Annotated in this window: 38 protein-coding genes; 7 read left to right on the top strand and 31 right to left on the bottom strand. The window is 70.8% G+C overall.

Features of this window, described 5'->3' with window-relative positions; genetic code table 11:
• From ACTHMF_RS03100 to sufB, 4 genes are all read right to left on the bottom strand, one after another.
• The coding region (locus ACTHMF_RS03100; RefSeq protein ID WP_440316252.1) for an ABC transporter ATP-binding protein at positions 1–449 on the bottom strand (449 nt) is incomplete at its 3' end.
• Between the two features lie 4 nt (positions 450–453).
• Positions 454–783 (bottom strand): non-heme iron oxygenase ferredoxin subunit, encoded by a 330-nt coding sequence (locus ACTHMF_RS03095; protein ID WP_314146968.1) that lies wholly within the window; start codon positions 781–783, stop codon positions 454–456.
• The gene (gene sufD, locus ACTHMF_RS03090) at positions 783–1,970 is read right to left on the bottom strand and encodes a Fe-S cluster assembly protein SufD (RefSeq protein ID WP_314146967.1); all 1,188 of its coding nucleotides are present in this window, start codon (positions 1,968–1,970) and stop codon (positions 783–785) included. Before sufD ends, ACTHMF_RS03095 begins: the two co-directional genes overlap by 1 nt.
• 1 nt (position 1,971) lies before the next feature.
• A complete protein-coding gene (gene sufB / locus ACTHMF_RS03085; RefSeq protein ID WP_314146966.1) occupies positions 1,972–3,390 on the bottom strand; it encodes a Fe-S cluster assembly protein SufB in 1,419 nt (472 codons plus the stop codon).
• Positions 3,391–3,703: 313 nt separating this feature from the next.
• Here sufB and ACTHMF_RS03080 point away from each other — a divergent pair, with 313 nt between their 5' ends.
• Positions 3,704–4,645 carry a COX15/CtaA family protein gene (locus ACTHMF_RS03080; protein WP_314146965.1) on the top strand — a complete coding sequence of 314 codons (942 nt, stop codon included), beginning with the start codon at positions 3,704–3,706 and terminating at the stop codon, positions 4,643–4,645.
• Here ACTHMF_RS03080 and ACTHMF_RS03075 read toward each other — a convergent pair.
• On the bottom strand, positions 4,619–5,161 hold the full coding sequence (locus tag ACTHMF_RS03075; protein WP_314146964.1) for a GNAT family N-acetyltransferase: 543 nt from the start codon (positions 5,159–5,161) through the stop codon (positions 4,619–4,621). The two genes, ACTHMF_RS03080 and ACTHMF_RS03075, sit on opposite strands and share 27 nt — an antisense overlap.
• Before the next feature lie 140 nt (positions 5,162–5,301).
• Positions 5,302–6,225 (bottom strand): heme o synthase, encoded by a 924-nt coding sequence (locus tag ACTHMF_RS03070; RefSeq protein WP_314146963.1) that lies wholly within the window; start codon positions 6,223–6,225, stop codon positions 5,302–5,304.
• Positions 6,226–6,545: 320 nt separating this feature from the next.
• Between ACTHMF_RS03070 and tkt the strand changes: the two genes are divergently transcribed.
• The 6 genes from tkt to pgl are packed head-to-tail and all read left to right on the top strand — an operon-like array spanning position 6,546 to position 14,686.
• Positions 6,546–8,639 carry a transketolase gene (gene tkt / locus ACTHMF_RS03065; RefSeq protein WP_440316251.1) on the top strand — a complete coding sequence of 698 codons (2,094 nt, stop codon included), beginning with the start codon at positions 6,546–6,548 and terminating at the stop codon, positions 8,637–8,639.
• 32 nt (positions 8,640–8,671) lie between these two features.
• Positions 8,672–9,799 (top strand): transaldolase, encoded by a 1,128-nt coding sequence (tal, locus tag ACTHMF_RS03060; protein WP_440316250.1) that lies wholly within the window; start codon positions 8,672–8,674, stop codon positions 9,797–9,799.
• Complete coding sequence (locus ACTHMF_RS03055; protein ID WP_440316249.1) at positions 9,796–11,406, top strand: glucose-6-phosphate isomerase; 1,611 nt, start codon at positions 9,796–9,798, stop codon at positions 11,404–11,406. Before tal ends, ACTHMF_RS03055 begins: the two co-directional genes overlap by 4 nt.
• 12 nt (positions 11,407–11,418) lie before the next feature.
• Positions 11,419–12,960 carry a glucose-6-phosphate dehydrogenase gene (zwf, locus tag ACTHMF_RS03050; RefSeq protein ID WP_314146959.1) on the top strand — a complete coding sequence of 514 codons (1,542 nt, stop codon included), beginning with the start codon at positions 11,419–11,421 and terminating at the stop codon, positions 12,958–12,960.
• On the top strand, positions 12,957–13,919 hold the full coding sequence (locus ACTHMF_RS03045; protein ID WP_314146958.1) for a glucose-6-phosphate dehydrogenase assembly protein OpcA: 963 nt from the start codon (positions 12,957–12,959) through the stop codon (positions 13,917–13,919). Before zwf ends, ACTHMF_RS03045 begins: the two co-directional genes overlap by 4 nt.
• Positions 13,916–14,686, top strand: a complete 771-nt coding sequence (gene pgl, locus ACTHMF_RS03040) for a 6-phosphogluconolactonase (protein WP_314146957.1) — start codon at positions 13,916–13,918, stop codon at positions 14,684–14,686. The genes ACTHMF_RS03045 and pgl overlap by 4 nt, the downstream gene beginning before the upstream one ends.
• A gap of 466 nt (positions 14,687–15,152) precedes the next feature.
• Here pgl and ACTHMF_RS03035 read toward each other — a convergent pair whose 3' ends face one another.
• The 25 genes from ACTHMF_RS03035 to ACTHMF_RS02915 form a co-directional block, all read right to left on the bottom strand.
• Positions 15,153–15,518 carry an RNA polymerase-binding protein RbpA gene (locus ACTHMF_RS03035; RefSeq protein ID WP_440316248.1) on the bottom strand — a complete coding sequence of 122 codons (366 nt, stop codon included), beginning with the start codon at positions 15,516–15,518 and terminating at the stop codon, positions 15,153–15,155.
• Positions 15,519–15,542: 24 nt separating this feature from the next.
• Positions 15,543–15,788, bottom strand: a complete 246-nt coding sequence (gene secG / locus ACTHMF_RS03030) for a preprotein translocase subunit SecG (protein WP_314146954.1) — start codon at positions 15,786–15,788, stop codon at positions 15,543–15,545.
• 81 nt (positions 15,789–15,869) lie between these two features.
• Positions 15,870–16,673 carry a triose-phosphate isomerase gene (gene tpiA, locus ACTHMF_RS03025; protein WP_440316247.1) on the bottom strand — a complete coding sequence of 268 codons (804 nt, stop codon included), beginning with the start codon at positions 16,671–16,673 and terminating at the stop codon, positions 15,870–15,872.
• Entirely contained in the window at positions 16,661–17,878 is a 1,218-nt protein-coding gene (locus ACTHMF_RS03020) for a phosphoglycerate kinase (RefSeq protein ID WP_314146952.1), read from the bottom strand. Before ACTHMF_RS03020 ends, tpiA begins: the two co-directional genes overlap by 13 nt.
• 13 nt (positions 17,879–17,891) lie before the next feature.
• Positions 17,892–18,896 carry a type I glyceraldehyde-3-phosphate dehydrogenase gene (gap, locus tag ACTHMF_RS03015; RefSeq protein ID WP_314146951.1) on the bottom strand — a complete coding sequence of 335 codons (1,005 nt, stop codon included), beginning with the start codon at positions 18,894–18,896 and terminating at the stop codon, positions 17,892–17,894.
• A gap of 102 nt (positions 18,897–18,998) precedes the next feature.
• Positions 18,999–19,625 carry a superoxide dismutase gene (locus tag ACTHMF_RS03010; protein ID WP_314146950.1) on the bottom strand — a complete coding sequence of 209 codons (627 nt, stop codon included), beginning with the start codon at positions 19,623–19,625 and terminating at the stop codon, positions 18,999–19,001.
• A gap of 95 nt (positions 19,626–19,720) precedes the next feature.
• The gene (whiA, locus tag ACTHMF_RS03005) at positions 19,721–20,701 is read right to left on the bottom strand and encodes a DNA-binding protein WhiA (RefSeq protein WP_440316246.1); all 981 of its coding nucleotides are present in this window, start codon (positions 20,699–20,701) and stop codon (positions 19,721–19,723) included.
• A 58-nt stretch (positions 20,702–20,759) separates the two neighbouring features.
• Positions 20,760–21,635, bottom strand: a complete 876-nt coding sequence (gene rapZ, locus ACTHMF_RS03000) for an RNase adapter RapZ (RefSeq protein ID WP_314146948.1) — start codon at positions 21,633–21,635, stop codon at positions 20,760–20,762.
• A gap of 32 nt (positions 21,636–21,667) precedes the next feature.
• Positions 21,668–22,966, bottom strand: a complete 1,299-nt coding sequence (locus ACTHMF_RS02995; RefSeq protein WP_440316245.1) for an acyltransferase family protein — start codon at positions 22,964–22,966, stop codon at positions 21,668–21,670.
• Between the two features lie 204 nt (positions 22,967–23,170).
• The gene (locus tag ACTHMF_RS02990; RefSeq protein ID WP_440316244.1) at positions 23,171–23,842 is read right to left on the bottom strand and encodes a response regulator; all 672 of its coding nucleotides are present in this window, start codon (positions 23,840–23,842) and stop codon (positions 23,171–23,173) included.
• The gene (locus tag ACTHMF_RS02985; protein ID WP_440316243.1) at positions 23,839–25,062 is read right to left on the bottom strand and encodes a sensor histidine kinase; all 1,224 of its coding nucleotides are present in this window, start codon (positions 25,060–25,062) and stop codon (positions 23,839–23,841) included. Before ACTHMF_RS02985 ends, ACTHMF_RS02990 begins: the two co-directional genes overlap by 4 nt.
• Positions 25,059–25,748, bottom strand: a complete 690-nt coding sequence (locus ACTHMF_RS02980) for a DedA family protein (protein WP_440316242.1) — start codon at positions 25,746–25,748, stop codon at positions 25,059–25,061. The genes ACTHMF_RS02985 and ACTHMF_RS02980 overlap by 4 nt, the downstream gene beginning before the upstream one ends.
• Before the next feature lie 141 nt (positions 25,749–25,889).
• Entirely contained in the window at positions 25,890–27,887 is a 1,998-nt protein-coding gene (uvrC, locus tag ACTHMF_RS02975; RefSeq protein ID WP_440316241.1) for an excinuclease ABC subunit UvrC, read from the bottom strand.
• A gap of 9 nt (positions 27,888–27,896) precedes the next feature.
• Positions 27,897–30,776, bottom strand: a complete 2,880-nt coding sequence (gene uvrA, locus ACTHMF_RS02970; protein WP_399553040.1) for an excinuclease ABC subunit UvrA — start codon at positions 30,774–30,776, stop codon at positions 27,897–27,899.
• 190 nt (positions 30,777–30,966) lie between these two features.
• Complete coding sequence (locus ACTHMF_RS02965; RefSeq protein WP_440316240.1) at positions 30,967–31,527, bottom strand: hypothetical protein; 561 nt, start codon at positions 31,525–31,527, stop codon at positions 30,967–30,969.
• Complete coding sequence (locus ACTHMF_RS02960) at positions 31,524–32,831, bottom strand: DUF58 domain-containing protein (RefSeq protein WP_440316239.1); 1,308 nt, start codon at positions 32,829–32,831, stop codon at positions 31,524–31,526. The genes ACTHMF_RS02965 and ACTHMF_RS02960 overlap by 4 nt, the downstream gene beginning before the upstream one ends.
• Positions 32,828–33,898 carry an AAA family ATPase gene (locus ACTHMF_RS02955; RefSeq protein ID WP_440316238.1) on the bottom strand — a complete coding sequence of 357 codons (1,071 nt, stop codon included), beginning with the start codon at positions 33,896–33,898 and terminating at the stop codon, positions 32,828–32,830. Before ACTHMF_RS02955 ends, ACTHMF_RS02960 begins: the two co-directional genes overlap by 4 nt.
• A gap of 40 nt (positions 33,899–33,938) precedes the next feature.
• Positions 33,939–34,448, bottom strand: coding sequence for a hypothetical protein (locus ACTHMF_RS02950; protein WP_440316237.1), 510 nt, complete (start codon positions 34,446–34,448; stop codon positions 33,939–33,941).
• Positions 34,445–35,176: a DUF4129 domain-containing protein gene (locus ACTHMF_RS02945; RefSeq protein ID WP_314148898.1), complete on the bottom strand. Its 732-nt coding sequence runs from the start codon at positions 35,174–35,176 to the stop codon at positions 34,445–34,447. Before ACTHMF_RS02945 ends, ACTHMF_RS02950 begins: the two co-directional genes overlap by 4 nt.
• A gap of 78 nt (positions 35,177–35,254) precedes the next feature.
• The gene (gene uvrB, locus ACTHMF_RS02940; protein WP_314148899.1) at positions 35,255–37,321 is read right to left on the bottom strand and encodes an excinuclease ABC subunit UvrB; all 2,067 of its coding nucleotides are present in this window, start codon (positions 37,319–37,321) and stop codon (positions 35,255–35,257) included.
• Between the two features lie 161 nt (positions 37,322–37,482).
• Positions 37,483–38,085: a dephospho-CoA kinase gene (gene coaE, locus ACTHMF_RS02935; protein ID WP_440316236.1), complete on the bottom strand. Its 603-nt coding sequence runs from the start codon at positions 38,083–38,085 to the stop codon at positions 37,483–37,485.
• 109 nt (positions 38,086–38,194) lie between these two features.
• Complete coding sequence (gene rpsA / locus ACTHMF_RS02930) at positions 38,195–39,637, bottom strand: 30S ribosomal protein S1 (RefSeq protein WP_314148901.1); 1,443 nt, start codon at positions 39,635–39,637, stop codon at positions 38,195–38,197.
• 107 nt (positions 39,638–39,744) lie between these two features.
• The gene (locus tag ACTHMF_RS02925) at positions 39,745–40,728 is read right to left on the bottom strand and encodes an epimerase (RefSeq protein WP_440316235.1); all 984 of its coding nucleotides are present in this window, start codon (positions 40,726–40,728) and stop codon (positions 39,745–39,747) included.
• Positions 40,729–41,346 (bottom strand): DUF4166 domain-containing protein, encoded by a 618-nt coding sequence (locus tag ACTHMF_RS02920; protein WP_440316234.1) that lies wholly within the window; start codon positions 41,344–41,346, stop codon positions 40,729–40,731.
• 10 nt (positions 41,347–41,356) lie between these two features.
• Positions 41,357–43,030: a DUF885 domain-containing protein gene (locus tag ACTHMF_RS02915; RefSeq protein WP_440316233.1), complete on the bottom strand. Its 1,674-nt coding sequence runs from the start codon at positions 43,028–43,030 to the stop codon at positions 41,357–41,359.
• Positions 43,031–43,152 lie beyond the last annotated feature (122 nt).

Below are 43,152 nucleotides of genomic sequence, written 5' to 3'. Positions count from 1 at the left end.
CCGGAGAAGCCCTCGTTGACGTTGCGCTCGGCGAACGAGGAGTCCATGCGCAGCGCGGTCATCGACTCGCGGACGTCCTTCACCCAGGTGCGGATCGCCGGCGCCTGACCGTCGATCGCGGTCTTCGCGGTGCGCAGGAAGTTGGTGTTGGTGACACCGGGGATCTCGACCGGGTACTGCATGGCAAGGAACAGGCCGGCGCGGGCGCGCTCGTCGACGCTCATCGCGAGGACGTCCTCGCCGTCGAGCGTGATCGTGCCGCCGGTGACGGTGTACTTCGGGTGGCCGGCGATGGTGTACGCCAGGGTCGACTTGCCCGAGCCGTTCGGGCCCATGATCGCGTGGATCTCGCCCTCGCGGATGGTGAGGTCGACGCCGTTCAGGATGGGCTTGGTGCCCTGGTCGGTCTCGACGGTGACGTGCAGGTCGCGGATTTCAAGCGTTGACATGTCTTTACTGGATTTCTTTCGTGACGGTCGGGTCGATGTAGACGTCTCCGTCGATGACCTCGACCTGGAAGACGGGGACCGGCTCGTAGGCCGGGAGGTTGAGCGGCTTGCCGGTGACGAGCGAGAACTGGGAGCCGTGCGCCCAGCACTCCAGCGTCTCGCCCTCGACGAAGCCCTCCGACAGCGAGATCTCGCCGTGCGTGCAGGTGTCGCCGATGGCGTGGATGTCGCCGGCGGAGTCCTTGACGAGCGCAATCGGCACGCCGTCGACGACGACGCGGCTGGCCTGATTCTCGACCAGGTCGCCGACGGCCGTGACGCGGGTCGCCGCCATCAGCTGGCCGCCGTGACGGAAACAGCGAGCTCCGCCTCGATGGCGGCCTGCAGGCGCTCCTGGAGCTCGGGCGAGCCGATCTGCTGCACGATCTCGAAGAGGAAGCCGCGCACGACCAGGCGGCGCGCCTCCTCTTCCGGGATGCCGCGCGACTGCAGGTAGAACAGCTGCTCGTCGTCGAACCGGCCGGTGGCGCTGGCGTGGCCGGCGCCGACGATGTCGCCGGTCTCGATCTCGAGGTTCGGCACCGAGTCGGCGCGCGCGCCGTCGGTGAGCACGAGGTTTCGGTTCTGCTCGTAGGTGTCGGTGCCGACCGCCTTCGGGCCGATCAGCACGTCGCCGATCCACACCGTGCGCGCGCCCTCGCCCTGCAGCGCGCCCTTGTAGGTGACGCGGCTGCGGGTCTCCGGGCCGTCGTGGTGGACGTACACCTGCTGCTCGAGGTGCTGCGTCGCGTCGGCGAAGTAGGCGCCGAGCAGCTCGGCGTCCGAGCGGGCGCCGGCGAGGTGCGCGGACGGGTTCAGCCGGACGACGCCGCCGCCGAGGGTGACTGCGACGTGCTTGATGCGGGCGTTCTCGGCCAGCTCCGCGAAGTGCGCGGCGACGTGCAGCGCGTCGTCGTCCCACTCCTGCACGGAGACGACCGTCAGGTCGGAGCCGGCGCCGAGCAGGAACTCGACGTTCTCGCTCAGGTGCGCGGGACCGCTGTTCTGCAGGATGAGCGTCGCGCGGGCACCCGGGGCGACCTCCACGATCGTGTGCGCGGCACGGGCGGGACCGCCGAGGGCGGAACGCGTGAGCGTCGCCTCCTTGACGTCGTCACCGGTGATGGACACGAGCAGCGCCTGCTCGAAGTTCGTCCAGGCGTTGGCGGACGCGCGGTCCTCCGGCAGGCCTGCCGAGCCGATGCGGGCGTCGTCGCGGCCGATCCACGTCGCCTGCACGCCGGGGGCGGCAGTCAGATCGAACACGTACGGCGCGCCGTCGAGGTCGCCGGAGAGGAGCTCGGCGAGCCGGGCGACGGGCGTGTGCTTCCACATCACCTCGCGGCCGGTGACCTCGGGGAAGGCCGCGACATCGGTGGACGTGAACCGCTCGGAGCGGGTCTGGACGGGGACGGGCGCACGCATGTGCCGAGGCGCCGGCGCGGTGTCCTGGGTCTGCGTCGGTGTGCTGGGGGTCGTCATATCAGCCGACAGAGCCTTCCATGCCCATCTCGATGAGCTTGTTGAGTTCGAGTGCGTATTCCATCGGGAGCTCGCGGGCGATCGGCTCGATGAAGCCGCGGACGATCATGGCCATCGCCTCGTCCTCCGGGAGTCCCCTGGACATCAGGTAGAACAGCTGCTCCTCGCTCACCCGCGAGACGGTCGCCTCGTGGCCGAGCTGCACGTCGTCCACGCGGATGTCGATCGCGGGGTAGGTGTCGGAGCGCGAGATCGTGTCGACCAGCAGAGCGTCGCAGCGCACGGTGTTGGCGGCGTGGTGCGCGTTCGCGTCCACCCGCACCTCGCCGCGGTAGCCGGCGCGGCCACCGCCGCGCGCGATCGACTTCGAGACGATCGAGGACTGCGTGTACGGCGCCATGTGGATCATCTTCGCGCCCGCGTCCTGGTGCTGACCGGGGCCCGCGAAGGCGACCGACAGCGTCTCACCCTTGGCGTGCTCGCCCATCAGGTAGATCGACGGGTACTTCATGGTGACCTTGGAGCCGATGTTGCCGTCGACCCACTCCATCGTCGCGCCCTCGGCGGCGGTCGCCCGCTTCGTCACGAGGTTGTAGACGTTGTTCGACCAGTTCTGGATCGTCGTGTAGCGCACGCGGGCGTTCTTCTTGACGATGATCTCGACCACGGCGGAGTGCAGCGAGTCCGACTTGTAGATCGGGGCGGTGCAGCCCTCGATGTAGTGGACGTAGCTGCCCTCGTCGGCGATGATCAGCGTCCGCTCGAACTGGCCCATGTTCTCCGTGTTGATGCGGAAGTAAGCCTGCAGCGGGATCTCGACGTGCACGCCCTTCGGCACGTAGACGAACGAGCCGCCCGACCAGACGGCCGTGTTCAGCGCGGCGAACTTGTTGTCGCCGGACGGGATGACCGTTCCGAAGTACTCCTCGAAGAACTCGGGGTGCTCGCGCAGCGCGGTGTCGGTGTCCAGGAAGATGACGCCCTGCTCCTCCAGGTCCTCGCGGATCTGGTGGTAGACGACCTCGGACTCGTACTGGGCCGCGACGCCGGCGACGAGGCGCTGGCGCTCCGCCTCCGGGATGCCGAGCTTCTCGTACGTGTTCCGGATGTCCTCCGGCAGGTCCTCCCAGCTCTGGGCCTGCTTCTCGGTGGAGCGGACGAAGTACTTGATGTTGTCGAAGTCGATCTCGGACAGGTCGGCGCCCCAGGTGGGCATCGGCTTCCGTTCGAACAGCTGGAGGGCCTTGAGCCGGCGCTGCAGCATCCACTCGGGCTCGTTCTTGAGGGCGGAGATGTCTTTCACCACCTCGGGAGAGAGCCCACGACGCGCGGAGGCCCCCGCGGCGTCGGAGTCGGCCCAACCGAACTCGTACTGCCCAAGGCTCGCGAGTTCCGGTCGGTCGATCAGGATGTCTGACATATCTACCTCGTTTCCTTCCACCCGTAACCGGATATCAGTCCGGCTCATTCCTCTCACGGCGTGTGTCTGCCCACGCCGGGAGCGTCCTGATTGTGCGGGTGGCTGTGGTGCGTACAAGCACGATGCGTACCTAAACTGATCGAGGACATGGGCGGCAGTGCCCCGGTCGCAGGAGAGAAACCCCTGCCGGCCACGCGCACTTCTCGCGCGCGCTTCTCGAACCCACCAATTCTACAGGTGCGGGACGGTAATAGTAGAGGCGCGCCTGCACGTTGGCCGAGTATCGAACGAGATCTGAGGAATCCAGGAAGTTATGAAGCGCATCATCGCGTGGCTGCCCGACCGAGTCGACGCCCGGCTGAAGGTCATCGCCTGGGTCTACCTGATCGGTCAGATCGTGCTCGTCGGCACCGGCGGCCTCGTCCGGCTCACCTCCAGCGGCCTCGGCTGCCCGACCTGGCCGAAGTGCACGGCGGACTCGCTCGTCAACACGCCGGAGATGGGCATCCACGGCATCATCGAGTTCGGCAACCGCCTGCTCGGCGTGCTGCTCGGCATCATCGCCATCGTCGCCTTCGTCGCGATCCTGAAGCTGCGCAAGCAGCGCCCCGACCTGTTCTGGCTGACCCTGCTGGCCGGCCTCGGCATCCCGGCGCAGGCGGTCATCGGCGGCCTGAGCGTGCTCACCCAGCTGAACCCGTACGTCGTCGGCCTGCACTTCGTGGTCTCGATCGTGCTCGTCGCGCTCTGCACGGCGTTCCTGATGCGCCTGTACACCGTGCCGGGCCCGCGCGTCCGCGCCGTCCCCGGCTGGTTCGCGGGAGTCGCGCACCTGACCAGCTTCGTCGTGGCGATCACCATCCTGGTCGGCATCGCCACCACCGGTTCCGGCCCGCACGCCGGCGACGCGAACGCCCCGAGGAACGGCCTGAACCCGGAGATCCTGCAGCACGTGCACGCGATCCCGGCGTACGTCACCTTCGCCCTGACGCTCGTGCTGGTCGTCGGCTCCCTGCGGATCCGGACGACGCGCGTGCATCGCTACGCGATGTACCTGCTCGCGGTCGAGGTGCTGCAGATCGGGGTCGGCCTGATCCAGGCGAACACCGGGCTCCCCGGCATCCTGGTCGGCATCCACATGATGCTCGCGGCGACGCTGGCGGCGGCGATGACCGCGGTGATCCTCTCGCTCAAGGCGCCCGCCGCCGCCTCCGCCGACGCGACCGTCTCAGCCGAGGACGCCGTCTCGGCTTAGCACTCCGAGCACGGCAGGACGCCGCTCGCCGCGGAACTCCACCGTGTGCGCCGTGCCTGCGTCGAACGCGAAACCGGCCGCCGCGGCGAGCCTGCCACTCGCCGCGTTCCCGAGCAGGTGTTCCCAGCGCAGTCGCGTGAAGCCGAGACCGTGCGGGTCCAGCGCGTGCCGGGTCACGGCGATCAGCCCCTCCCGGAAGAGCCCGCGGCCGCGAGCGGCGGGCACAGACCAGCAGCCGAGGGAGGCGGAACCCGGCGCCTCGTCCGCCCGCACCTCGATCACCCCGGCCAGGGGCGCCGTCCGGCCCTCGCGCAGGGCCCAGACGATGTACCGGCCGGAGGCGAGGCCGTGCGGGCAGTAGCTGCGCACGAAGTACTCGGCGTTCTCGCGCGTGTACGGCGACGGCAGCGGGATCCAGCGCTGCGTCTCCGGGTCCTGGCAGGCGGCGAGCACCGCCTCGATGTCCGCCTCCCGCGGCGCGTCGAGGATCAGCCGGTCGGTCCGCAGCTCCTGCACGCGCGAAACGCTAGCAGCGGCTTCGGACCTGCGCATTCGTGGCGAAGACGACCGCCCCGTCCGCTCGAGGAACATTTGCGCCAAATCGCGGTTCAGGGCGCGTCAGAACCGCGATTTGGCGCAAATGCGTGCCGCCGAGGTCAGAACGGGAGCAGCGGGTCGATCGCGACCGCGAGGAAGATGAGCGTCAGGTAGGCGATCGAGCCGTGGAACACGCGCATCGGCGAGACCGACTCGTGCCGGATCGCCAGGTTGTAGAGGCGGTGCGACTCGTAGAGGAACCAGCCGCCGGCCACCAGCGAGACCGCGGTGTAGAGCAGGCCCATGTGCCCGACCGGGATGAGCAGCAGCGAGCACGCGACCATCGCCCACGCGTAGAGGATGACCTGCAGGCCGACGACGGCGCGGCCGCGGACCACGGCGAGCATCGGGACGCCCGCGTCCTTGTAGTCGGCGCGGTACTTCATCGACAGCGGCCAATAGTGCGGCGGCGTCCACAGGAAGATGATCCCGAACAGGATCACGGGAGCCCAGTCGAGCGAGCCGGTCACGGCGGCCCAGCCGATCAGCACCGGCATGCAGCCGGCGACGCCGCCCCAGACGATGTTCTGCGGCGTGCGGCGCTTGAGGATCAGCGTGTAGAAGACCACGTAGAGCAGGATCGCCGCGACCGACAGCGCCGCAGCGAGCCAGTTGGTGAAGAAACCGAGCACCAGCACGGAGGCGATGCCGAGCCCCCACGCGAAGACGAGCGCCTCGCGGTCGCTCAGCTCGCCGGTGACGAGCGGGCGGTTCTTGGTGCGCCGCATCACGCGGTCGATGTCGCGGTCGATGTAGCAGTTGAACGCACCGGCCGACCCCGCCGACATGTAGCCGCCGACCACCGTCGCGAGCACCAGCCAGAGGTTCGGGATGCCGTTCGCCGCGAGGATCATCGTGGGGACGGTCGTCACCAGCAGGAGTTCGACGACACGGGGCTTGGTGAGCGCGATGTACGCCTTCACCTTGCGGGCGACGCCGATGCGTCCGACCGATTCGACACGGCTCTCTACGGCGACGTCCATTGCTCCTCTAGATCGTGTGTGCGCGCTGACGGCCCGGGATGACACAGGCCTCGCCCAGTCTACGTCACGGCGGCATCCGGGTCCGTCCGCGCCCCGCGAACGGGGCACTGCCACACCTTCCCGGGGGAACACTCCGTGTTTCGTGCGTGTTACCTATACTTGGAGATGCTCGCCAGCCGGCACCCCTGTCCTTCCCGCCTTCTTTGTAGGAGTGTGACGGTAGAAGGGGGTCGGCGCCGATGACGTCCACGGCGCGCACTACCTCAACCGGTGCGGGTACACGACGACCCTCACCATATCTACGAAGGGTCAGTTTTCACGTGGCAGCTCTGCAGTGGGATCCCATTGACAACAAGGCAGTAGACACGGCGCGAATCCTCGCGGCCGATGCGGTGGAGAAGGTGGGCAACGGTCATCCCGGCACCGCGATGAGCCTGGCCCCCGCGGCATACCTGCTGTTCCAGAAGGTCATGCGCCGCGACCCGCGCGACCAGCACTGGCTGGGCCGCGACCGCTTCATCCTCTCCGCCGGCCACAGCTCGCTGACGCAGTACGTGCAGCTCTACCTGGGCGGCTACGGCCTGGAGCTCGACGACCTGAAGGCGCTGCGCACGTGGGGCTCGCTCACGCCGGGCCACCCGGAGTACGGCCACACCGACGGCGTCGAGATCACCACCGGCCCGCTCGGCCAGGGCATCTCCTCCGCGGTCGGCTTCGCCTACGCCCAGCGCTTCGAGCGCGGCCTGTTCGACCCGGACGCCGCCCCCGGCACCAGCCCGTTCGACCACCACGTCTACGTGATCGCGTCCGACGGCGACCTGGAGGAGGGCATCAGCTCCGAGGCGTCGAGCCTCGCCGGCCACCAGCAGCTCGGCAACCTGATCGCGATCTACGACTCGAACCAGATCTCGATCGAGGACGACACCAACATCGCCTTCACCGAGGACGTCCAGAAGCGCTACGAGGCCTACCACTGGCACGTGCAGGTCGTCGACTGGAAGAAGACGGGCGTCTACGAGGAGGACGTGCAGGAGCTGCACCAGGCCATCGTCAACGCCCAGGAGGTGACCGACAAGCCGTCGCTCATCATCCTCAAGACCATCATCGGCTGGCCGTCGCCGAAGAAGCAGAACACCGGCAAGATCCACGGCTCGGCCCTCGGCGCCGACGAGCTCAAGGCCGTCAAGGAGGTGCTCGGCTTCGACCCGGAGCAGACCTTCGAGGTCGCAGAGGACGTCATCGAGCACACCAGGAAGGCGATCGAGCGCGGCGCCCAGGAGCGCGCCGAGTGGCAGAAGGGCTTCGACGCCTGGGCCGCGGCGAACCCGGAGCGCAAGGAGCTCCTGGACCGCCTGCTCTCCGGTGCGGCCCCCGCCGACCTGGAGGGCGTGCTTCCGGTCTTCGAGCCGGGCAAGGACGTCTCCACCCGCGCCGCGAGCGGCAAGGTCATCAACGCCATCGCGTCGGTCATGCCGGAGCTGTGGGGCGGCTCCGCCGACCTCGCCGAGTCGAACAACACCACCATCGAGGGCGCGGCGTCGTTCGTCCCCGACGTGCACTCCACGCACGAGTGGACCGGGAACCCCTACGGCCGCGTGCTGCACTTCGGCATCCGCGAGCACGCGATGGCCGCCATCCTGAACGGCATCGTGCTGCACGGCCCGACCCGTCCGTTCGGCGGCACGTTCCTCATCTTCAGCGACTACATGCGCCCCGCGGTGCGTCTGGCCGCGCTGATGAAGGTGCCGTCGATCTTCGTCTGGACGCACGACTCCGTCGCGCTCGGCGAGGACGGCCCGACGCACCAGCCGATCGAGCAGCTGTCGACCCTGCGCGCCATCCCGAACCTCGACGTCGTCCGCCCCGGCGACGCGAACGAGGTCGCATACGCCTGGAAGACCATCCTGGAGCGCCGCGAGGGCCCGGCCGGCATCGCGCTGACCCGCCAGAACATCCCGGTGTTCGAGCGTGGGGACGGCGAGGCCACCGGCGACACGCTCGCCTCGGCCGCGAACGTCGCCAAGGGCGCGTACATCCTGGCCGAGGCGCCGGGCGGCACCCCGGACGTGCTGTTCATCGCCACCGGCTCCGAGGTCCAGATCGCGCTCGAGGCGCGCGAGGTGCTGAAGGGCGAGGGCATCAACGCCCGCGTCGTCTCCGCGCCCTGCCTCGAGTGGTTCCACGAGCAGGACGCCGCGTACCAGGAGAAGGTGCTCCCCGCGGACGTCAAGGCCCGCGTGTCGATCGAGGCCGGCCTCGCCCTGGCCTGGAACAAGATCGTCGGCGACCACGGCCGCAGCGTGTCGATCGAGCACTTCGGTGCCTCGGCCGACTACAAGACGCTGTTCCGCGAGTTCGGCATGACCACCGAGCACGCCGTCGCCGCCGCGAAGGAATCGCTCGCGTCGCTCTGAGCGCGGGCACAGAGGAAGAGAAGAAGAAGACAATGACAGACACCACCTCCACCACCGCCTCCCCCACGGCCGAGCTCTCGGCCGCGGGCGTCAGCATCTGGCTGGACGACCTGTCCCGCGAGCGGATCGCCTCCGGCGGCCTGCAGAAGCTCATCGCCGAGAAGAACGTGGTCGGCGTGACCACCAACCCCACGATCTTCGCCACCGCGCTCTCCAAGGGCGAGGCGTACGACGAGCAGGTCACGAAGCTCGCCGCCGCCGGCGTGAGCGTCGAGGACGCGATCTTCGAGATCACGACCGACGACGTCGCCGACGCCAGCGACATCTTCCACGAGATCTACGAGCGCACCAACGGCGTGGACGGCCGCGTCTCCATCGAGGTCGAGCCCGGCCTCGCGCACGACGCCGCCGCGACCATCGAGCAGGCCAAGAAGCTGGCCGCCAAGGTCGACAAGCCGAACGTGCTCATCAAGATCCCCGCGACCGTCGAGGGCCTCGAGGCCATCACCGAGACGATCGCGGCCGGCATCAGCGTCAACGTGACCCTGATCTTCAGCCTCGAGCGCTACCGCGCGGTCATCAACGCGTACCTGACCGGCCTCGAGAAGGCCAAGGCGGCGGGCATCGACCTCTCCGGCATCCCGTCGGTCGCGTCGTTCTTCGTCTCGCGCGTCGACACCGAGGTGGACAAGCGCCTGACCGCGATCGGCACGGACGAGGCGCTCGCCCTCAAGAGCAAGGCCGGCGTCGCCAACGCGCGCCTCGCCTACCAGGTGTACGAGGAGGCCTTCGCCTCCGAGCGCGCCAAGAGCCTGGTCGCCGCCGGCGCCAACGAGCAGCGCCCGCTCTGGGCGTCCACCGGCGTCAAGGACCCGAGCCTGCCCGACACCCTGTACGTGACCGAGCTGGTCGCCCCGAACACCGTGAACACGATGCCGGAGAAGACGCTCGACGCCACGTTCGACCACGGCGTCATCACCGGCGACACCGTCACCGGCAACTACGCGGACGCCGACGAGGTGCTCAACAAGCTCGCGGCTCTCGGCGTCGACTACGACGACGTGACCGCGACCCTGGAGCGCGAGGGCGTCGACAAGTTCAACGTGTCGTGGGGCGAGCTCGTCGAGACGGTCAAGAACGCGCTGGAGGCCGCCAAGTGACCTTCCGCATCCACGTCACCGGCGCGGCGGCGGAAGCGGTCGCCACCGTCGTCCCGCAGCTGGTCGCCGACAAGGTGGCCTCGGGCATCACCGCCCTCGACCCGGCCCTCTGGGGCCCGGACGCCGAGGCCGAGGCGTCCAAGCGCCTCGGCTGGACCGAGGCGGTCGCGATCTCGCGTCCCCTGGTGGCCGAGATCGTCGCGCTCCGCGAGGAGCTGCACGCCAAGGGCGTCGACCACATCGTCCTCGGCGGCATGGGCGGCTCCTCGCTCGCGCCCGAGGTGATCACGCGGACCGCCGAGGCCGAGCTCACCGTGCTCGACTCCACCGACCCCGGCCAGGTGCTCGCCGCCCTGCGCGACCGCCTGGAGGCGACCGCCGTGGTGATCTCCTCCAAGTCGGGCTCGACCCTGGAGACGGACAGCCAGCGCCGCATCTACGAGAAGTGGTTCCGCGAGGCCGGCATCGACCCGCGCGAGCGCATCGTGGTCGTCACCGACCCCGGATCGCCGCTCGACCAGTCGGCCCGCGAGGCCGGCTACCGGGTGTTCAACGCCGACCCGAACGTCGGCGGCCGCTACTCGGCGCTCACCGCGTTCGGTCTCGTCCCGTCCGGCCTCGCCGGCGTGGACATCTCCGAGCTGCTGGACGAGGCGGAAGCGACGCTCATCGAGCTCGCCGTCGACAACGACGCGAACCCGGGCCTCGTGCTCGGCGCCGCGATCGCCGGCACCGTCCCGCTCAAGGACAAGCTGGGGATCGTCGCGGACGGCACCCACATCGTCGGCTTCGCCGACTGGGCCGAGCAGCTGATCGCCGAGTCCACCGGCAAGCAGGGCACCGGTCTGCTCCCGGTCGTGCTGGACAAACTGGCTCCCGAGCTGGAGCTGAAGCCTGCCGACCTGCAGATCGTGCGCCTCGTCGCCAACGCGGAGGCGCACCACCTGTTCCCGGCCGACCGCCACGAGGGCGAGATCCTCGTCTCCGGCAGCCTCGGCGCCCAGCTGATCGTCTGGGAGTACGCCGTCGCGGTCGCGGGTCGACTGCTCGGCATCAATCCGTTCGACCAGCCCGATGTGGAGGCGGCGAAGGTCGCCGCCCGCGCGCTCCTCGACAACCGGCCGGAGCCGGCGGCGCCCGCGTTCACCGCGGGCGGCATCGAGGTGCGCACGACGGGTGACTTCCTCGGCGGTGCGTCGACGCTCGACGCCGCCGTGGACGCGCTGCTCGCGCAGCTCGGACCCGACGGCTACGTCGCGGTGCAGGCCTACGTCGACCGTCTGGCCCTCCCCCAGCTCGCCGGCGTGCGCGACCTGCTCGCCGCCAAGGCGAAGCGTCCCGTCACCTTCGGCTGGGGCCCGCGGTTCCTGCACTCCACCGGTCAGTTCCACAAGGGCGGCCCCGCCGTCGGCGTGTTCCTGCAGATCACCGCGACCGCGCCGGAGGACCTGGAGATCCCCGACCGTCCGTTCACGTTCGGCCAGCTCATCCAGGCCCAGGCCGCTGGCGACGCCAGCGTGCTCGGCGAACACGGCCGTCCCGTCCTGACCCTGACCCTCACGAACCCCGAGGCGGATGTCGTCTCGCTGTTCGAGGCCGTCAACTGAGGAGAACATCACTTGTCACCGGTGGACATCACCCCGGAGTTCAACCCGCTCAGGTTGCCCTCCGACCGTCGGCTGAACCGCATCGCGGGGCCGAGCAGCCTCATCATCTTCGGCGTCACGGGCGACCTGTCGCGCAAGAAGCTGATGCCGGCCGTGTACGACCTCGCCAACCGCGGCCTGCTCCCGCCCGGGTTCTCCCTCGTCGGCTTCGCCCGGCGTGACTGGGAGGACCAGGACTTCGAGAAGGTCGTCTACGACGCGGTCAAGCAGTACGCGCGCACCCCGTTCGAGGACGACGTCTGGAAGCAGCTGGCGCAGGGCATCCGCTTCGTGCCGGGCGAGTTCGACGACGACGACGCGTTCCGCCGCCTCAAGGAGACGGTGGAGTCGCTCGACAAGGAACGCGGCACGATGGGCAACCACGCGTTCTACCTGTCGATCCCGCCGAAGGCGTTCCCGATCGTCACCGAGCAGCTGCGCCGCTCCGGACTGGCCGACCAGTCCGGGGACGGCTGGCGCCGCGTGGTGATCGAGAAGCCGTTCGGATCGGACCTGAAGACCGCGCGCGAGCTCAACCACGTCGTCGAGTCGGTGTTTCCGCCGGACTCGGTGTTCCGCATCGACCACTACCTCGGCAAGGAGACGGTCCAGAACATCCTGGCGCTGCGCTTCGCGAACGAGCTGTACGAGCCGATCTGGAACGCCAACTACGTCGACCACGTGCAGATCACGATGGCCGAGGACATCGGCGTCGGGGGTCGTGCCGGCTACTACGACGGCATCGGCGCTGCCCGCGACGTCATCCAGAACCACCTGCTCCAGCTGCTGGCGCTGACCGCGATGGAGGAGCCGATCTCGTTCGACGCCGCCGACCTGCGCGCCGAGAAGGAGAAGGTGCTGGCCGCCGTGCGGCTGCCGAAGGACCTGGCGAAGGCGACTGCCCGCGGCCAGTACTCCAGCGGCTGGCAGGGCGGCGAGAAGGTCGTCGGGTTCCTGGAGGAGGACGGGATGAACCCCCAGTCCACCACCGAGACCTACGCCGCCATCAAGCTCGGCATCGGCACCCGCCGCTGGGCGGGCGTCCCGTTCTACCTGCGCGCGGGCAAGCGCCTGGGCCGACGGGTCACCGAGATCGCCGTCGTCTTCAAGCGCGCTCCGCAGCAGCTGTTCGCCGAGTCGCAGACCAGCGCGCTCGGCCAGAACGCGCTCGTCATCCGCGTGCAGCCGGACGAGGGCGTGACCATCCGCTTCGGCTCCAAGGTGCCTGGCGCCGGGATGCAGGTGCGCGACGTCAGCATGGACTTCGGCTACGGCCACGCCTTCACCGAGGCGAGCCCCGAGGCCTACGAGCGGCTCATCCTGGATGTGCTGCTCGGCGACCCGCCGCTGTTCCCGCGCCACGAGGAGGTCGAGCTGTCCTGGAAGATCCTCGACCCGATCGAGGAGTTCTGGGCCACGCAGGGTCAGCCAGAGCAGTACCGCCCCGGAACCTGGGGCCCGGAGTCGGCCGACGAGCTGCTCGCTCGCGACGGCCGCGTTTGGAGGCGTCCATGATCGTCGACCTGCCCGACACCACGGTCAGCAACATCTCGAAGGCTCTGGTCAAGATCCGCGAGGAGGGCGGCGCCGTCGCCCTCGGCCGCGTGCTCACGCTGATCATCGCCACCCACCTCGGTCAGGAGGAGGAGGCCATCGAGGCTGCCAACGACGCCTCCCGCGAGCACCCGATGCGCGTCATCGTGGTCTCGACCGAGGAGGAGCGCAGCACCAAGGGCGAGGGCCGGCTGGACGCGCAGATCCGCGTCGGCGGCGACGCCGGGGCCAGCGAGGTCATCGTGCTCCGCGCCTACGGGGAGACGGCGAGCGACGAGGAGGGGCTGGTCACCGGCCTGCTGCTCCCCGACGCCCCCGTCGTCGTCTGGTGGCCGGGCATCGCCCCGGCGAAGGCGTCGCACTCGCCGCTCGGCCGGATCGCGACCCGCCGGATCACCGACGCGTCGGCGCAGCCGAACCCGCAGGAGGCGCTGTTCCAGCTCGCGAAGACGTACGCCCCCGGCGACACCGACTTCGCGTGGACGCGCCTGACGCTGTGGCGCGCGCAGCTCGCCGCCGTTCTCGACCAGCCGCCGTACGAGCCGATCACCTCGGTGGAGGTGGCCGGCGCCGCCGACTCCCCCTCCACCCTGCTCCTCGCCGCGTGGCTGCGCCTGCAGCTGCAGGTGCCCGTGCAGTACGACCTCGCCTCGCGCGCGGTCGGCTCCGGCGGCATCCACGGCGTGCGGATGGAGCGGGCGTCCGGGACGATCGAGCTCGAGCGCGAGATCCCGAACGTGGCACGGCTCTCGCAGCCCGGTCAGCCGACCCACGACCTGTCGCTCCCCCGCCGCAGCCTCCGGGACTGCCTGGCGGAGGAATTGCGTAGGCTGGACCCGGACGACCTGTACGGAGAGGTCATCACGAAGGGTCTCGGGCTGCTCGAGACCGCCGACGAGGGAGCGGACGCGACAGCATGACGAACGAACGGCGGGTGCTCGTCCACCCCGACAAGGAAGCACTCGCCGCCTCGGTGGCCGCGCGCTTCCTCACCAAGACCATCGACATCCTCGACGACCTGGGCGGCGCGAACATCGCGCTCACCGGCGGCACGATGGGCATCGCGGTGCTGGAGGCGGTCAACTCCTCCCCCGCCCGCGACACCATCGACTGGTCGAAGGTGCACTTCTGGTGGGGCGACGAGCGATTCGTCGAGCGTGCGAGCGAGGAGCGGAACGAGCGCCAGGCGCGCGAGGCCCTGCTCGACCACATCGCCGTGCCGCCGGAGAACATCCACCCGTTCCCGGCGACGGACGACATCGCCGACATCGACGAGGCCGCCCGCGTGTACGCCGCGGAGCTGGAGGCGTTCGCGCCGGACGACCAGCTGTTCCCGCGGTTCGACATCACGTTCCTCGGCGTCGGACCGGACGGCCACATCGCCTCGCTGTTCCCCGACCGGGCCGGCATCCGCGAGACGGAGGCGACGGTGATCGCCGAGCGCGAGTCCCCGAAGCCGCCGCCCGCGCGCCTCAGCCTCACCCGCCCGGTGCTGAACGCCTCCGACCGCATCTGGCTGGTGCTGGCCGGGAGCGACAAGGCGAGCGCCCTCGGCCTCGCGCTGGCGGGCGCCAGCTACACCGAGGTCCCGGTCGCGGGCGCCAAGGGCCGCAAGCGCACCGTGTTCTTCGTGGACAAGGACGCGGCGGTCGACGTGCCGGAGAACCTCATCGCCCCCAGCTACTGAACAGGCGACCCGCAGCGTCTCTGCGGCGTTGAGTGACATCTGCGGCAGCGCGCGGCAGCGCATACGTTCCGCAGCGCCGCATGAGCACCAGTCGTACCGAAGCCCCGCCGATCATCGACCGGCGGGGCTTCTGCGTTCACTCCGGACAGGATCAGGAGTCGCACCCGGCCGACGGGAATCCAGAAGGGATCGACGGGCGCGACAACGTGCGTGACAGGCTGGATTGCCCAACACCGATCGCTGAGTCTCCCGGTTCGATCGCCTCAGGGTCGGTCCTCTCTCTCATCCGATGAGGCTACCTGCATGCCCGTCTATCGCCAGTACCTCAACAACTGCCCCCGGACTTGTTCACGCCCGAGTCCGGCGTGTCGCGTGAACGATTCCGGAACGGATAGCGAGCGGCGAGAACGAGAAAGCCCCGCCGGTCGTCGACCGGCGGGGCTTCTTCGTGCGTGCTACGCGAGCGTCAGTTGCTCGTGGGCTTTCCGCGGCGGGCGCGGAGCTGGTTGAGGGCGTCCTCGAGCAGCTGCTCCGCCTCTTCCTCCGAGCGGCGCTCCTTCACGTAGGCGAGGTGCGTCTTGTAGGGCTCGGTCTTGGCGACCGACGGCGGGTTCGCCTTGTCGCGGCCGGCCGGGAGGCCGGTCGACGGCGAGTCGATGACCTCGGGGATCTCCTCGTCCGGCAGGTTCGCCGCGAAGTAGCGGACGGTCTCATTGCCGAGAGCGTCCCAGTACGAGACGGCGACGCGCTCCGCGTGGAAGCCGCGGTCCTGCTCGCCCATCGGGCCCGCGCCGACGCGCGAACCCCGGATTGCACTTCCTCCGGATGCCATGGTTCTCCTCTGGTGAAGGGCGCGTTAGGCGCTGAACTTGGTGATGAGACCGAGCACGACGATGCACACGATCCAGATGAGCCCGAGCACGACGGTGATCCGGTTCAGGTTGCGCTCGGCGACCCCCGACGCACCGAGGTTGGAGGTGACGCCGCCGCCGAACATGTCGGAGAGACCGCCGCCGCGCCCCTTGTGCAAGAGGATGAGCAGCGTCAGCAGGAGGCTGGTGATACCCAGCAGGACCTGCAGGACGACCTGGAGAATCTGCACGAGAAGAACCTTTCGATGCGTACCGGACGGCGTCCGGCCAAAGCCAACGACCAGTATAACCGGCCGCCGGGTACGCGGACCCTACAGTCCGACGTGCTTCTGGTAGCGGATGATGGCGGAGAACTCCGCGACGTCGAGGCTCGCGCCGCCGACGAGCGCGCCGTCCACGTTCGGCTCGCGCATGAAGCCGGCGATGTTGCCCGACTTCACCGAGCCGCCGTAGAGGATGCGCGTCTTGGCCGCGACGTCCTCGCCCAGCTTCTCCACGATCACCGCACGCAGCGCCGCCGCGACCTGCTCGGCCTGCTCCGGCGTCGCCGCCTGGCCCGATCCGATCGCCCAGACCGGCTCGTAGGCCACGACGAAGTCCGCGGCCGAGTCGACGTTGGCGAGCGCGGCGCGGAGCTGCGCGACGGGAACGGCGCTCGCGCCATGCGTCTCCAGGTCCTCCGCGGTCTCCCCGACGCAGATGATCGGGGCGATGTTGTGCTTCAGCGCCTGCGCGACCTTGGCCGCGACCTGCTCGTCGGTCTCGTTGTGCAGCGTGCGCCGCTCCGAGTGGCCGATGATCACGTAGCGCGACTCGAGCGCGGCGAGGAACGACGCCGCCACCTCGCCGGTGTACGCGCCGGACTCGTGCTCGGACACGTCCTGACCGCCGAAGGCGATCGGGAGCTTGTCCGCGGCGACGAGCGTCTGCACGCTGCGCAGGTCGGTGAACGGCGGGAACACCGCGACCTCGACGGCGCCGAAGTCGTGCCCGGCGTCCTTGAGCGTCCAGGCGAGCTTCTGCACGACCGCGATCGCCTGGAGGTGGTCCAGGTTCATCTTCCAGTTGCCGGCGATGAGCGGAACGCGCCGCACCGACGAGCTCACTGCTGCCATCCGAGGACCTCCAGACCCGGCAGGTGCTTGCCCTCGAGGAACTCGAGGCTCGCGCCGCCGCCGGTAGAAATGTGACCGAACTGATCGTCGGCGAAACCGAGCGCGCGCACGGCGGCCGCGGAGTCGCCTCCGCCGACGACGCCGAGGCCGTCGACCTCGGTGAGCGCCTGCGCGATCGCCTTGGTGCCCGCCGCGAACGGGGCGAGCTCGAACACGCCCATCGGGCCGTTCCAGAACACGGTGCTGGCGCCGCGGATGTACTCCGAGAACACCTCCGCCGTCTCCGGTCCGATGTCCAGCCCCAGGCCGGACGCGCCCCAGTCGGTGTCCTCGATCGCGTCGATCGGGCGCACGACGTGCTCCGCGTCCGCGCCGAACTTCGAGGCGACGACGACATCCCGCGGCAGCACGATCTCGACGCCGAGCTCCTTGGCCTTCGCCAGGTAGCCCTTCACGGTGTCGATCTGGTCGGCCTCGAGCAGGCTGGAGCCCACCTTGTGGCCGAGCGCTGCGAGGAAGGTGAACAGCATCCCTCCGCCGATCAGCAGCGCGTTCACGCGCGGCAGCAGGTGCCCGATCACGCCGAGCTTGTCCGACACCTTCGAGCCGCCGAGGACGACGACGTAGGGACGCTCGGGGTTCTCGGTGAGGCGGTCGAGCACGTCCAGCTCGGCGGCGATGAGCGTGCCGGCGGCGCTCGGGAGCGCCTTCGCCAGCTCGTACACGCTCGCCTGCTTGCGGTGCACGACGCCGAAGCCGTCCGAGACGAAGGCGTCGCCGAACGCGGCGAGCTTGGCCGCGAAGGCCTCGCGCTCCGCCTCGTCCTTGCTGGTCTCCCCCGGGTTGAACCGGAGGTTCTCGAGCAGGGCGACGTCGCCGTCCTTCAGGCCGGCGACAGCCTCCTCGGCGCCGGAGCCGACGGTGTCCTTGGCGAAGGTCACCGGCTTGCCCAGCAGCTCGCAGAGCCGCTGGGCGACCGGGGCCAGGCTGTACTTCGCGTCGGGGGCGCCTTCCGGGCGGCCGAGGTGCGAGATGACGACCACCTTCGCGCCCTGGTTGATCAGGGCGTCGATGGTCGGGACGGAGGCTCGCACGCGGCCGTCGTCCGTGATCTTCCCGTCCTTCAGGGGGACGTTCAGATCACAGCGGACGACGACGCGTTTTCCCGCGAGCGGACCGAGTGAGTCGAGAGTACGGAGCGTCACGCGGGTTCCCTGCTCAGAGACGCTCGGCGACGTACTCGGTCAGGTCGACGAGACGGTTGGAGTAGCCCCACTCGTTGTCGTACCAGCTCGAGAGCTTCACCTGGTCGCCGATGATGCGCAGCAGGCCGGAGTCGAAGATCGACGAGTGCGGGTCGGAGACGATGTCGCTGGAGACGATCTCGTCCTCGGTGTACTTGAGGATGCCCTTGAGCGGACCCTCCGCGGCCTTCTTGTACGCGGCCTTGACCTCGTCGATCGTGACCGGGCGCGACGCGGTGACCGTGAGGTCGGTGATCGAGCCGGTGGGGACCGGGACGCGCAGCGCGAAGCCGTCGAGCTTGCCCTTCAGCTCCGGGAGGACCAGGCCGATGGCCTTGGCGGCGCCGGTGGAGGTCGGGACGATGTTGATCGCGGCGGCGCGGGCACGGCGCAGGTCGCTGTGCGGGCCGTCCTGCAGGTTCTGGTCGGCGGTGTAGGCGTGGACCGTGGTCATCAGACCGCGCTCGATGCCGAACTCGTCGTTGAAGACCTTCGCGAGCGGCGCGAGGCAGTTGGTGGTGCACGACGCGTTGGAGATGATGTTGTGCTTCTCCGGGTCGTACAGGTGCTCGTTCACGCCGATGACGAAGGTCGCGTCCTCGTCGGTCGCCGGAGCGGAGATGATGACCTTCTTGGCGCCGGCCTCGATGTGCTTCTTGGCGTCGGCGGCCTTGGTGAAGCGCCCGGTCGACTCGATGACGATGTCGACGCCCAGGTCGCCCCAGCCGAGGTTGGCGGGGTCGCGCTCCGCGAGGACCTTGATCGGCTTGCCGTCGACGACGATGTTGTCGCCGTCCAGCTCCACCGTCGCGTCGAGACGGCCCGTGATGGAGTCGTACTTCAGAAGGTGCGCGAGCGTCTTGTTGTCGGTGAGGTCGTTCACCGCGACGATCTCGAGGTCGCTGCCCTTCGCGAGGGCCGCGCGCAGGTAGTTGCGACCAATGCGACCGAACCCGTTGATTCCGATCTTTACGGACACAGATGTCTCCCGTTGCTTGATGGGTGCGCCGATGGCGCTGTTTCGTGGAGGTGGGACGGACGACGGCGTCCCGGGAGGGCTCCCTCCCGGGACGCCTTTCCGCTACGACAGTAGCAGCAGACCCGAGGTCTTCTCGCGCGCCTTGGTGAAGCGGTCGGAGACATCGGCCCAGTTGGTGATGTTCCAGAACGCCTTGACGTAATCCGCCTTCACATTGACGTAGTCGAGGTAGAAGGCGTGCTCCCACATGTCGAGGAGGAGGAGCGGGATGGTGGCCGCCGCCAGGTTGCCCTGGTGGTCGTAGAGCTGCTCGATGATGAGCTTCTGGCCCAGCGAGTCCCAGGCCAGGATCGACCAGCCGGAGCCCTGGATGCCCAGCGCCGAGGCGGTGAAGTGGGCGCGGAACTTGTCGAACGAGCCGAAGAACTCGTCGATGGCGGCCGCGAGCTCACCGGTCGGCTTGTCGCCGCCCTCCGGGGAGAGGTTGTTCCAGAACACGGTGTGGTTGACGTGTCCGGCCAGGTTGAACGCGAGGTCCTTCTGGAGCTTGTTGACGTAGGTCAGGTCGTCCGCGTCGCGCGCCTCGGCCAGCTTGGCGAGGGCGGTGTTCGCACCGTCGACATACGCCTTGTGGTGCTTGTCGTGGTGCAGCTCCATGATCCGACCGCTGATGTTCGGCTCGAGCGCCGAGTAGTCGTACGGAAGGTCTGCGAGCGTGTAGTCAGCCATTACTCATCTCCTAGTGATTCGAGCGACTTTTCCAGTCTAGTGAGGGCAACCGAAGCGGCCAGTGGTTGCTTCCCGACGTGACCGGCGTTGCGAACCTACACCTCGTCCAGATCGGCCGGGAGGCTCGCCTCGGTGCCGGGGATGCCCAGGTCGGAGGCCTTCTTGTCCGCCATCGCGAGCAGCCGGCGGATGCGGCCGGCGACGGCATCCTTCGTCATCGGCGGGTCGGCGTGGTGGCCGAGCTCGTCGAGGCTGGCGTCGCGGTGCGACAGGCGCAGCTCGCCGGCGTAGCGCAGGTGCTCCGGCACCTCGTCGCCCAGGATCTCGAGCGCACGCTCGACGCGCGCGCACGCGGCGACGGCGGCCTGCGCGGAACGCCGCAGGTTCGCGTCGTCGAAGTTGACGAGCCGGTTCGCGGTCGCGCGCACCTCGCGGCGCTGCCGCAGCTCCTCCCAGTTGGCGACGGTCTGGGCGGCGCCCATCGCGACCAGCATGGCGCTGATCGCCTCGCCGTCGCGGATGACGACGCGGTGGACGCCGCGCACCTCGCGGGCCTTCGCGGCGATCCCGAGCCGGCCGGCGGCGCCGACGAGCGCCATCGCGGCCTCGTTGCCGGGGCAGGTGATCTCCAGCGCGGCCGAGCGGCCGGGGTCGGTCAGCGAGCCGTGGGCGAGGAATGCGCCGCGCCAGACGGCGGCCAGCTCCTCGCGGGAGCCGGTGGTGAGCCGGTTGGGCAGGCCGCGGATCGGGCGGCGCCTGGCGTCGAGCAGGCCGGTCTGGCGGGCGAGGGTCTCGCCGCCCTCGAGCACGCGGACCAGGTACTGGCTGGTGCGGCGGATTCCGGAGGCCGAGATCACCGAGCCCTCGCTGCGGACGCCGTACAGCTCGGCCAGGTCTTTGCGCACCCTGGTCGCGAGCTCGGGCGTGTCCAGCTCGCTCTCGACCGCGATCCGGCCGCCGATCAGGTGCAGCCCTCCCGAGAATCGCAGGATGGTGGCGAGCTCGGCGGCCCGGACGGTCGTCTTGCTGACCTCGACCTTCGTGAGCTCGTCTTTGACGTCGGCGGTGAGAGCCAATCGGATTCCTTTTCTGTGACGGACGGCGCGGGTCACGCCGTGAAGTGGGCGGCCGGCATCATTCACGGCCCAGGTCGCGGTGCTTCGTGTTCACCGCGACGCCGGGAAAGCTCCTCACCCTCGCCGCGAGCTCTTCCGCAATCGCGACGGACCGGTGCTTTCCTCCCGTGCAGCCTATCGCGATCGTGGCGTGCCGCTTGTTCTCGCGCTGGTATCCCTCGAAGATCGGGCGGAGCGCGGCGACGTAGCCGTCGATGAACTCCGCCGCGCCGTTCTGCTCCAGCACGTAGTCGCGCACGACGTCGTCGAGACCCGTGTGCGGCCGCAGCTCCGGGATCCAGAACGGGTTGGGCAGGAAGCGCGCGTCCGCGACCATGTCGGCGTCGGCGGGCAGGCCGTACTTGAAGCCGAAGCTCATCACCGTCAGCTGCACGCCCGCGGTGTTCTCGGACGCGAAGGTGTCGGTGATGTTGGTGGCGAGCTGGTGGATGTTGAGGTCCGAGGTGTCGACGATGATGTCGCTGGACTCCCGGATCTCGCGCAGCCGGGTCCGTTCGGCGCTGATGCCGTCGAGGATGGTGCCGTTGCCCTGCAGCGGGTGCGGGCGCCGCACCTGCTCGAAACGGCGGACGAGCACCGCGTCGGAGGCCTCCAGGAACAGCACACGCACCTTGGTGCCCTCGCGCAGGCTCTGGATCATCTCACGCAGGTCGGCGAAGAAGTTCCGGCCGCGCACGTCGACGACGGCGGCGATGCGCGGCAGGCCGGACTCGGCGCGGTTGGCCAGCTCGATCAGCGGGCGCAGCATCTGCGGAGGCAGGTTGTCGACCACGTACCAGTCGAGATCCTCCAGGGCGTTCGCCACCGTGGAGCGGCCCGCTCCTGACATCCCTGTGACGATCAGCACTTCCTGCTGCTCGGTGTCGGTCGCCACGTTCGCTCCTTCTCTGGCCGGGTGCTCCCAGCCTAGCGACTGAGCGGCGCGGCGACCCGGGTTCTGCGCGCAATCCGCAGCGCCGCGAGAACGAGCGCGCAGCCGGCGACCCAGCCGGCCAGCCCGGAGCCGGCGACGAGGATCGTGAGAACCCCGCCCGCTCCGCACGCGGCGGCCGCGAGCGCGCGGAGCCGTCCCGCGTCGGCCGCGCCGTCCGCTGCGGGGGCCGCGGCCGGGCGACGCTCGGCGCGGGAGGCGACGGCGACCAGCACGGTGACGGCGGCGACCGCCGCGAGCAGCCAGAGCGGCCGGGTGGCCCACCAGTCCGCCGACAGCGGGACGGGTAGCGCGATCCCGGCCAGGAGCAGGAGGCCCGCCAGGCCGATGAGCGCCAGCATGTGCCAGGAGTAGACCGTCATCGCGCGGGCGTTCACCGCTCCGATCGCCCGGGCGAGCGCTGGCCGCGCCGCCGCGGTGCGCAGCCGCGGCCGCAACACCTGGAAGAGCGCCAGCTGCGCGACGCCGAAGGCGGCCAGCGCGGTCGCCGGCGGGTTCAGGTCCGCGTAGAGGTCGAGCGACCACAGGCCGCACGCGGCGCCGCCGGCCACGGCCGCGACGCCGGCGACGGCCAGCGCGAGGAGGCTGCGACGCCGCATCCCGTCGAGTCGGCCGGAGGCGAGCCAGAACCCGAGCTGCTGCACCAGCAGCCACACGAACACGAGGTTCGCGAAGCCGATCGCCGTGACACCGGTCGTCTCACGCAGCACGTCGACGCCGAGCGCCGCCGCGGCCAGCAGCGCGATCGCGACGAGAGGCCGCCGGCGGTGCGCCTCCGCCAGGAGCGGGACGGCGGCCGTGCACAGCACGTATACGCCGAGGAACCAGAGCGGCTGGCCGAGCCGGAACCCCGCGGTCGCGACGACGGCGGCGGGGACGCCGGAGAGGGTGAGCGCGGCGAGCAGGACCGTCGTGGCGACCAGGGCGGTGGCCGCCGGAGCGAGCAGCCGCCGCAGCCGGGAGGCGAGGTAGTCGCCGTAGCCGGCGCCCGCCGCGTGCAGCCGCGTCCACTGCCCGTAGGCGGAGAAGCCGCCGAGGATGAAGAACAGCGGCATCACCTGGGCCACCCAGGCGAGTGCCGGGAACCCGTCCCAGGCCTCCAGGGCGTTCTCGAGCACGAGGCCGTGCGGGCCGACGCTGACGCCGACCATGAGCGCGTGCAGGACGACCACGACGCCGAGGCAGACCGCCCTGACCAGGTCGACGGAGCCGTCCCTGGCCCGCGCGGGGGCGGATGGGGCGGCGGTGGCCGGTCGTTCGGCGAGGATGGACATCGGGACTCCTTCCGCGGTCCGGCGGACCGACGGAGGAAGCGTGTCAACGCGGCGCCGCCTCCCGCGTCACCCCCCGGAGCCAACCGCCCCCGTACCCCGGTACCCCGCACGCGCGCGAACGCGACTGCCCCTCCCCGTCCCGACTGCGCGGGCGCGCGCAGGCGCAGTCGGGTCGGGGCGGGGCCGGCGCCGGGAGAGGCGCACTCAGGGGGCGGGCTCGACGAGGCCGGCGTCGAAGGCGAGGATGACGGCCTGGACGCGGTCGCGCAGGCCGAGCTTCGCGAACACCCGGCTCACATGCGTCTTGACCGTCTGCTCGGCGATGAAGAGCTCGCCCGCGATCTCGGCGTTCGAGTACCCGCGGCCGATGAGCACGAGGATCTCGCGCTCGCGCTCGGTCAGGTCGGCGAGCCGCAGCGCCTTGTCGCCGCCGGCCGGGCGCTGCTGGGCGAACCGCTCCAGCAGCCGCTTCGTCACCCGTGGAGCGAGCAGGGCCTCCCCCGCAGCGACCACGCGCACGGCGTGCACGAGGTCGGCGGGAGGCGCGTCCTTGAGCAGGAAGCCACTCGCGCCCGCCTGCAGCGCGTCGTACACGTACTCGTCGGCGTCGAAGGTGGTCAGCACCAGCACGAGCGGGCGGTGCGGGTCTCCGCGGCTCGGGCGGACCAGCTCGCGGGTGGCGTCGATGCCGTTCATCACCGGCATCCGCACATCCATCAGGACCACGTCGGGACGCAGCCGGCGCGCGAGCTCGACGGCCTCCGCGCCGTCCGCGGCCTGACCGAGCACCTCGATGCCGTCCTGGGCGCCGAGGATGGCGGCGAAACCCGCGCGGACCATCGCCTGGTCGTCCGCCACGACGACGGTGATGCTCACCCGGTCACCCCGGCGGAGTCGGGCAGGACGGCGACGACGGCGAACCCGTCCCCGTCCGGCTCCGCGCGCAGCGAGCCGCCGAGCAGCTCGGCGCGCTCGCGCATCCCGCGCAGTCCGTGCCCGCCGCCGACCGGCGCAGGAGCGGACGCGGGGCGGCCGGGCGCCTTCGCGTTGCGCACCTCGATGCGCACGCCCGCGTCGGCGCGGCGCAGTTCGACGGTGGCGGCGGCGCCGGTGGCGTGCCTGGCGACGTTGCTGAGCGACTCCTGCACGATGCGGTAGGCCGCGAGCCCCAGCACGGGGTCGGTGCGCGCGGGGTCGTCGGCGGGCAGGTCCGCGACCAGGGTCGCCTCGCCGCGGCGGCCGGCGTCGGCGACGAGCGCGGGGATGTCCGCGAGGCCGGGCTGCGGGGCGGTGTCCGCGGCTCCGTCGTGGCGGAGCACGCCGAGCAGCCGGCGCATCTCCCCCATCGACTGCCGCGCGGTCGCGGCGAGCTCGTCGAACTCGCGCACTGCGTCCTCCGACAGGTCCGGGATGCGGTAGCGGGCGCTCGACGCCTGCACCTGGATGGCCGACATGCCGTGCGCGACGACGTCGTGCAGTTCGCGGGCGATGCGGGTGCGCTCCTCCGCGACCTCCCGCTTCGCGTGCTCGGAGGCCGACACCTGCTGCTCGCGCACCAGCTGCCTGCGGACGTCCTGCCAGCGGCTGAGCAGCACGGCGGCGGCGAGGAGGACGCCGGACACCGCGGCGAACACGATCAGGTCGGCGGTCATCGCCTCCGCGGTCACCGGAGGACGGTGCCCGAGGATGCCGACGACGGCGGCCCCGGCGACCGCGACCACCCAGGCCACGAACCCGGGACGCCAGCTCGAGCGCAGCACCACCAGGGCCAGCGTGAGCGCGAACCCGACGGTGGTCGGCACGGCGACCGGCCACGGGCTCCCCGTCTCCGGGGACCCGACGATCGCGAGGACGAGCACGGCTGCCGTCGAGGTGGCGGCGGCCACAACGGGGAGCACCAGCGCGAGCACGATGGAGCCGGCCAGCACGACGGCGAGCAGGAGCGAGACGACGACGGGGATGCCGTACAGCGTCGAGCCGAGCACGGCCGAGAGCACGAGCACCGCGACGGCGGCGGTGCAGGCGGCGCCCCAGAGCAGGGCGAGCGAGCGGTCGAGCCGCAGGGCGGGCCCGGAGACGACTCCCGGTGCACTCATCGGTCCATCCCCTCCGTGATCGTGGCCGCGGCGACCGGGTGCTCGGCCGGCTCGGCCTCTCCCGACTCCTCCGCCGGCGCCTCCGCGGCATCCCGCCGCCGCGTCGCCAGCCGGATGATCGCGTCGACCACAAAGCCGACGGCGACACCGGCGACGATGCCGATCAGCATCGCCAGGAACGCGTTGCCGTGCAGCCAGTGCGCCGCGAGCACTCCCACAGTAACGGAGTACAGCGCCCAGGAGGCCCCCGCGAGCGAGGACAGCACCAGGAACCGGCGGCGCGAGAGCCCGGAGGCGCCGGCGACGAGGTTGACCGCGACGCGGCCGATGGGGACGTAGCGCGCGGAGAGCACGAGCACGCCGGCGCGCGCGTGGATGCCGCGCCTGGCCCGTTCCAGCGCCGCGCGCAGCCGCGGGCGGCGCTCGAAGCGGAACCGCTCGATCCCGACGGCACGGCCGACGGCGAAGGTCAGGTTGTCACCGGCCACGGCTCCGGCTGCTGCGCAGGCGAGGAGCAGTGGCAGGTTCGGGTTGCCGGTGGCGACGGCGGCCGCCGCTGCGGCGATGACCACGGATTCGCTCGGGACCGGAGGGAAGAAGGCGTCCACGAGGACGACCGCGAAGACGACCAGGTAGACCCACGGCGAGGCGGCGGCCTGCGCGATGAACTCGTTGACGACATCCATGACCCCGACGCTACGGAGCGCGACGCGGCCGGCGCGTCCCCCGCGAGTATCGACCGCCCCGTACCGCGGAGGGATATCGCGGCTGTCCGCGTCCGGTACGACCGTCCCCGCTCGCGCAGGGCGCACTCGTACCGAGCGGGGTCAGTCGGTGAGGCGCTCGTGCACGGCGGCGGCGAGCCGCGGGCCGACGCCGCGCACCTCGGCGATCTCCTCCGGGGTCGCCTTGCGCAGCTGCGCCACCGAGCCGAAGTGCTTGAGCAGCTCCTTCACGCGGGACGGGCCGAGGCCGGGGATCTCCCCCAGCACGGTCGAGATATCGCGCTTGCGCCGCGCCCGCTGGTAGGTGATCGCGAACCGGTGCGCCTCGTCGCGGATCCGCTGGATGAGGAACAGCGCGTCGCTGTTGCGCGGCAGGATGACCGGGAAGTCCGAATCCGGCAGCCACACCTCCTCGAGGCGCTTGGCGATGCCGGCCAGCTGGATCCCGGTCACGCCCGACTCGTCGAGCGCGCGCTTCGCGGCCGCCACCTGCGGCTGACCGCCATCGACGATGAGCAGGTTCGGCGGGTAGGCGAACTTGCGGCGGCGCTTCTCGGCGGCCTCCGCGATCTCCGCGTCCACGTCGATCGCCGGGTCGTCGCCGGAGGTGTCGTCCGCGGGCCGCGTCTGCGCCACCCCGTCCGCCGTCGCATCCGCAGGGGCGTCGTCGCGCAGGTACGCGAGGCGACGTGTGATCACCTGGTAGATCGACTCCGTGTCGTCCGTGGACTCCGGGATGCTGAACCGGCGGTACTGGTCCTTGCGGGGCAGGCCGTCCTCGAACACCACCATCGAGGCGACGATGTTCGTCCCGCTCAGGTGCGAGACGTCGTAGCACTCCATCCGCAGCGGGGCGTCGTCCATGCCGAGCGCGTCCTGGATGTCGTTCAGCGCCTTCGAGCGCGCGACGAAGTCGGAGCTGCGCCGGGTCTTGTAGAGCACGAGCGCGTTCTTCGCGTTCATCTCGGCGGTCTGGGCGAGCGCGGCCTTGTCGCCGCGCTGGGCGACCTTCAGCTCCACGCGCCCGCTCAGCCGGCCGCGGGTCGCGGCGGGGTCGCTCACGGCTCCCCCGCTGTTCTCGTGCCGGCGGGCGGTGAGCCACTGCTCCAGCTCGGCGGCGTCCTCCGGCAGCTCGGGCACCAGGATCTCGCGCGGTGGCACGTCGACGCCCTCGTACGCGTTCTGCATCACGGTCTCGACCAGCTCGCCGAGATCCATGTCGAGCTCCTTGTCGACCACCCAGCTGCGCACACCGCGGATGCGGCCGCCGCGCACGATGAACTGCTGGACGGCGGCGGCGAGCTCGTCGTGCGCGATGCCGAACGCGTCCAGGTCGACGTTCTCCTGGAGGACGACGGCGCTCTTGCCCATCGCGGCCTCGAGCGCCTGGATGGCGTCGCGGTGCCGTGCCGCCGCCTCGTAGTCCATCGTGCTCGCGGCCTGCTTCATCTGCTCGGTGAGCGCGCGGATGTACTTCGTGTCGTTGCCCGCCATGAAGGAGACGAAGTCCTCGGCGAGCTCGCGGTGCTCCTCGGGCGACACCCGGCCGACGCACGGGGCGGCGCACTTGCCGATGTCGCCGAGCAGGCAGGGCCGCCCGGTGAGCTCCGCCCGCCGGTACACGCCGTCCGAGCAGCTGCGCACCGGGAACGCCTTGAGCATCAGGTCGACCGTGTCCCGGATGGCCCAGACCTTGGTGTAGGGGCCGAAGTAGCGGGCGTCCGTGATGTTGCGGTTGCGCGTCACCATCACCCGCGGGATGCGGTCGCCGAGGGTCACCGCGAGGTACGGGTACGACTTGTCGTCCCGGAACTGCACGTTGAACGGCGGGTTGAACTCCTTGATCCAGGTGTACTCGAGCTGGAGCGCCTCGAACTCGCTGCCGACCACCGTCCACTCGACGCTCGCGGCGGTCGTGACCATGCGGCGGGTGCGCTCGTGCAGGCTCCGCAGCGGCTGGAAGTAGTTGCTCAGCCGCGCCCGCAGGTTCTTCGCCTTGCCCACGTACAGCACGCGCCGGTTCTTGTCACGGAACCGGTACACGCCGGGCTGCGTCGGGATCTCCCCGGCCTTGGGCCGGTAGCTGACGGTCTCTGCCACCCTGCCAGCCTAAGCGGCGCCGCGCGCGGCGGTGTCGCCCTGCAGGATCTCCTTGAGGAAGAAGCCCGTGTGGCTGCCCGGCACGTCCGCGACCTGCTCCGGCGTGCCGGTCGCGATGACCGTCCCGCCGCCCGCGCCGCCCTCCGGACCCATGTCGATGATCCAGTCGGCCGACTTGATGACGTCGAGGTTGTGCTCGATGACGATGACCGTGTTGCCCTTGTCGAGCAGGCCGTTCAGCACCAGCAGCAGCTTGCGGACGTCCTCGAAGTGCAGGCCGGTGGTCGGCTCGTCGAGCACGTACACGCTGCGGCCGTTGGAGCGGCGCTGCAGCTCGGTCGCGAGCTTCACGCGCTGCGCCTCGCCGCCGGAGAGCGTCGTGGCGCTCTGGCCGAGCCGGACGTAGCCGAGGCCGACGTCCACCAGGGTCTGCAGGTAGCGGTGGATGGCCGAGATCGGCTTGAAGAACTCCGCGGCCTCGCTGATCGGCATGTCCAGGACCTCGGCGATGTTCTTGCCCTTGTAGTGCACGGTCAGGGTGTCGCGGTTGTAGCGCGCTCCTCCGCAGACCTCGCACGCGACGTAGACGTCGGGCAGGAAGTTCATCTCGATCTTGATCGTGCCGTCGCCCGAGCACGCCTCGCAGCGTCCGCCCTTGACGTTGAAGCTGAACCGGCCGGGCAGGTAGCCGCGGGCCTTCGCCTCCGGCGTCTCGGCGAACAGGTTGCGGATGCGGTCGAAGACGCCGGTGTAGGTCGCCGGGTTCGAGCGCGGCGTGCGGCCGATCGGCGCCTGGTCGACGTGCACGACCTTGTCCAGGTTCTCGAGCCCGGTCACGGTGCGGTGCTTGCCCGGCAGCTTGCGGGCGCCGTTGAGCTTGTTGGCGAGCACGCGGTACAGGATGTCGTTGACCAGCGAGGACTTCCCGGAGCCGGAGACGCCGGTCACGGCGACGAACGCGCCGAGCGGGAAGTCCACCGTGACCTTCTTGAGGTTGTTGGCCTCCGCGTCCACGACCCGGAGCACGCGCTTCTTGTCGATCTTCCTGCGCTTCTCCGGCACCACGATCTCGCGCCGGCCGGCCAGGTAGTCGCCGGTGAGCGAGTCGGTGTTCGCGAGCAGCTCGTCGTACGAGCCGGAGTGCACGACGTGGCCGCCGTTGACGCCGGCGCCAGGGCCGATGTCGACGATCCAGTCGGCGGTGCGGATGGTGTCCTCGTCGTGTTCGACGACGATGAGCGTGTTACCCAGGTCGCGCAGCGCGACGAGGGTGTCGATCAGCCGGCGGTTGTCGCGCTGGTGCAGGCCGATGCTCGGCTCGTCCAGCACGTAGAGGACGCCGGTCAGCCCGGAGCCGATCTGGGTCGCCAGGCGGATGCGCTGGGCCTCGCCGCCGGAGAGCGTCGCGGCCGCGCGAGCCAGGTCGAGGTAGCTCAAGCCGACCTGGATGAGGAAGTCGAGGCGGATCTTGATCTCGCGCAGCACCTGCGCGCCGATCTTCTGCTCGCGCTCGGTCAGGTGCAGCTTCTCCATGAACGCGCGCGCGTCGCTCAGGCTGAGCAGCGACGCGTCGGCGATGGACGTGCCGTGGATGAGCACGGACAGCACCTCGGGCTTGAGGCGCTTGCCGTTGCACACCGGGCACGGCACCTCGCGCAAGTACTCCGCCCAGCGCGCGCGCTGCGTGTCCGTCTCCGCCTGCAGGTACTGGCGCTCGATGTAGGGCACGACGCCCTCGAAGCCGGAGGTGTACGACATCTCGCGCCCGTAGCGGTTCTTCCAGCGCACCTTGACCTCGAAGTTGTCGCCGTGCAGCACCGCGTCCTGCACGTCCTTCGGCAGCTTCTTCCACGGCGTCTTGAGCGAGAACTTCAGGTCGCGGGCCAGGCCGTCGAGCAGCTTCTCGTAGTAGTTGAACAGGCCCTTGCCCTGGGTGGTCCACGGCACGATGACGCCCTCGGCGATGCTCAGCTCGTCGTCGCCGAGCAGCAGGTCGTCGTCGACGGACATGCGGGTGCCGAGGCCGGAGCACTCCGGACACGCGCCGAACGGCGCGTTGAACGAGAACGTGCGCGGCTCGATCTCGGTGAGCTGGATGGGGTGGCCGTTCGGGCAGGAGAGCTTCTCGCTGAACGACTGCCACGCCGCGGGGCCCTCGCGGTCGACGTAGTTGACCTGCACCAGGCCGTCGGTCAGCCGAAGCGCCGTCTCCAGCGAGTCGGTGAGCCGGCCGAGGATGTCCGGGCCGGCGACCAGGCGGTCCACCACGACCGAGATGTCGTGCTTGTACTGCTTCTTGAGCGTCGGCGGATCGCTCAGCTGGATCTGCTCGCCGTCGACCAGCGCGCGCGAGTACCCGCTGGCGGCCAGCTCCTTGAAGAGGTCGACGAACTCGCCCTTCTTCTGCGAGACGACCGGGCTGACGACCATGTACCTGGTGCCCTGCTCGAGCTCCATCAGCTGGTCGGCGATCTGCTGCACCGTCTGGCGCTGGATCTTCTCGCCGCAGACCGGGCAGTGCGGCACGCCGATGCGCGCCCAGAGCAGACGCATGTAGTCGTATATCTCGGTGATGGTGCCGACCGTCGACCGCGGGTTCCGGTTGGTCGACTTCTGGTCGATCGAGACCGCGGGGCTCAGGCCCTCGATGAAGTCGACGTCCGGACGGTCCACCTGACCGAGGAACTGCCGCGCGTACGCGGACAGCGACTCCACGTACCGGCGCTGCCCCTCCGCGAAGATCGTGTCGAACGCGAGCGACGACTTGCCAGAGCCCGAGAGCCCGGTGAAGACCACGAGCGAGTCGCGCGGGATCTCCAGGTCGACGTTGTGGAGGTTGTGGACGCGCGCTCCGCGCACGCTGAGGTGCGAACCCACGACCTTACCCATGTTCCCCTGACGATTGCTGCTCACTCGTTCCATTCTCCGCTATTTCCGTCCCGCGCCCAGAAGTGTTCGCCCACCGCGCACCCGTTCCGGACACGCACGGCGAATCGAAGCTTTGTTCGAGTCTATCGTGTCCCGGGCAGGATGCGGCCCGCACGCGCGAGCATACGACCGGCCACCGACATTCGGCTGATCAGTCCCCGGGCCGGGTCAGCAGCAGCGCCGCGAGCAGGACCACCAGCCCGGCGATGGCGGCTCCCGAGACGATCGCCAGCCACGGGGCGAGCGGCGGGCGCGCGATCGACAGCAGGACGACCGCGACGGCCTGGACCGGCACCTGGACGGCGATCAGCCGCCGCAACGACGGCAGCAGCACGGCGGGCTGCAGGCGCGCGAGCGCAGGGACGGCGAGGATCCACGAGGCCAGAACGTGGAGAACGTGGACGGCGGCGATCACCGCGAGCAGCCGCGGCGTGAGCCGCCCGGGCTCGAGGAGGGTCGAGAAGGCGAGCACCGCGATGAGGACCCAGGCGACGCGATAGCGGGGCACGGCGACGGCGACAGCGGTGAGCGCGACGGCGATCGCGGGCCACGGCCCGCTCGGCGCCGTGGTGACGGCGAGTGGCACCGCCACCAGGCCGAAGGCGACCCGGAGCGACCACGCGGGGATGGTGCGGCCGAGGTCGGGCGCGGACTCGTCGGGCGCTGGTGCGGGCTCGGTCCACGCCGCCTCGCTCATCGCCGCCTCGCTCATCGCCGCCTCGCCGGGACGGCCATCCTGCGCAGGAGCACGTCCCGCTCCTCCGACGCCCAGACCAGCACCTCGGCGCCCGCTGCGCGCAACCGGTCGAGCCGCAGCCGGCGTTCGAGGTCGACCATCCGCAGCGCCAGCTGGTCGCGGCCCGGCAGGTCGTCGGCGGTCCTGGAGGGCAGCACGTCGACGGCGATCACGCGGTGCCCCGCCGCCCGCCAGGTGAGGGCGAGTCGCGCAGCCTGGTCGTCGAGGAAGGTGGAGAGCACGAACACCACCGCGCCCTGGGCCAGCCGCGGCGCCCTGGCGCGCTCGCTCGCCGAACCGTGCGCGCTCGTGAGCTCCAGCGCGCGCAGCACGCGCTGCAGATGCCGCGCCCCGGCGCGCGGCGGGAGCGCCCTGGCCGGGTCGGAGAGGTCGTCGAAGCCGACGCGGTCCGCCTCGGCCGCGTAGGCGCGGGCGAGGGAGGTCGCCGCCTCGCGCGCGAGGTCGAGCGAGGTGACGCCGGACCGCGGGTACGGCACCGACCAGTCCGCGACGGCGCCCGGGACGTCGTCCCTCGCATCCACCACCAGCTGGACCGCCGCGTCCGAGGTCGCCGTGGTGCGCCGGACGTACAGCTCCCCCGGCCGCTGCGCCAGCCTGGCCGTCGCCTTCCAGTCGATGCGGCGCAGCCGGTCGCCCGGCCGGAACCGGTCGATGTCGCGGAACTCGCCGCCGTCCCCCGGCCGCGACGACACGTGGCCGCCGGTCAGGCCGAGCAGCCGGAGCGGCAGCGGGAGCGAGCGCAACCGTTCCCACCCCGGCCGCACGACCCGCTCGGCGACGGCCGACGCACTCGGCTCGCCCGTCCAGGCGGCGTCCGGACCGATCGCGCGGGCGGCCAGCGACAGGATGCGCTGCGGCCCCGAGTGCGAGACGGCGACCCGGAAGCGCAGTCGCGCAGCCGAGCGGGGGGTGAGGATGGCGTCCTCCGGCGCCCGGTCTGCGCGGGTGACGCGCACGTGCACAGCGTCGGGATCGCCGTCGGTCCGCGCCGACGCCTCGACCGCGACGCGGCCGTCCGGCTGGTCGCCGACGATCGTCGCGGACGTGCGCGCGGCCGCGCCGGCCGGCCGGGAGCCCCATCCCCAGAGCGCGGACAGCAGCAGCGGCGCGGCGACCAGGACCAGCTCGATGCGCGAGAGCACGAACGCGGCGACCAGGCAGATCCCGGCCACGACGGCCGCGGCGATCACCCCGGGACTGAGCGCCCAACCACTGCCGCCGGGCGGCCTCGGCGCGCCGGACTCGCGCGGTGCCGTCATCCGCGGGTCGCCTCCCGCTCCCTGGCGCCGACCGAGGGCGGGCCGGGCACGGTGCCGACGACGTCCGTCACGACCTGCGCGGCGCTGACGCCGCTCGTCCAGGCCTGCACCGTGAGGGTCAGGCGGTGCGCGAGGACCGGCACCGCGACGCGCTTCACGTCGTCCGGGATGACGAAGTCGCGGCCCGACAGCACGGCGAGGGCGCGGGCGACCAGCAGCAGCCCCTGCGAGCCGCGCGGCGACGCGCCGACCTCGACTGACCGGTGCCGCCGTGTCGCCGCCGCGATGGCGACGCAGTAGGCGGCGATGTCCGGGTCGACGTCCACGCGCTCGACCCCGGCCTGCATGGCGAGCAGGGTGGCGGCGTCGGTGACCGGTTCGACGGTCGCGACCTCCTGGCGCCGCGCCACGCGGGCGAGCAACACGCGGGTCTCGCCTTCGGTGTCCGGGTAGCCGACGCTCAGGCGGACCATGAAGCGGTCCAGCTGCGCCTCCGGCAGCGCGTAGGTTCCCTCCGACTCGATCGGGTTCGCCGTCGCCATGACGTGGAACGGCCGCGGCAGCGGGAAGCTGCGGCCCTCGACCGACACCTGGCCCTCCGCCATCGCCTCCAGCAGCGCCGACTGGGTCTTGGGCGAGGTGCGATTGATCTCGTCGGCGAGGAACAGTCCGGTGAACACCGGACCGGGCCGGAACTCGAATTCGGCGGTCGATGGCACGTAGACGAACGACCCGGTGATGTCGGAGGGCAGCAGGTCCGGCGTGCACTGCAGGCGGCGGAAGTCCAGCCCGACGGCGCTCGCGATGCTGCGCGCGGCGAGGGTCTTGCCGAGGCCGGGGACATCCTCGAACAGCACGTGGCCGCCGGCGAGCACGGTCGCGAGCGCGATGTGCAGCGGCTCGCGCATCCCCACGACCACGCTCTCGACGCGCGCGAGGATCTCGGCTCCGAGCCGGGCGACCTCGGGGACGCCGAGCGGCGCGGGCGCGGCGGTGGCGTCGGGGGTGCCGGCGGCGCGCTGGGGGTCGGGATGTGCGGTGTCGCTGCGGGCGGGGTCGTCGGGCATGGCGCTCCAGTCGTCGGTGATGGTCGGGGACGGCGGCGGGTCAGCCCGGAGGGCCGGCGCCCGGGGACGGCGACGCGTCGGCGGCGAGAGCCTCCAGCCTCGCCAGGACGGCGGCCACCTCGGCGGGGCGGGGTGCGGCAGCGCCGCCCTTCCGGAGCATCGCCGCAGCATCCTCGCCGAGCAGGCCGGCAACCGCCGGCTCGGAGCGCGGGTCGTCCAGGTCGACGCCGCGTCGTTCGAGCACGCGGGCGGCGAGACCGCGCAGGCGCCGCACCGCCTCGGGCGACACCCGGCCGCCGCGCGCGCCCAGCGACCAGCCGAGCTGGACGACGTCGCGGCGGGCGCCGGGGCGGGGCGCGGGCACGGCCTGCGGCCAGGTCACGTCCGCCTGGTCGCCGAGCATCGAGAGCAGGCCGCCGAGCGCGAAGATCACCGCGCCGAGCCCGATCGCGTGCGGGGCGTCCATGCCGAAGAACCAGGCGATGGCGCCGATCGCCGCGGCGGCCAGCACGCAGCCGACGGCCCGCCCGATCAGCTGGCGTCGGGTCATCCGGGCGCCCCGCCCGTGTGCGCGCCGGTCCAGGAGGCGCGCAGCGCCTCGATCGCCTCGCGAGCCGCCTCGACATCCGCCGCGGTCACGGGGCCGTCGCCGAAGCGCGCGCGGAGGTAGAGGTCGAGTAGGCGCTGTGCCGCGTCCCGGTCGGCCGCCACCCTGGTCAGCACGCGGGAGACGAACTCCCCCGGCGTCTCCGCGGGGAGGCGCTGCACGCCGGAGTCGGCGGCCCCCTCCTCGAGGCCGAGCCAGGCGCGTTCGATCGCATCCCGCGGCTCGCGCCCTCCGCCCAGCAGGTCGAGAGCATGGTCGAGCCCGCGACGCACCCGCTCGGGGCGCGGCTGCGGACGCGGCTCGGCCGCGACCAGCCCCTCGGTCGAACCGGCCAGAACGCCGAGCGCGTCCGGGACGGGGCGATGGATGCGCCGGCGGACGTACCGCCACACCAGCGCGAGCACGATCACCGTCACGAGCACCGTCAGCGCGAAGACGACCCAGCGCAGATCGATCCGGGTCTCCTCGACGACCTCCCGCGGAGCGGGCGTGCCGGTCGCCTCGTCCGCACCGGTGCGCGGCCCCAGATCGGCTGTCGGGACGGCGAAGCGCATCCCGGTGAAGGCGGGCACGCCCTGGAAGGCGAGCGCGAGGGCAGCGGCGACCAGGAGGACGCCGCCGGCGGCGATCATCCCCCACCGCTGCCGCGTCCGCGCCGCCTTCGAACCCACCCTGCCACCGTAGCGCCCGGCAGACCGCAGCGCGCGGCAGACCGCAGCGCGCGGCCGGCGGCACCTCCCGGCGGCCGGTCAGCCCAGGTGTCCGGCCTTCTCCATCTGCCGCAGGTCGCGCTTGAGGTCGGACAGCTCGTCGCGCAGACGAGCCGCGAGCTCGAACTTGAGCTCCCCCGCGGCCGCGAGCATCTGCTGGTTGAGGTCCGCGATCAGGCCCTCCAGCTCCGCGGCGCCCTGAGCGGCGATGCCGCCGTTGCGCAGGTTCGGCGTCGGGCTCTTGCGCTTCTGCTCACGACCCGCGAGCATCCGCGCCGTGTCCGCCTCCTCCCTGGCGAGCACGTCCGTGATGTCGGCGATGCGCTTGCGGAGCGGCTGCGGGTCGATGCCGTTGGCACGGTTGTACTCGAGCTGCAGCTCGCGGCGGCGATCGGTCTCCTCGATGGCGTTCTTCATCGAGTCGGTCAGCACGTCCGCGTACATGTGCACCTGCCCGGACACGTTGCGGGCGGCGCGGCCGATCGTCTGGATGAGCGACGTGGACGAGCGCAGGAAGCCCTCCTTGTCGGCGTCCAGGATCGCGACGAGCGACACCTCGGGCAGGTCGAGCCCCTCGCGCAGCAGGTTGATGCCGACGAGCACGTCGTAGAGGCCGGAGCGCAGCTCGGTGAGCAACTCGACGCGACGCAGGGTGTCCACGTCCGAGTGCAGGTAGCGCACGCGGACGCCCGCCTCCGCGAGGAAGTCCGTGAGCTCCTCCGCCATCTTCTTCGTGAGCGTGGTGACGAGCACGCGCTCGTCGCGCTCGACGCGCACGCGGATCTCCTCGAGCAGGTCGTCGATCTGGCCCTTGGTCGGCTTCACGACGATCTCCGGGTCCACCAGGCCGGTCGGGCGGATGATCTGCTCGACGATGCCGTCGGCGATGCCCAGCTCGTACTGCCCCGGCGTCGCCGAGAGGTACACGGTCTGGCCGACGCGCTCCTTGAACTCGTTCCACTTGAGCGGCCGGTTGTCCATCGCGCTCGGCAGCCGGAAGCCGTGCTCGACCAGCGTGCGCTTACGGGACGCGTCGCCCTCGTACATCGCGCCGATCTGCGGGACCGTGACGTGCGACTCGTCGATGACGACGAGGAAGTCGTCGGGGAAATAGTCGAGGAGGCAGTGCGGAGCCTCGCCCGGCTGCCTGCCGTCGATGTGCCGCGAGTAGTTCTCGATGCCGGAGCAGAAGCCGATCTGCTCCATCATCTCGATGTCGAACTGGGTGCGCATCCGCAGGCGCTGCGCCTCCAGCAGCTTGCCCTCGCGCTCCAGCTCGACCAGCCGGTCGTGCAGCTCCGTCTGGATGGTACCGATCGCGCGCTGCATGGTCGCCGGGCTGGCGGCGTAGTGCGTGGCGGGGAACACCGAGACCGCGTCCATCTTCGCCAACACCTCGCCCGTGAGCGGGTGCAGCGAGTACAGCGCCTCGATCTCATCGCCGAACAGCTCGATCCGGACCGCGTGCTCCTCGTACATCGGGATGATCTCGATCGTGTCGCCGCGGACCCGGAACTTGCCGCGCGAGAAGTCGACGTCGTTGCGCTCGTACTGCATGCCGACGAACCGGCGGATGAGCGCGTCCCTGCCCACGGTCTCGCCCACCTGGAGCGCGACCATCGCCTCGAGGTACTCCTCCGCCGCGCCCAGGCCGTAGATGCAGGAGACCGTGGAGACCACGATCACGTCGCGCCGGCTCAGCAGCGAGTTGGTGGTGGAGTGCCGCAGCCGCTCCACCTCGGCGTTGATCGAGGAGTCCTTCTCGATGAAGGTGTCCGTCTGCGGGACGTACGCCTCCGGCTGGTAGTAGTCGTAGTACGAGACGAAGTACTCGACGGCGTTGTTGGGCAGCAGCTCGCGGAACTCGTTCGCCAGCTGCGCGGCCAGCGTCTTGTTGTGCGCGAGCACGAGCGTCGGACGCTGCACCTGCTCCACGAGCCAGGCCGTCGTCGCCGACTTGCCGGTTCCCGTCGCGCCGAGCAGCACCACGTCGGTCTCACCCGCATTGATGCGGGACGCGAGCTCGGCGATGGCCTTGGGCTGGTCGCCGCTCGGCTCGTACTCGCTGACGACCTCGAACGGGCGGACGAGACGGGTTGGTTCCATGCTTCCAGTGTAGGAAGCACCACCGACATCCCCGCCCGCTCTCGCTCACAGCGGAATGCGGCCGCCGCCGCAAGCGAGTGACCCCATTCGGAACGATCGGCCCTGCTCGAGCATCCGCGCGACGTACCGAACAGGCACAGTCGCGGGCCGGGGGTGGCGCGCTACGCGTTCGTGCGCAGGCGGTCCCAAAGGGCGTCCACCTGCTCGAGCGTGTGATTGAGGGATCCGTCGGTGTCGATCACCACGTCGGCGACGGCGAGGCGCTCCTCGTCGGACGCCTGCGATCGGATCCGGCGCTCGGCCTCCGCCTCGGCCATCCCGCGCAGCTCGACCAGGCGGCGGATGCGCGTCGCCGCGTCGGCGTGCGCGACGACGACCAGGTCGAACGGATACTCGTTCGCCGACTCGACCAGGAGCGGGACGTCGTAGACCACGACCGCATCCGGGTCGGCGTCGGCCGCGGCCTGGAACCGCGCGGTGGACTCGCGCAGCACGGCCGGGTGCGTGATCGCGTTCAGCGCCCGCAGCTTCTCGGCGTCGCCGAACACGATCGCGCCGAGCGCCGGCCGGTCGAGGCTCCCGTCGGCGGCGATCACCCCCTCGCCGAACACGCGCGCGATCTCGGCGAGGGCCGGCGTCCCGGGCTCCACGACCTCGCGGGCGATCCGGTCCGCGTCGACGACGACCGCGCCGTGCGAGGCGAGGCGGGAGGCGATGGTCGATTTTCCGGAGGCGATCCCGCCCGTGAGTCCGATCAGCTGCACCCGTCCACCCTATCCACCCGTGCCCCTCGGGGATCCGGGTGCGCACAGGAGCGGGCGTTAACGCCGGAACGGCCGGTCCCGAAGGGCCGGCCGTTCCGTGAGACGGATCTCAGTTGTTGGAGCTGAGCTTCTCGCGCAGAGCCGCGAGCGACTCGTCGTCGGCGAGGGTGCCACCCGAGCCCGAGTCGGAGGAGTACGACGAGGTACCGCTGTCGGCGGCAGCCTCCTCGAGACCCTTCGCGACCTGGCGCTTGTGGGCCTCCCAGCGAGCCTGGGCGGCGGCGTACTGCTGCTCCCACTCGTCGCGCTGGGTCTCGAAGCCTTCCTTCCACTCGTTGGTCTCCGGGTCGAAGCCCTCGGGGTACTTGTAGTTCCCCTGCTCGTCGTACTCGGTGACCATGCCGTAGAGGGCGGGGTCGAACTCGGTGCCCTCGGGGTCGACGCCCTCGTTGGCCTGCTTGAGGCTGAGCGAGATGCGGCGACGCTCGAGGTCGATGTCGATGACCTTGACGAAGACCTCGTCGCCGACCGACACGACCTGCTCCGCGAGCTCGACGTGCTTGCCGGAGAGCTCGGAGATGTGCACCAGACCCTCGATGCCGTCCGCGACGCGGACGAACGCACCGAACGGGACCAGCTTCGTGACCTTGCCCGGCGCGACCTGACCGATCGCGTGGGTGCGGGCGAAGACCTGCCACGGGTCCTCCTGGGTCGCCTTGAGCGACAGCGAGACGCGCTCGCGGTCCAGGTCGACCTCGAGGATCTCGACGGTGACCTCCTGGCCGACCTCGACGACCTCGGAGGCGTGCTCGATGTGCTTCCAGGACAGCTCGGAGACGTGCACGAGGCCGTCCACGCCGCCCAGGTCGACGAACGCGCCGAAGTTGACGATCGAGGACACGACGCCCTTGCGGACCTGGCCCTTGTGCAGGTTGTTGAGGAACGTGGTGCGGGACTCCGACTGAGTCTGCTCCAGGAGCGCGCGACGCGACAGGACCACGTTGTTGCGGTTCTTGTCGAGCTCGAGGATCTTCGCCTCGATCTCCTGACCCAGGTACGGGGTCAGGTCGCGGACGCGGCGCAGCTCGATGAGCGAGGCCGGGAGGAAGCCGCGGAGGCCGATGTCGACGATCAGGCCGCCCTTGACGACCTCGATCACCGTACCGGTGACGACGCCGTCGGCTTCCTTGATCTTCTCCACGTCGCCCCACGCGCGCTCGTACTGCGCACGCTTCTTGGACAGGATGAGGCGGCCTTCCTTGTCCTCCTTCTGGAGAACGAGCGCCTCGACGGTGTCGCCGACCTCGACGACCTCGGTGGGGTCGACGTCGTGCTTGATGGAAAGCTCGCGGGAGGGGATGACACCCTCGGTCTTGTAACCGACGTCGAGGAGGACCTCGTCGCGGTCGATCTTGACGACGGTGCCTTCGATGAGGTCTCCGTCGTTGAAGAACTTCAGCGTCTTTTCGACCGCGGCAAGAAAGTCCTCAGCGGACCCGATGTCGTTGACGGCGACCTGCTTCGGCGCCTTGTCGGTCGTTGCGGTTGTCATGTAGTGGATGCTCCGTAATGGACAGAAATCAGGCCGGACGCGAACAGTGTCTGTTGTCTTCCGCGCACGGCAGGCGGATGTGGATGTCACACAGGTGACGTTCTAGTCTACCGACTGGCCGTGCCGCGCAGCAACTCGCGTGCGCCGACGATGTCGCGCAGCGCGGGCTCCAGCTCCGGGAAGGCGAAATCGTAGCCCGCCTCCAGCAGCCGCTCCGGCAGCACCCAGCGGCTCTTCAGCACCAGCTCGGTCTCGGTGCGGATGACCGCGGAGCCGATCTCGAGCATCCAGCGGTAGGCGGGCAGCCCGACCGGGACGCCGAGGACCCGCCGGAGCGTCGCCATCATCGTGCGGTTGTCGCTCGGGTTAGGCGCGGCGATGTTCACCGGGCCGGCGATGTCCTCGCGGCCCCGCAGGAACTCGATCGCGCCGAGCACGTCGCGGATGTGCACCCAGCTGAACTTCTGCCGGCCGCCGCGGGCGCGGAACTCGTGGAAGGTGCCGGCGTTGCGCCTGGCCGTCGTCGCGAACCAGCGGCCGTCGCGCTGCGGGCCGCCGAGCCCGAACCGGGTGAGCATCATCAGCGGGACGAGCGCGGAGCCGTCGCCGAGGACGATCGCCATGCGCAGCGCCACTCGGCGGGTGCCCGGCAGCTCGCCCGCGAAGAACTCGCGCTCCCAGGCCTTCGCGACGTTCACCGAGAAGCCCGTGCCGAGCTCGCCGGTCGACTCGGTCATCGGCCGGTCCTCCGCGTGCCGGTAGATCGTCGCGGTCGACGCGTTGAACCAGAGCGGGGGCGGCGCGTCGGAGGCGGCGATCGCTTCCCGGAGCGCGCGCGTCGTCTCCAGCCGGGAGCGGAAGATCTCGGCCCGCTCGGCGTCGCCGTACCGGCAGTTCACGCTCTTGCCCGCGAGGTTGATCACGAGGTCGGCGCCGGACACGGCCGCACGGATGCCGGCGGCGTCGTCCCAGCGCACGTCCGCTCCGGAACGCCCGATCAGCCGGACGGTCGCGCCCTGCGCGCGGTAGTGCTCCGCCAGGTAGCGTCCGATGAACCCGGACGCGCCCGCGATGACGATGCGTTCGCCCACTCACTCCCCCGGTGCGATGTCGTAGCGGAACGTCCCCGCGTACTGGTACAGCCTACCGAGCAGCGGATGCGCGACCACGATCGAGACGTGCTGCGCGTCGTGCGCCTCGTCCCAGCGCTCGGTGAGCACGACGACCGGCGCGATCCCGCGCGGGAGCGGGAGGCGCAACCGTCCGGCGCACAGCACGACCCGGGTGGAGGCGAGCCGCAGCCCGCCGTCGACCACCCGGGCACGGAACACCGCCTCCGCCCGCACCGGCGAGCCGAGCCGGTCCACCAGCGCGCCGTCCCGCACGCCGATCTCGTCCCGCATCACGCGCGAGCGTCCCCGCAGCGCGAAGACGCGCTCGGCGCGCACGGCGGGCGAGCCCTCCGCGCCCGTCGCCGGCACGTTGCTGACCGTGAACGGGACCCGGCGCTGCCAGACCGGGAACAGCACGCCGGAGCGGGCGAAGACCGCCAGCACCGGCCACAGCCAGCGGCGGGGCGTGCCGACGGTGTCGAACACGCCCCGCCCGCGCCCGGTGGACCCGGCGGGGATGGCGTCGAAGTACGCGCGCAGGCGCGGGTGCAGCTCGTCGAAGTCGGCTCCGAGCACTGCGCGGTACGGGGACGTCATCCGGCGGCGCTCAGTCGAGCAGCGCGGCCTTGAGCGTGTCCAGGCCGACGCCGCCGATGTCGAGCGCCTTCTTGTGGAACGCCTTGATGTCGAACGCGTCGCCCTCGCGGCGCGCGTACTCGTCGCGCAGCTGCTCCCAGATCCGCTGGCCGATCTTGTACGACGGCGCCTGGCCAGGCCAGCCGAGATAGCGGTTCACCTCGAACCGCACGAAGCCGTCGTTCATGTTCACGTTGTCGGCGAGGAAGCCGAACGCGTAGTCGCCGGTCCAGGGACCGGAGCCGTCCGGCAGCTGCTTCTCCAGGTGGACGCCGATGTCGAGCACGACGCGGGCGGCGCGCATCCGCTGGCCGTCCAGCATCCCCAGCCGGTCGGCCGGGTCGTCCAGGTAGCCGAGCTGCTCCATCAGGCGCTCCGCGTAGAGCGCCCAGCCCTCGGCGTGCCCCGAGGTGCCGGCGATGCGGCGCCACGAGTTCAGCTGCGCCTTGTTGTAGGTGGCCTGCGCGATCTGCAGGTGGTGGCCGGGGACGCCCTCGTGGTACACGGTGGTCAGCTCACGCCAGGTGTCGAACTCGGTCACGCCCTCCGGCACGCTCCACCACATCCGGCCGGCGCGGGCGAAGTCGTCGCTCGGGCCGGTGTAGTAGATGCCGCCCTCCTGGGTCGGCGCGATCATGCACTCCAGCCGGCGGATCTCGGCGGGGATGTCGAAGTGCGACGTGCCGAGTTCCTCGATCGCGCGGTCGCTGGTCTCCTGCATCCAGCGCTGCAGCGCATCGGTGCCGTGCAGCTTGCGGCTGGCGTCGCCGTCGAGGAACGCGATGGCCTCGTGCACGGACGCGCCGGGCTTGATCTCGTTCGCGATGGACTCCTGCTCGGCGACCATCCGCGCGAGCTCCTCGATACCCCACTCGTAGGTCTCGTCGAGGTCGACGGTGGCGCCGAGGAAGTCGCGGGAGGCGAGCGCGTAGAGCTCGCGGCCGACGGCGTCCTTCTGCGGGGCGTGCGGGGCGAGCTCGTCCTTGAGGAAGCTCGCGAGCTTGGCGTAGGCAGCGGCGGACTCCCGCGCACCGGCCGCGAGATCGCTCTTCAGGGTGTCGGGGAGCTCGGCGTCGCCGGCCTTCGCGGAACCGGTGAACTCGAAGAAGAAGCCGGTGTCCGCCACCTGCTTGTTCGCCTGCGCGAGCACCTCGCGCACCTGGCGGATGGCCGGGACGTTGCCGGCGGCGATGCCGCTGCGCAGCGTCTCGATGTAGCCGTCCATCGCGGCCGGCAGGTTGTGCAGGCGCTTGGCGACGTTCGACCAGTCCTCCTCGGTGTCGGTGGGCACCAGGTCGAAGATGTCGCGGAGCTCCTGGGCCGGCGAGGCGATCACGTTCAGGTCGCGCTGGTTGAAGCCGGCCTCGTGCTTCTCGACGGTGAGCTGGAGGTCCCTGGCGAGGTCCATCTTGGTGACGCGGTCGATCTCGTCCACGGGCTCGGCGGCCTGGACCTTGGCCAGCGTCTCCTTCACCTTGGCGACGGCGGCCTCGGCGCCGGCCGGGGAATGGTCGGCGTACTCGCCCTCGCGACCGGGACGGCCGAGCCAGACGTGGTACTCCGGATACAGCTCGAGTTGGGTGTCGACCCACTCCTCAGCGATCGTGTCGATCGGAGTGGGTTCGCGCTTCTCTGCGTTCGTCATGCCCCGAGCCTATTTCGACCCCCGCCCGCGAGCCCAGGAAAAACGCGCGGAATCCGCTCGAATCGCGACGGGTTTCCTGGGCTCGGCGGCTGCGGAGGCGGGCGGGGTGGGGGGGCGGGGTC

Origin of the sequence: Leifsonia sp., assembly GCF_051955155.1 — a bacterium.
In the GTDB taxonomy this organism is placed as follows: Bacteria; Actinomycetota; Actinomycetes; order Actinomycetales; family Microbacteriaceae; genus Leifsonia.
Note: the sequence above shows the minus strand (reverse complement) of the source record. Positions and strands in the feature narration are given on the sequence as shown.

Coding starts and splice junctions, on each gene's coding strand:
- ACTHMF_RS03035 (WP_440316248.1), bottom strand. CDS start 15,518: ATGGCATCCGGAGGAAGTGCAATCCGGGGTTCGCGCGTCGGCGCGGGC.
- uvrA (WP_399553040.1), bottom strand. CDS start 30,776: ATGGGTAAGGTCGTGGGTTCGCACCTCAGCGTGCGCGGAGCGCGCGTC.
- ACTHMF_RS02980 (WP_440316242.1), bottom strand. CDS start 25,748: ATGGATGTCGTCAACGAGTTCATCGCGCAGGCCGCCGCCTCGCCGTGG.
- sufD (WP_314146967.1), bottom strand. CDS start 1,970: ATGACGACCCCCAGCACACCGACGCAGACCCAGGACACCGCGCCGGCG.
- ACTHMF_RS02915 (WP_440316233.1), bottom strand. CDS start 43,030: ATGACGAACGCAGAGAAGCGCGAACCCACTCCGATCGACACGATCGCT.
- ACTHMF_RS02950 (WP_440316237.1), bottom strand. CDS start 34,448: ATGACCCGACGCCAGCTGATCGGGCGGGCCGTCGGCTGCGTGCTGGCC.
- uvrB (WP_314148899.1), bottom strand. CDS start 37,321: ATGGAACCAACCCGTCTCGTCCGCCCGTTCGAGGTCGTCAGCGAGTAC.
- ACTHMF_RS02960 (WP_440316239.1), bottom strand. CDS start 32,831: ATGACGGCACCGCGCGAGTCCGGCGCGCCGAGGCCGCCCGGCGGCAGT.
- ACTHMF_RS03070 (WP_314146963.1), bottom strand. CDS start 6,225: ATGGACGTCGCCGTAGAGAGCCGTGTCGAATCGGTCGGACGCATCGGC.
- ACTHMF_RS03010 (WP_314146950.1), bottom strand. CDS start 19,625: ATGGCTGACTACACGCTCGCAGACCTTCCGTACGACTACTCGGCGCTC.
- tal (WP_440316250.1), top strand. CDS start 8,672: ATGACAGACACCACCTCCACCACCGCCTCCCCCACGGCCGAGCTCTCG.
- ACTHMF_RS02920 (WP_440316234.1), bottom strand. CDS start 41,346: ATGACGTCCCCGTACCGCGCAGTGCTCGGAGCCGACTTCGACGAGCTG.
- ACTHMF_RS02955 (WP_440316238.1), bottom strand. CDS start 33,898: ATGCCCGACGACCCCGCCCGCAGCGACACCGCACATCCCGACCCCCAG.
- ACTHMF_RS03095 (WP_314146968.1), bottom strand. CDS start 783: ATGGCGGCGACCCGCGTCACGGCCGTCGGCGACCTGGTCGAGAATCAG.
- pgl (WP_314146957.1), top strand. CDS start 13,916: ATGACGAACGAACGGCGGGTGCTCGTCCACCCCGACAAGGAAGCACTC.
- tpiA (WP_440316247.1), bottom strand. CDS start 16,673: ATGGCAGCAGTGAGCTCGTCGGTGCGGCGCGTTCCGCTCATCGCCGGC.
- rpsA (WP_314148901.1), bottom strand. CDS start 39,637: ATGACAACCGCAACGACCGACAAGGCGCCGAAGCAGGTCGCCGTCAAC.
- ACTHMF_RS03080 (WP_314146965.1), top strand. CDS start 3,704: ATGAAGCGCATCATCGCGTGGCTGCCCGACCGAGTCGACGCCCGGCTG.
- ACTHMF_RS02985 (WP_440316243.1), bottom strand. CDS start 25,062: ATGAGTGCACCGGGAGTCGTCTCCGGGCCCGCCCTGCGGCTCGACCGC.
- ACTHMF_RS02965 (WP_440316240.1), bottom strand. CDS start 31,527: ATGAGCGAGGCGGCGATGAGCGAGGCGGCGTGGACCGAGCCCGCACCA.
- ACTHMF_RS02995 (WP_440316245.1), bottom strand. CDS start 22,966: ATGTCCATCCTCGCCGAACGACCGGCCACCGCCGCCCCATCCGCCCCC.
- sufB (WP_314146966.1), bottom strand. CDS start 3,390: ATGTCAGACATCCTGATCGACCGACCGGAACTCGCGAGCCTTGGGCAG.
- ACTHMF_RS03045 (WP_314146958.1), top strand. CDS start 12,957: ATGATCGTCGACCTGCCCGACACCACGGTCAGCAACATCTCGAAGGCT.